Origin of the sequence: Methylobacterium sp. Leaf88 (assembly GCF_001422795.1) — a bacterium.
GTDB lineage: Bacteria > Pseudomonadota > Alphaproteobacteria > Rhizobiales > Beijerinckiaceae > Methylobacterium.
This window is the reverse complement of record NZ_LMMK01000053.1, coordinates 90896-143223: the sequence shown is the minus strand read 5'-3', so window position 1 is coordinate 143223 and position 52328 is coordinate 90896. Positions and strand designations below refer to the sequence as shown.

Sequence of the window (52328 nt, the reverse complement as noted above, 5' to 3'; positions counted from 1 at the left end):
CGTGGACACGTCCGCCCCCTCCACAACCGCCCCCGTCGTCGGGCCGGCCGCAGGCAGAAGCGACGAGCAGCCCGACACCGTCAGGGCAGTGCCCAGAACGGTGCAGAGGGCCAAAGGCAGTGCGCGCATGCGGGATCGCCTGTCGGTTTCTCTCATGGGCTGCCTAGACCATCGCCGGGTCCCTGTCCGTGGCGGCCGGGACACAGTCTCGCGGTGAGCACCCGTCGGCCGCCAGCCGTCCCCACTACCCACGTCTTTCCCAAAAAATCGTGTCCGAGACGATACTTGAAAGAAGCAACGCGATGTGCGTTCTCGTCGGGGAGGCAACAGTGAATTTGCCTGACCTGGGTTTCGGCAGAACCGGATTCGATGACAGCGTCGTTTGACTACACACCTCCTGGGCTAGCCCAGGGTGTTCCGGGATCGGTCCGACGACGGCACGTCTTTTACATTCCGGGTTACGATCCTGAGGGCAGCAGCCGCTACCGTATGCTGTTCGTCCGAGAGCTGGCCCGCTACGCCAAGCGGTTCGGAGAGCCGAAACGCACGGTAACCGCTGCGCATCTCAGCGCCGACGGGCTGGTTCAGAGCTGGCGCGTGGCCGGCCAGCCTGCCACGCAGGGGGCCGAGACCACCTACGACGTGCTCCTCTGGGACGACATCGTCCGCGCGGACTTCCGGCGCCGGCGTCCGGTCAGCGTCGCCCTCCTGGTCCTCGGCACGCTCCAGACCATCGTCTCCGGCCTGATGCTGCGATTCTACCGGCTGAACTGGAAGTACGGCAACGTCATCCTCTACCCGCTGGTGATGGTCCTGCTCCTCGCCCTGTGCACCCTGGCCATCGCCGCCTTCGTGCATGCCCATCTGGGAACGGCCTTCGGGCACAGCCTCGGGTGGCCGCTCTGGGTGACGCTGCCGGCAGGCCTCCTCATCGGCCTCGCCTGGATCAAGGCGATGGAAGCCGTCCTCAACCGGATCTTCTTCTGGCAGCTCCTGAACGACTGGGTCTTCAACTGGCAGCACGGCCAGGGCCGGCGGCCGGATTACGAGCGCCGGCTCGACGCCTTCACCGCGCATGTCCTCGCCCGCTGCACCGCCCTGGCGGTCGGCGACCCGCCCGACGAGATCCTGATCCTCGGCCATTCCTCGGGAGCCCTGAGCGCCGTGGAGGTGACCGCCCGGGTGCTCGCCCACGATCCGCATCTCGGCACTGGAACGACCACGCTCGCCCTCGTCACCCTGGGGTCCGGCCTGCCCCTGGTGGCGATGCAGGGCGGGGCCAAGGGGCTGCGCGGCGAGATCGCCAGTCTCGTGACCTCGCAGCGTCTCGTCTGGGCCGACTTCCAGGCGCCCCAGGACTGGATGAACTTCCCCGGCTTCAACCCGGTGGTGCATCTGAAGCTCGACCTTCAGGGCCGGGCGGTCGCCAACCCCCTGGTGCGCTCGGCCCGGTTCCGCGAGATCATCAGCACGGAGACCTACCGGAAGGTGCGCTGGCGTCCGTTCCGGATGCACTTCCAGTTCCTCCTGGCCAACGACCGGCGCGGGTACTACGACTTCTTCACGATGACCCTGGGCCCGCAGCGACTGCGCGAGCGGGCGCTCGCGCCTATCCTGCCCGACCCCGTATCGCCCGATCCCGCCTCGGCGCGGTCCGCGTCGCCCGGCGCCTGTCCGGGGACGCCGCTGGCCTCCTGAGGCCGGGGAAACCCGCCTTCGTCCGGCATGTTTCCGCACAGCCTCCGGGCGCCGCGGCCTGCTAAGAGGCCGGGGCCGGCCCGTCCGGGGCGGCTGCCAGGACGGGGCGCACGATGTTATCAGATCAGATTCCGGCGTCGGGCGGCAGGCCCAGGGTCCTCGTGGTGATGGGCGTCTCGGGCTCGGGCAAGAGCACGGTGGCGTCCCGGCTCGCCGAGCGCCTCGGCTGGACCTTCGTCGACGGCGACAGCTTCCATAGCCCCGGGCACGTGGCCAAGATGCGGGCCGGGCACCCCCTCGACGACGACGACCGCGCGCCCTGGCTCGCGGCGATCGGCGCCTGGATCGACACGCAGCTGCAGCAGCGGACTCCCGGCGTGGTGGTCTGCTCGGCCCTGCGCCGGGCCTATCGCGACGTGCTGGTGCGCGGCCGGGAGGAGGTGCGGATCGTCTATCTGGCGGGCGACCGCCCCCTGATCGAGGGGCGCCTCGCGCGCCGGCAGGGGCACTTCATGCCGGCAGGCCTCCTCGACACCCAGTTCGCGATCCTGGAGCCGCCGGCCCCCGAGGAGACCGCCGTGGCGGTGGGCATCGATGCAGCCCCCGAGACCATCGTCGCAACGATCGTGGCCCGGTTGGGATTGGGGAAGGGCGCCCCGCAACCGTGAGCCCCCCCGAGTTCCATGCCCCCGTCCTCCGAACCGCTGCCCGCCGCGATCGCCCTGGTGATCTCGGACGTGGACGGCACCCTCGTGACCACCGACAAGCGGCTGACGCCCGCGACCCGCGCGGCCGTGCGGCGGCTGGAGGCGGCGGGCATCGCCTTCACCATCGCGTCGAGCCGGCCGCCCGTGGGTCTGAGGTCGCTGGTGGCCGAGCTCGGCCTCACCCTGCCGATGGGGGCCTATAACGGCAGCACCCTGGTCGCCCCCGATCTCACCCTCCTGTCGGAGACGCTGATCCCGGCCGAGACCGCCCGCGAGGCCGTGCGGCGCTTCGCCGAGGCCGGTCTCGCCACCTGGGTGTTCGCCCGCGGGCAGTGGAACCTCACCGATCCGCAGGGGCCCTACACCGACCTCGAGCGCCGGACCCTGCAGGCCGAGCCGAACGTGGTCGCGGACCTCGAACCGCTCCTGGACCAAGCCGCCAAGATCGTCGGCGTCAGCGCCGATGCGGCGCACCTGGAGGCCTGCGAGGCGGAGACCGCCGCGGCGCTGACGGGGCGAGCCGACGTCCATCGCTCGCAGGCCTACTATCTCGATGTGACGCCGCCCGGCTCCGGCAAGGCCGCCTTCGTGGATGCCATGAGCCGGCATCTCGGCCTCGACCACGCCCGGATCGCGACCCTGGGCGACGCGGCCAACGACGTACCGATGTTCGCCCGGAGCGGATTTTCCGTTGCGATGGGCAACGCCGCGCCGGCCGTCCAGGCCGCGGCGCGGGCCGTCACGGCCACGAACGATGCGGACGGGTTCGCGAAAGCCATCGACGAATTCATTTTGCGGCGCTGAGGCGGTCCGCGCGCCGTCGCCCTTCCGATGCTGCGAGGCCCTTGGCAACATTGGCGAATCGCTTTGGATACAATTCGGACACGGCGGCGGCGACTGTGCCATGTGCGACACAGCACATGGGGAAACGGTCACGCTCGGCCTGCCGGAGCCGCTTTCCGGCCTCAATTCGCCCGGACCTTGACCGTCCAAGAACAAGGACGATCCGGGTCTCCGATGAACCAGCGCTTCCTGCTCCTCGCCATCGCCGCGGTCGCCCTCCCGTGCGGGATGCTCCCGGCCGGCGCGGCCCTGGCCCAGGGTGCGGCGGCGCGGGACAACATCGATGCCCTGATCGAGCAGCAGGCCAAGGCCAACGGGGTGCCGTCGAGCTTCGTCCACCAGGTCGTCAAGCGCGAGAGCAACTACAACCCGAACGCGAAGGGCGGAAGCGCCCTCGGGCTCATGCAGATCAAGCATGCGACCGCCCGGGGCCTCGGCTACCAGGGGGATGCGGCGGGCCTGTTCGACCCGCGGGTGAACCTCCGCTACGGCATCGCCTACCTCGCCGGCGCCTACCGGGCCGCCAAGGGCGACATCGCCCAGGCCTACAACTTCTACAATCGGGGCTACTATTACGCCGCCAAGCGCCTCGGCATCGAGACCAGCGTCCCCGAGGATCTCGAGACGCCGAAATCCGGCGAGGCCTTCTCCAACGCCTTCGCCCGCGCCGACAGCCCCGCCGTCATCGCCGCCAACACCGCTCTCGCCTACGCCCCGAGCCCCGCCGCCAATGGCGTTCCCACCGAGACGGTCGCGGTGCCGCTGCCGCCCCGCAGGCCCGCATCCCTCGCCGGTCTCGGCACAGTCGCGGTCGCGGCCCTGGCGCCGGCCGACGCCGCCCCCCCGGCATCCGCGGGGGCCATCAGCCCCCATCCCGGCGTCGTCCCGGGCATGACCCAGGCCGGCGCCCAGGTCGAGGCCGTCTTCACGGAGTCGATCGAAGTTCCGCTGCCGCCCCGCCGTCCGTCGGCGCCGGCCCTGGCCGCGGTCGGCCGGCCGGGGGTGGCGAAGAAGGCCCCGGTGGCCGGCACCGTGCTCGAGGCCTCGGCCCTGCCGGCCGCAGCGCAGTAGGCCGTCCCGCCCTCGCTCCTCCCGCGCGGCGTTTGCGCGCAAGGGCAGTCCCAGACCGGCCTGACCGTCACGGCTCGACGGAGACGGCACCGAACCGATTCTCCGGGTTTCCCCCGTTCTGGTGCCCCTGACCGCTTGCGTCGGACCGCGCCTCGCCTCACATGGTGCAATGCGAAGCAGCGTGCTTGGGCTCGGTTCGGCCCCCTCGCGGCAACAATCCAAGGGCACTGTTCCGCCATCGAAGTTCCGCGTTGTTGCATTTTGACAGATTCGAAACGCCGAAGCTGGGCATAATATTTCCATATCCGGGAGCATAGTCCCGGTATCGACCCCCTGTTGTGGCACCCTGCGTGCGGGCTTCAGCCCGACCGCGAACCGAGGAAACGGACGACGGCATGGCCGGCGCGGTAGAACAAGAATCGACCTTCCTGGCTGATCTCGGCCGGCGGGTTCGTCATGCCCGGACCGTGCGGGGCCTGTCGCGCAAGCTCCTCTCGCAGACCTCCGGTCTGTCGGAGCGCTACATCGCGCAGCTCGAGAGCGGGCAGGGCAACGTCTCGATCATCCTGCTGCGCCGGGTCGCCAACGCGATGGGCGTGCGCCTGGACGACCTGATCGCCGGGCAGGAGACCCTGCCGGACTGGCACGTGATCCGCGATCTCCTCGGCAACGCGTCGCCGGAGCAGATCGCCCTGGCCAAGGGCATCCTGTCGGGCCAGTCCTCGGCCAGCGGCGAGGCTCCGCAGCCGCGCGTCGCGGTGATCGGCCTGCGGGGCGCCGGCAAGTCGACCCTCGGCCGCCGGGTCGCCGATCGCCTGGGCTGGACCTTCGTCGAACTCAACGCCGAGATCGAGCGCGAGAACGCGCTCTCGGTGAAGGAGATCTTCGCGATCTACGGACAGGAGGGCTACCGCCGCCTGGAGCAGGCGGCCCTGCGCCGCCTCACCGAGCATCCCGGTCCCCTCGTGCTCGCCACCAGCGGCGGCATCGTCGCGGAGCCTCTGACCTACGACCTGCTCCTCCAGGCCTTCTTCACGATCTGGCTGCGGGCCCGGCCAGAGGAGCACATGCAGCGCGTGCGCGACCAGGGCGAACTCACCACCACCGGCGACCACCCCTCGGCCATGCAGGAACTGCGCGCCGTCCTGGCCAGCCGCGAGCCGCTCTATGCCCGCGCCTCGTCGGTCGTCGACACCTCCGACGTGCCGGTCGACGTGATGGTCGACCGCCTGGCCGAGGCCATCGAGGCGCGCTTCGGCACCCTCGACCACCGCCGCAGCGCCTGACGGCTCGGGCCCGACCGATCGGACCGGGACAGCGTGCGCTCTTGATCGGGCGTGCGATGCGCACCAAGCTATGGGATGCGCGGTCCGGCACCGGTTTCCTCTGCCGGACCCCGTGACGACAGACACGACCATTCCGGAACGCCGCGCGGCGGGAGCAGAAACCCACTGACGCGGCATGACCCGCGCGTCGGGTGGCGGCGCGCTTCGGCCCCACGCGACGCGCCCGGCCCAGAGGAGGCCCCGATGTCCGCCAGCCCCTTCCCCATCGCCGCGAAAGGCGCCGAGCCGCTGGCGGTCTGCGATCCGATCTGGGCGCGCCTGCGGGCCGAGGCCGAGGCGATCGTGCGCGAGGAGCCGCAGCTCGCCTCGTTCATCGTGGCGACCGTCCTCAACCATACCTCGCTGGAGGGCGCCGTGGCGCACCGCGTGGCGGCCCGGCTCGGACATGCCTCGCTGCCGGCCGAGCTCATCGCCCACGGCTTCTTCGAGGCGATCACCGCCGAGCCGAGCCTCGGCCAGGATTTTCGCGCCGACATCGCCGCCGTGCTCGATCGTGACCCGGCCACCAGCCGGGCCATCGAGCCGGTGCTGTACTTCAAGGGCTTCCACGCCATCCAGGCCCATCGCCTCGCCCACTGGTACTGGACGGCCGGGCGGCGCGACCTTGCCCTCTACCTCCAGAGCCGGTCCTCCGAGGTGTTCCAGACGGACATCCATCCGCAGGCCCGGATCGGGCGCGGCATCTTCCTCGACCATGCCACCGGCCTCGTGGTCGGCTCCACGGCGGTGATCGAGGACGATGTCTCGATCCTCCACGCCGTCACCCTGGGGGGCACCGGCAAGCAGGGCAGCGACCGTCACCCCAAGATCCGCCACGGCGTGATGATCGGCGCGGGTGCCAAGATCCTGGGCAACATCGAGGTCGGGGCCTGCGCCCGCATCGCCGCCGGCTCGGTGGTGCTGCGCCCGGTGCCGGCCAACACCACCGTGGTCGGCGTGCCCGCCCGCGTGGTCGGCACCGCCGGTTGCGCCGAGCCGTCGCGGGCCATGGACCAGCTCGTCGCCATGGACCAGTTCATTCACATGGCCGAGGGCATCTGACGGCGCGCCCGGCACGCCGGGATCGATCCGAAGCCCGGCTTGCCCATCCTCCGATGGCGTGGCAAGCGGAGGCCAGCCCGGCCCCGGCCGCCGGCAGGCCCTCGGGGCCGCCGCGCGCGACCGGCCATGAGCCGGAAACGACCCGAACGCGAGAGGCGATCAGCGTGAACAAGACCGACATTGTGAAGGTGCAGGACTACCTCCGCCGGACCTTCGCCAACACCAACATCCGCCTCGTTCCTCGTCCCAAGAAGGACGATTCGGCCGAGGTCTATATCGGCGAGGAATTCCTCGGCGTGGTCTCGGTGGACGACGAGGACGGCGACCGCTCGTTCAACTTCGCCATGGCGATCCTGGACATCGATCTCGAGGATTGAGGTCCCCTGCCTGCCGCGGGGCCCCGAAAGGCCGCACCGGCCTGTGCGTGGATTTAACCCTGACGGCAGGAAACCCTTAACGTTTCGTAAACGACGCGGCACAGTGCGCGCTACATCGCCTCTCGATGGTGGAGCGTTCGCGTCATGACCCTCAGCCCCTCGGCCCTCGATTCCCTGCAGACCCTCTGCGTCGGTCTCGCCCTCTCGGGCCTCCTCGCCAGCGCCTTCGAGCTGTTCACGGAGCGTCGCGCGAGCTTCAGCCTGCTGGAGCGCGGCGGCGTCACGGCCGTGGCGGCCCTGCCGATGCTGGCCTTCGGCGCACCCTTCATCATCCTGCGCAACACCGTGCGTGGCCGCCGGCTGGAGCGCCGCCCGATTCCCTTCGTGATGATCGCCACGATGATCGCCTGCGGCTGGAGCCTGATGTCGGGCCGCGTCGCCCTCGACCTCGCGCACCTGATCGCGGGCGTCTGAGCGCCCGCCGCCGGCCCCGCGGTTTCCGGACGGGTCCCGGCCAACATCTGGAACCACCGACGCAGAAAGGGCGCCCCTCCTGAGGCGGCCTTTCGCGTGCCGACGGGAGCCGCCCTCAGCGGTTGGCGGTGGCCACCGGGGACGCCCCGCCGTTCAGGGTGACCCAGGCCAGACCATCCTGCCCCTCGCGTTTGATGAAGGTGTAGCCGGTGCGCGGGCCGGACAGGACCGCATTAGTCTTGTTGTCGAGGATCAGGTCGCCGCGATCGGTGCGGACCATCAGGACCGCGTGGCCCTCGCCGATCTCGTCGATGACCACGGTCATGCGCAGGGCCCGGCGCGGCAGGCCGCGCTCCACCAGCATCCGGCGCTTGAGGAGCTGGTAGTCCTCGCAGTCGCCGAAGCCGTCGTCGGGATAATCCCAGCGGTCGACGACCCCCCAATGGGCGAGGTCGGTGATCGGCTTGATCCGGGCGTTCACCCGCCGGTTGACGCGGTTCAGCAGGTCGCGGATGCGCGGCGTGAGGGCGATGACGGCCGGCTGCGTCGTGTCGACGGTGCATTCGGCGGGCATCCGGGCGCAGAAGGCGGTCCAGGCGGCGACGGGGCGAGCGGGGGCGCCTTCCTCCAGGGCCGCGGCATCGGGCAGGGCCGCGACGGTCTGGGCCTCGGTGCTGGCACCGCCGATGAGCAGGATGGTCCCGACGAGGCCGAACTGCACCGTGCGGGCGAGGCGTCGCCGAAGTCTCCCACGCGGCCCGTGCGGCAGTCCCTCGACGCTTCGCAGTATCGCGTGCCGCATGCCGGTCGCCCTGCCATCCCGCTGGTGGAGCGACAAGGTTTACACGGGAACGATCCAGGCTCAATCGGAAAGTTAAACCCGTGTTAACGCGCACCGGGGCGCGTTGGTTCCCTACAGGTTCGTGCGACGAGAGGATGCTTCCGGATCGCGCCACGCCGTCGGGACGGCCGGTGCCCGCGAGCCCGTTCGGCCTCCGCCGGGACGCTCAGCGGTTGGCGGTGGTGACGGGCGAGGTCACCCCGCCTAGCGAGACCCATGCCACCGTATCCGCCGACTCGCGTTTGATGAAGACGTAGCCCGTCCGGTACCAGGTCAGAACCTCGCTGGTCTTGTTGTCGAGGATGAAGTCGCCGCGGTCGGTGACCAGGGTCAGCACGGCGTGCCCCTCGCCCTTCTCGTCGATGACGACCGTCATCCGCATCGCCCGGCGCGGCAGGCCGCCCTCGGCCAGGAGCTTGCGCTTGAGCAGCTGGTAATCCTCGCAATCGCCCGAACCGTCCTCGGCGAGGTCCCAGCGATCCGGCACGCCCCAGTGCTCCTGGTCCGTCACGGCGTGCAGGGACTTGTTCACGCGACGGTTGACCGAGACCACGGTGTTCCAGATGGCCGGGGTGAGCGTGATGCGGTTGGGCTCGTTCGCGTCGATCGCGCATTCGGCGGCATAGCGCTGGCAGAAGGCGGCCCAGGCCGGCAGCGGACGGGCCGCGGCCAGGGTCGGGGCGGCGGGGGAGGGCGTGGGCAGGGCCGCCAGGGTCTGGGCCGTCGACGCACCAGTCGTCGCGGCCAGCACCGCGAGCAGGATCAGCGCAATCGTCTTCGTCCGGTCCATGGCGGCGTCCTCACGTCCTATGCCGCCAGGGTGCCGCCGCGGCGCCTGTTCCGCGCTGAAGCCGATCCGCGCAATTTTATCGATTCGCGGGCGCGATTGCGGCTCTCGTGCGACAGACCGAATGCGCCGTCTCGGCGATGGCGCGAAACGGCGCGATTCCGCCAACGGGTCGGTAACCGTGCTCGGAGAGGGGGCTTACCGGAAGCGGAGCGGGCGGGCCCGCCGTGACACCCGGGAGCGCCCTTGCTATGCCGCGGCCTGGGCGAGGGGGCGGAGCGTTCCCCGCGGGACGGACGTCCCCGCCGAGCCCCGGACACGGAATTTTACGGCACCATGAACATCTTCGCCACCTTCGAGGCCCGCGTGCGCGGCGCCGTGCAGGCCCTCATCCAATCCGGGCAGCTGCCCGAGGGGCTCGACCTCGCCCGCGTGGTGGTGGAGCCGCCGCGCGATGCGAGCCACGGCGACCTGGCCACCAACGCCGCGCTGGTGCTGGCCAAGGAGGCGAAGACCAACCCCAAGGCCCTGGGCGAGACCCTGGCCGCGGCCCTGCGCGCCGACCCGGACGTGACGGAGGCCAGTGTCGCCGGCCCCGGCTTCATCAACCTCCGGCTGGCCCCGGGCACCTTCCACGCCGTCGTCCGGGCCGCCCTCACGGAGGCCGAGGCCTACGGGCGCGGCACCATGCCGGGGGGCCCGGTCAACATCGAGTACGTCTCGGCCAATCCCACCGGCCCGATGCATGTGGGCCACGGACGCGGGGCGGTGTTCGGCGATGCCCTGGCCAACCTCCTGGCGGCGGCCGGGCGCGACGTGACGCGCGAATACTACATCAACGATGCCGGCGCGCAGGTCGACGTGCTCGCCCGCTCGGCCTTCCTGCGCTACCGCGAGGCCCTGGGCGAGGCCGTCGGCCCGGTGCCGGAGGGGCTCTATCCGGGGGACTACCTCGTACCGGTGGGCGCCCGGCTGGCCGAGATCCATGGCCGTGCCCTCCTCGACCAGCCGGAGGCGGACTGGCTGCCGACGGTGCGGGCCTTCGCCATCGCGGCGATGATGGACCTGATCCGGGAGGACCTCGCCCGCCTCGGCATCCATCACGACGTGTTCTTCTCCGAAGCCACCCTCAAGGAGGAGGTGCCCGTCCTGCTGGCGGAGCTTCGCCAGAAGGGCCTCGTCTACGAGGGTCGCCTGCCGCCGCCCAAGGGGCAGCTGCCCGAGGACTGGGAGGATCGCGAGCAGACCCTGTTCCGCACCGTGGAGTTCGGTGACGACGTCGACCGGCCGCTGCTGAAGTCGGACGGCTCCTTCACCTACTTCGCCTCCGACATCGCCTATCACCGGACCAAGATCGCCCGGGGCGCCACCGATCTCATCGACGTGCTCGGTGCCGACCATGGCGGCTACGTCAAGCGCATGCAGGCCGCCGTGAAGGCGGTCAGCGACGGCCGCGCCACCCTCGACGTGAAGCTGTGCCAGCTCGTGCGGCTGCTGCGCGCAGGCGAGCCCGTAAAGATGTCGAAGCGCGCCGGCGAGTTCGTCACCCTGCGCGAGGTCGTCGACGAGGTCGGGCGCGATCCGGTGCGCTTCATGATGCTCTACCGGAAGAATGACGCCACCCTCGACTTCGACCTCGCCAAGGTGGTGGAGCAGTCGAAGGAGAACCCGGTCTTCTACGTGCAGTACGCCCATGCGCGCTGCGTCTCGGTGTTCCGCCAGGCCGCCCAGGCGATGCCGGGTGAGGATTTTTCGCGGGCCGGGCTGCTGGGCGAGGCCGACCTCGCCTGTCTCACCGATCCGGGCGAAGGGGAGATCATGCGGTTGATCGCGCAGTACCCGCGCGTCCTCGAGGCGGCGGCCGGCGCCCATGAACCGCATCGCGTGGCGTTCTACCTCTACGAACTGGCCTCGTCGCTGCACGGTTTATGGAACAAAGGCAAAGACTTGCCGCAATTACGGTTTATTAATCCTGACGACCGAAACTCCACTCGGGCTCGATTGGCCCTCGTTGAGGCGTTGCGGGGCGTTGTCGCCTCCGGCCTCGCGGTGTTGGGCGTCACCGCGCCGGACGAAATGCGGTGAGGTGATCTCGGCGTGAAGAGGGATGCTGCCATGACGACGAACGCTTCGCGGGCGACGGTCGATTTCGACGCCTTTGCGCGAGATCTGCAGCAGCCTCCGGCGCCGGCCCAGGCGCCCGTCCAGGGTGTCGCGCCCGTCCAGGCTCAGGCCCCGGCTGCGGCCAAGGCCGACCCCCTGGCCGAACTCGCCCGCATCGTCGGGCAGGACGATCCCTTCCGCGCCCTGCTCCAGGCCCGCGATTCCCGCGCCGATGCCGCCGCGCGCGGCCGCATCGAGCCGAGCTTCGGCGACGGCCCGGTCCAGGGCCGCCCCGCCCAGGTCGAGGCTCACACGCCCGTTCACGCCCCGGCCCCCGTGCACCAGGCCACTCAGCAGCCGGTCTCGCCGACCGACGCCTTCGACCAGTATCTCGCCTCCGTCGATCACGGCGCCTATGCCGATTCGCAGGGCGCCTATCCGGATCCCAACGCGGCCGAGTTCGCCCCCAACGACGCAGACGACCGGGTCCGCTCCCTGGAGCGTCCGCGCAAGCGCAGCCGCCTCGTGTCGGTGGGTGCCGGCCTCAGCGTTCTCGCCCTCTGCGTCACCGGCGCCCTGGCCTGGCGCGGCCTGCACGGCCAGTCCGGCGGCAGCGGCGGCGTCCCCACCATCCTGGCCGACACCGCGCCCCTGAAGATCGCGCCGCAGAAGTCCGATGGGGTCGAGATTCCGGACCAGAACAAGCAGATCTACGAGCGCACCGCCAAGGACGGCCAGATCCGAATCGTCAACCGCGAGGAGCAGCCCCTCGACGTGGCCCAGGCCGCCCGCGCGGCCCTCGGAACCGGCGAAGGGGGAGCGACCCCCGGCAGCGCCGCTCCGGCAGCGGCGCCCCAGCCGGCCCAGCAGGGCGGCCTCGGCGAGTCCCTCGGCGAACCCCGTCGGGTCCGCACGGTCTCGGTGAAGCCCGATACGCCTCCGCCGCCGCCGCAGCGCGAGGCCTCCGCCGAAGCGACGACACCGTCGGTGATCCCGACCATGACTCTGCCGGGCGCCACCGGCGACGGCGCCGCCAGCCCGTCCCTGCGCCAGCGCGCGACCCGGCTGCCGCCGCCGGTGGCGACGACCCCGGTGGCCGAAGCGCCCGCCGCGACTCCGCCGGAGCCGGCCCCGGCCCCGCGCGTCAAAGCGCCCCAGCGCGTGGCCGCCGTGGCCCCGGAGGCGACCTCCGCCATCTCCGCCCCGCCGCCCGTCGCGGCGGCATCCGCCGCAGCCTCCGCGGGCGGGGGCGGCTACGCCGTCCAGCTCGGCGTCCGCACCAGCGAGAGCGAGGCCCAGGCCGCCTTCCGCCAGATGCAGGGCAAATACAGCCAGCTCTCCGGCCAGCCGGCCCTGATCCGTCAGGCCGAGGTGAACGGCAAGACGATCTACCGCGTCCGGGTCGGGCCCCTCGGCAAGACCGAGGCGACCAGCCTGTGCACCCAGCTCCAGGGTGCCGGCGGCCAGTGCTTCGTGGCCAAGAACTGAGGTCCGCTCCCGGACGCTGGACGAACCGGGCGCCGGCGCGCGCCCGGTCGGTCGACCGGCCAGCGGGCGCGGCGCCTTCAAGGCGCCGCTCGTCCTGTGGCCACCGTACCACGCTCGCCCCCTCCCGTGAGCCCCCCCATTCCGTTCGACGTTGTCCGGCCGCATCCTGCCCCGATTGGCGTGGTGTCGATTCGTCGCCGAACCCCTCCGAGCGTCGACCCACCCCGCCGTCCCAATCCACCGCGCCGATCCACCGAGGATGCGTCCCCGATCATGACCTCCCGTGCCCTGATCCTTGGTTGCGCCGGCAAGACCCTCTCGGCGGAGGAGGCCGCCTTCTTCCGGGACGTGGCGCCCTGGGGTTTCATCCTGTTCAAGCGCAACATCGGCACGCCTGACGAGGTCCGGGCGCTGACCGACGCCTTGCGGGACACGGTCGGCCGCGCCGACGCCCCGATCCTCATCGACCAGGAAGGCGGCCGGGTGCAGCGCATGGGACCGCCGCACTGGCCGGCCTATCCGGCGGGGCGTCGCTTCGCCGGGCTCAACGGATCGGCCGCGACGATCGCGCATCTGGGCGCCCGGCTGATGGCCCATGACCTCGCCAGCGTCGGCATCAACGTCGACTGCGCCCCGGTCCTCGATGTGCCGGTGGCCGGCGCCCACGACGTGATCGGCGACCGCGCCTACGACACCACCCCCGACCGCGTGGCCGAGATCGGCCGGGCCGTGGCCGAGGGCCTGATGCAGGGCGGCGTGCTGCCGGTGATGAAGCACATCCCCGGCCACGGCCGCGCCGGCTGCGACAGCCACAAGGGCCTGCCGGTGGTGGAGGCGGACCTCGCCAGCCTCAGCGCCCAGGATTTCGTGCCCTTCCGAGCCCTCGCCGACCTGCCGATGGCCATGAGCGCCCATGTGGTGCTCACGGCCCTCGATCCCGCCCATCCGGCGACGCAATCGGCCATCGTGATTCGCGACATCATCCGCGGCGCCATCGGCTTCGACGGCCTGCTGATGACCGACGACCTCTCGATGCACGCCCTCCAGGGCACGTTCCGGACCCGGACCGAGGCCTGCTTCGCCGCCGGAATCGATGTCGGCCTGCACTGCAACGGCGATCCGGACGAGATGCAGGGCGTCGCCGAGGGTGCCCCCGCCCTGGCCGGCGCGGCCCTGCGCCGGGCCGAGGCCGCCCTGGCCCGCCTGCCCGCCGGCCCCGACGCCTTCGACGTGCACGAGGCCCGGGCTCGCTTCGCGGCAGCCCTGTCGATGGCCGCCTGAGGTCCGGGTCGCCTGGACGCCCGGCCACCTGACGTCCCGCGCGACGGTGGCCGGACGAGGCGACAACGGCGCGCGGCTGGTCTATGACCCGGCGGTGGGCCGGAAACTTGCATGCCCGCGATGCGGCGATCGGAACGGAGCGCGCGTCACCCGCACTTCTTGTGCTCGGGGTGCCCGATCCTTAGGTTCGCCATCAATCGACACACGAGACGGCGCCGCGCAGTGTTCGGGCTGTGGCGCGGGAGGTTGCCATGGGCAGCATGAGTATCTGGCACTGGATCATCGTCGCCGGCATCGTGATGCTGCTGTTCGGCCGCGGGAAGATCTCGGACCTGATGGGCGACGTCGCCAAGGGCATCAAGGCCTTCAAGAAGGGCATGGCCGAGGACGAGACGCCGACCACCACGGCCGTGCCACCGCCGAGCGCGGGAGAGCCGGTGCGGACGCTGCCCCACCAGGGGGAGCCCGCCACCGCCAACACGGTGTCGGCCGACCGCAAGGTCGTCTGATCCGCCACGCGAGAATGGGGCGCTGCGGCCGATCGCGGGTCTGGCGCACGGCGCCGCGACCTGCCATGGGCAGCACGCCGTGGATGGGCGGCGCAGGGTCGCGGGACAGTCGACACCATGTTTGACATGAGTTGGGGCGAGGTGATGCTGATCGGCGGCGTCGCCCTCATCGTCATCGGCCCGAAGGATCTGCCGAAGGCCCTGCGCACGGTCGGCCAGATCACCGGCAAGATGCGCCGCATGGCCGGCGAGTTCCAGTCGCAGTTCAACGAGGCGATCCGCGAGGCGGAGTTCGACGAGATCCGCCGCGAGGTGGATGGGGTCAAGCGCTCGGCGAGCACGATGGGGCCGACCTTCAACCCGGTGCAGACCATCCGCGACGAGCTGAAGGGCGCTGTCGACGGCCGAACCGAGACCAAGACGACCCCTTCGCCGACCCAGGGCCTTGCCAACGTCGCCGACCAGCTGGCCGAGCGCGAGACGACGATGCCGGCCCCGCCTGCGCCGATGCCACCCGAGACCTTGCCGGCCGAGCCCGTCCGACACGCGCCCGGCCCCGTGGAAGCGCTGCCCGATCTGCCGCCGCGCTCCGCCTCGGAAACGCCCGCTCCGGCCACGCCCCACGCCTGGACCGCCGAACCCCCGGCCGCCTTCCCCGACCCGACTCCCAGCGCGTCGCCTCGCTTCGAGACGCCGGCCAAACCCCAGCTTGATTCCGGCCGATGATCAACGAGACCGACGAAGCCGAGATCGAAGCCTCGCGGGCCCCGCTCCTCGACCATCTCATCGAATTGCGGTCGCGGCTGATCAAGTCGCTGGCCGCCTTCGTGATGATGTTCTTCGGGTGCTTCTTCTTCTCGCGGCACATCTACAACATCCTTGTCTACCCCTACGTCTCCGTGGTGGGTGTCGAGAACGCGAAGCTGATCGCGACGCACTTCCTCGAGCAGGTGTTCACCAACATCAAGCTCAGCGTGTTCGGGGCCGGCTTCCTGGCCTTCCCGGTCATCGCCACGCAGATCTACGCCTTCGTGGCCCCGGGCCTCTATCGCAACGAGCGTCAAGCCTTCCTGCCGTACCTCGTCGCCACGCCGATCTTCTTCATCCTCGGCGCCCTGGTGGTGTTCTTCCTGGCGATGCCGCTGCTGATCCAGTTCTCGGTCTCGCTGCAGCAGATCGGGCAGCCCGGCGAGGCGACGATCGCGCTCCTGCCGAAGGTGGACGAGTACCTCTCGCTCATCATGACGCTGATCTTCGCCTTCGGCATCGCCTTCCAGCTGCCGGTGATCCTGACCCTGCTCGGGCAGATCGGCGTGATCGACACGGCGTTCCTGCGCGAGAAGCGCCGCTATGCCATCGTCCTGGTCTTCGTGGCCGCCGCCGTGCTGACGCCGCCGGACGTGATCTCGCAGCTCTCCCTCGCCATTCCGATGCTGCTGCTCTACGAGGCCTCGATCTTCTCGGTGGCCCGCGTCGAGCGCCGCCGGGCCGCCAAGCGCAAGGCCGAGGGGCTCGACCCGTAAGGCTTTCGGTCCTACGGGGCCTTGGCCGGCAGGGGCGAGGCGACGGGGGCGGCAGGATCACGCCAGCGGTTCAGCTCGGCATCGATCGCCCCTTGCGTCCCGCGCATGAACTCGGCGCCGCTCAGGCCCGGGGGCAGGGGCGGAAGGTAGCTCACCGTCACGGCGCCGGGGCTGTGGCGGGCGCCCCCGTGGGGCCAGTACAGGCCGGAATTCACCGCCACCGGCAGCACCGGCAGGCCGAGCTTGGCATAGAGCAGCTCGACCCCGCGCTTGAACTGGACCGGCTCGGCGATGCCGCCGCGGGTGCCTTCCGGAAACATCAGCACCGAGCGTCCCTGCGCGATCGCCGCGCGGCTCTCGTCGATCATCACCCGCAGGGCCTGGGTGCCGTTGGCCCGGTCGATGATGATCATCGGCGAGCGGCGCAGGAACCAGCCGACGATGGGGATCGCCACCAGCTCGCGCTTGGCCACGATGGCGACGTTGGGCACCAGCACGAGGAAGGCCAGGGTCTCCCAGGCCGACTGGTGGTTGGCCACGATGAGACAGGGCTCGGCCGGGATGCGGTCGCGGCCCTCCTCGACATAGGTGAGCCCGACGATGCGGGCGAGGCCGAACAGGATGCCCCGCGACCACAGGCGGGTGAAGGCGCGGATGGGCCGCGCCGGCGCGCCCAGCAGGGCGAGCACCGCCAGCGGCACGATGAACAGGGCGGTCCAGCCGGCCCAGTAGGCGTTGAAGAGCGCGGAACGGATGCGCGACACGTGACGATCCCTCGATCTCGCCCCGGGCGCGATCCCTCGCGGATCAGGAGCCCCAGGCGCGGCATTTCCCCGGCGACGGCGGCGGCGATCCGGTCTATGCCGGCCCGCCGCGCCGACGCGCGCACGATCCTTTAAACATTTTCCAGTCTCACGCGAGCCGAACGCCGTGCGCCTCACCGTCACCACCTGGAACATCAACTCGGTGCGCTTGCGCATCGATTCGGTCCTGCGCTTCCTCGCCGAGGCCCAGCCGGACGTGCTCTGCCTGCAGGAGACGAAGTGCCCGGACGACGCGTTTCCGCTGAAGGCCCTGCGGGGCTCCGGCTACGAGCACGTCGTGTTCGCCGGCCAGAAGGGCTACAACGGCGTCGCGATCCTGTCGCGCTTTCCCCTCCTCACGCGCGACGTGATGGCGTTCTGCGAGCGCCAGGACGCGCGTCACATCTCGGCGGTCCTCGGCCCCGAAGCCGGGACGGCGGCCGGGATCGTCCTGCACGATTTCTACGTGCCGGCCGGCGGCGACCTGCCCGACCGCGGCCTCAACCCGAAATTCGCGCACAAGCTCGACTTCCTCGACGAACTGCGCGCCTGGGGCGGCCGTCGGGTCACGGGCCCCGCGATCCTGGTCGGCGACCTCAACGTGGCGCCCCTGGAGCACGACGTCTGGTCGCACAAGCAGCTCCTCGACGTGGTGAGCCACACCCCCATCGAGACCGAGCGGCTCGAGACCCTGCGGGGCGAGGCCGGTTGGGTCGATGCCGCCCGCCTGCTCGTGCCGGAGCCGACGAAGATCTACACGTGGTGGAGCTACCGCTCCCCCGACTGGTCGGCGGCCGACAAGGGCCGGCGCCTCGACCATGCCTGGGTCTCTCCCGACCTCGCCGGCACGGTGCGCGACATGACGGTCGCCCGCCATGTCCGGGGCTGGGACCGCCCCTCCGACCATGCGCCGGTGACGCTGACCCTGGAACTCTGAGGGCTGTCACCGGCCGGTCATGCGCGAGGCGTAGGGGCGGCGTCCATCATCCCCGATGGACAGCCCGAGAGCCCGCATGAATCCCGCAGCACGGGCGGTCCGCCGCGAAACCAGCCTCGGCCTGACCCAGGCCGTGCATCGCAGCCGCGCCCTGTCCCGCGCCGGCCTGTCCGAACGGCTGTTCACCCTGGCCTTCAGCGGGCTGGTCTATCCCCAGATCTGGGAGGATCCGGCGGTCGATCTGGAGGCCCTGGCGCTGGGGCCGGAGGACCACGTCGTCGCCATCGCGTCGGGCAGCTGCAACGTCCTGTCCTACCTCACCGCCGATCCGGCGCGGATCAGCGCGGTCGATCTTAACGGCGCGCACATCGCCCTGGGGCGCCTCAAGCTCGCGGCCCTGACGCGGCTGCCGGATTCGGCAGCCTACCTGCGCTTCTTCGGGCGGGCCGACAGGGCCGACAACATCGCCGCCTACGATGCATGGATCGCGCCCCACCTCGACGCCACCGCGCGCGCGTACTGGGAGGCCCATCGCCTCGACGGGCGCCGGCGCATCGCCGCCTTCTCGGAGAACGTCTTCGGCCACGGCCTGCTCGGGCGCTTCATCGGGACCGGGCATCGGCTGGCCCGGCTCTACGGCTGCGACCTCTCCGCCGTCCTCAAGGCCCGCGACCGCGCCGAACAGCGCAGCCTGTTCGCGGCGCACGTGGCCCCCCTGTTCGAGAAGCGCCTCGTGCGCTGGCTGATCCGGCGCCCGGCCTCCCTCTACGGCCTCGGGATTCCCCCGGCCCAGTATCGCGCCCTCGCCCAGGACCACCCGGGCGGCATGGTCGACGTCCTGCGCCACCGCCTGGAGCGCCTCGCCTGCGACTTCGACCTCGCCGACAACTACTTCGCCTGGCAGGCCTTCGGCCGGGGCTACGCCCCGGGTCCCGACGCCGCCCTGCCGCCCTACCTGCAGCCGCGCCATTTCGAGACCCTGCGGGCCCGGGCCGGACGCGTGAGCTACCGCCAGCAGTCGATGACGGCGTTCCTGGCCGCCAGCCCCGACCGGAGTGCGGATGCCTACGTGCTCCTCGATGCGCAGGACTGGATGAGCGACGCCGACCTGACCGCCCTGTGGACCGAGATCACCCGCACCGCCCGGCCGGGCGCACGGGTCATCTTCCGCACGGCCGCCGACGAGCGCTGCCTGCTGGGCCGGGTGCCGGACGGGATCCTGGACGCCTGGGACTATGCCGAGGCCGAGAGCCGCGCGGGACAGGCCCGCGACCGCTCGGCCATCTACGGCGGCTTCCATCTCTACCGTCGGCGGGCGGCGTGAACGACGCCGCGCGGGCGATGGACCGGATGTACCGGCGCCAGCGCCATTTGTACGACGCCAGCCGCAAGTTCTATCTCCTCGGGCGTGACCGGGCGATCGCGGACCTCGCCGTGCCGGCGGGCGGTTCGGTGCTGGAGATCGGCTGCGGCACCGGACGCAACCTCGTGCGCATCGCCCGAAGCTACCCGGAGGCCGCCTGCCACGGCCTCGACGTCTCGGCGGCAATGCTCGCCACGGCCGCCCGCAGCGTCGCACGTGCCGGGCTCCAGCCCCGCATTCGCCTCGCGCGCGGGGACGCCACGGCCTTCGACCCGGAGGCCCTCTTCGGGCGGGCCCGCTTCGACCGGATCGTGATCTCCTACGCCCTGTCGATGATCCCGCCGTGGGAGCGGGTGCTGGCCCAGGCCGCCGGACACCTCGCGCCGGGCGGCCAGCTCCACGTGGTGGATTTCGGCGATCAGGCGGGCCTGCCGCGGCCCGCCCGCAGCCTCCTCAACCGATGGCTCGCGGCTTTCGCGGTGACGCCGCGCGCAGACCTGCCGCGGGCGGTCGCGGCCGTGGCCTCCGCCCTGGACGCCGAGGCGCGGGTGCAGCAGCGCTTCCGCGGCTACTGCGTGCACGCGGTGATCACGCGCTGAGGCGGTGCAGGACCCTCCCGGCGACCGCCGATCGCAGAGATTGATTCAGCCGTCTCCGGAACGCCCGGGCCCGACCCCGCATTGGGTTTCCGACGCGGCGGCTTCCAGGCCGCCCACCCCAACCGGAGGTTTTCCCATGCGCAAGCTCCTCGTCGCCTTCCTGCTCCCGAAGCTCGTCTCCTATCTGCGCCGGCGCTATTCTGGCCGTCCGAGCCCGCGCCACTACTCCTGAGGTTCAGCGCGCCGCGCCCGCCCCGAGGCCCGGCGCGCGCAGCCGGCGCAGCCGCGCCGCCCGTCGACCGTAGCCGAGGTAGATCGCCAGCCCCACGACGAGCCACAGGGAAAGCCGCAACCAGGTGTCTCCGGGCAGGCCGAGCATCAGTGCGAGGCAAGACAGGATGCCGAGGATCGGCACCACCGGCATGCCCGGCACCCGGAAGGGGCGGGGGCGCCCCGGATCCGTCCGGCGCAGCACCAGGACGGCGGTGCAGATCACCAGAAAGGCGAAAAGGGTGCCGATGCTCACCAGTTCGCCCAGGAGATCCATCGGAACCAGCCCCGCCACCAGGGCCGTCACCGCGCCGATGGTGACTTGGCTGGCGGCCGGCGTGCGAAAGCGCGGATGCACCCGTGCGAAGGCCGGCGGCAACAGACCGTCGCGCGCCATGGCGTAGAAGATCCGGGCCTGCCCGTAGAGGGCGGCGAGCGCCGCCGTGGTCAGGCCGAGGATCGCCCCGATCTTGATCGCCACCGCGAAGGCCCCGAAGCCGATCGCCTCCACCGCCTTGGCGATGGGGTCGGGCACGTCGAGGGCCCGGTAGGGGACGAGGCCGGTGAGCACCGCCGCCACCGCCACGTAGAGCACCGTGCTGATCGCCAGCGACCCCAGGAGCCCGATCGGCGCGTCGCGCTGGGGGCGGCGCGTCTCGCCCGCCGCCGTCGAGATCGTCTCGAAGCCGATGAAGGCGAAGAACACCACGCCGGCCCCGCGCAGCACGCCGCTCCAGCCGAACGCGCCGAAGAAGCCGGTGTTCTCCGGCACCAGGGGAGACCACAGGCCCACATCCACATGGGCGGCACCGACGCCGACGAAGGACAGGATGATCGCGACCTTGATCGCCACCATCACGGCGTTCACCCGGGTCGATTCACGGTTGCCACGCACGAGGAGCAGGGTCAGCAGGCCGATCACGGCCGCCGCCAGCAGGTCGAACCATGCGGCGCCCCCGTCGGGCAGGGGGGTGAAGGGAGCCGCCGACAGAACCGCAGGCAGGTGCACGCCGGCATCGGCAAGGAGGGAGCGAGCGTAGCCCGACCAGCCCACCGCCACGGTCGCAGCGCTCATCGCGTATTCGAGAACGAGATCCCAACCGATGATCCAGGCGCAGGCCTCGCCGAGGGTTGCGTAGGCATAGGTGTAGGTGCTGCCCGGGGCCGGCACCATCGCGGCGAGCTCGGCATAGCAGAGCGCGACGAATCCGCAGGCGATGCCGCCGAGCACGAAGGACAGGGTCAGGCCGGGGCCGGCATAGTTCGCCGCCGCCGTGCCGGTGAGGACGAAGATGCCCGCCCCGATGGTAGCACCCACGCCGAGGGCGACGAGGTCGAACGCCGAGAGCGAGCGCGGCAGGCGCGAGGATTCCTTGCCCTCGGCGTCGGCCGCCAGGATGTCGGCGACGGATTTGCGCGCGGTGAGGCTGTTGCCCGTCATCGGCAGGACCTTCGCATGACGGTGGATCGCGGGCCAGTCGGGGCAAGTCCCGGGCCAGGCAGGGGGTGCCGAGCACTCGCCCCGGATTTCACGCCACGATCTAGTTCCCGCACCAGGCGGCAACCTGCCCGTGTTGTCAGAGCCGGACCCCTCTGGTAAATCATGGGCCGCATCAAGAGTCGGGGCGATCCCTGACGCCAACCTGCTCCCCCGGGCAAGGTGGTACCCTCCGGCAATCGGCGGGGATGTGGCCGGACCGGCAACCAAACGGGCTTCGCCATATCTCTGTTCGGCCGGCCGCTGCACTCCCGATGCGGACCTTGGCCAGACGAGAGCGACTCATGCCCCCCGAGCCCCAGCAATTCGCGAGCGACAACTACGCCGGCATCTGCCCCGAGGCCTGGGCCGCCATGGACGCGGCCAATCGCGGCTCGGTACCGGCCTACGGCGAAGACCCGTGGACGAAGCGGGCGGCCGACACCTTCAGGACCCTGTTCGAGACGGACGCCGCCGACGTCTTCTTCGCCTTCAACGGCACCGCCGCCAACGCCCTGGCCCTGGCCTCTCTCTGCCAATCCTACCACAGCGTCATCTGCTCGGCCTCGGCCCATGTCGAAACGGACGAGTGCGGCGCGCCCGAGTTCTTCTCCAACGGCTCGAAGCTGCTCGTGGTGGCGAGCCCCGACGGCAAGCTCGACCCGGCCCTGATCCGGGGCGTCGCCACGGGGCGCTCGGACATCCATTTCCCCAAGCCCCGCGTGGTCACGATCACCCAGCCCACCGAGACGGGGCAGCTCTACAGCCTCGCCGAGATCCGGGCGATCGCCGCCACCTGCCGGGATCTCGGCCTGCGCCTCCACATGGACGGAGCGCGCTTCGCCAATGCCTGTGCCAGCCTCGGCTGCAGCCCCGCCGACATGACCTGGAAGGCCGGCGTCGACCTCCTTTGCTTCGGCGGCACCAAGAACGGCATGGCGGCGGGCGAGGCGATCCTGTTCTTCGACGCCGCCCTGGCGGAGGATTTCGGCTACCGCTGCAAGCAGGCGGGGCAGCTCGCCTCGAAGATGCGCTTCCTCTCCGCTCCCTGGGTCGGGGTGCTGGAGGACGGGGCCTGGCTGCGTCACGCGACCCACGCCAATGCCTGCGCGCAGAGCCTCGCCGCCGCCGTAGCCGATGTGGCGGCCTTCGACCTGATGTTCCCGGTGGAGGCCAACGCCGTGTTCCTGCGCGCCGCGCCCGAGCACCTCGAGGCCCTGCGCGCCCGGGGCTGGCGCTTCTACACCTTCATCGGCGGCGGTGCCCGTTTCATGTTCGCCTGGGATTCGGACCCGGCCCGGATCGAGGCCCTGGCGGCGGACATCCGCGCCGTGGGCGCCTCGGTCTCCGTGGCGGCCTGAGACGTCGATTTCTCCCTGCGACGGACGGAGGGCTGGCGTCAGGGCCGGTTTCGTGTATGGTCCGCGCCGCTCCGACCCGTATGAACGGGGCCGGGGCACAAGCTGCTTGTGGGCCTGACCGTGCTGGACGACATCCCGGCACCGGCCTTCCGCGAGCGTGGCGCGGCCCTCCTGACGAGGCCGCCCGTTTCCGAAAACCCGGACCGAAAGGCACTGCGATGTCGATCACGGCAGAGCGCAAGACCGCGCTCATCAAGGAATACGCGACCGGCGGCAAGGACACCGGTTCTCCGGAGGTCCAGGTGGCGATCCTCACCGAGCGGATCACCAACCTCACCGGCCACTTCAAGACCCATGGCAAGGACAACCATTCCCGCCGCGGACTCCTGAAGATGGTCTCGCAGCGCCGCTCGCTGCTCGACTACGTCAAGCGCAAGGACGAGGCCCGCTACCGCAGCCTCATCGAGCGTCTCGGCATCCGCCGCTAAACACGGCGTTCACGCGGTTCCGGGCCCGGCCCGGGACCGCGTTTTGACAGTTCGGGCTGCCGGAATGGGTCCGGCCACCCGAAGACCCGGGCGACTTGAAGGCGGATGCGTCGGGGACAGGATCGCGGGGGGCGCGGCGCGCGGCGCCCCCCGCCATCTTGCCCCTGACGGCGCCGGGTTCGCCCGACCGCAGGAAGGCTAGACATATGTTCGATATCCAACGCGAAGAGCTGATGTGGGGCGACCGCAAGCTCGTCCTCGAGACGGGCAAGGTCGCCCGCCAGGCCGACGGTTCCGTCATGGCGACCTACGGCGAGACCTCGGTGCTCGCCACCGTCGTGTCCGGCAAGGAGCCCAAGGCCGGCATCGATTTCCTGCCCCTCACGGTGAACTACCAGGAGCGCGCCTACGCCGCCGGCCGAATCCCCGGCGGGTACTTCAAGCGCGAAGGCCGTCCGTCCGAGAAGGAGACCCTGGTCTCCCGCCTGATCGACCGCCCGATCCGCCCCCTCTTCGTCGAGGGCTGGCGCAACGACACCCAGGTGGTCGTCACCGTCCTGACCCACGACCTCGAGAACGACCCCGACATCCTCGCGATGGTCGCGGCCTCCGCCGCCCTGACCCTGTCGGGCGTGCCCTTCATGGGCCCGATCGGCGCCGCCCGCGTCGGCTACGTCAACGGCCAGTACACCCTGAACCCGCACGTGGCCGACCTCGAGGCCTCGACCCTCGACCTCGTCGTCGCCGGCACCCAGGACGCCGTCCTGATGGTCGAGTCCGAGGCCAAGGAACTCGGCGAGGAGGTCATGCTCGGCGCCGTGATGTTCGGCCACAAGCACTTCCAGCCGGTCATCGAGGCGATCATCCGCCTCGCCGAGAAGGCCGCCAAGGAGCCCCGCAACTTCCAGGCGCCGGAGAACGGCGACGTGGAGCAGGCCGTCCTCGACGTGTGCGAGGCCGACCTGCGCGCCGCATACAAGAACACCGTCAAGCAGGAGCGCTACGCCGCCGTCGACGCCGTGAAGGCGAAGGTGATGGCCGCGCTCTGCCCCGCCGAGGGCGAGGCCCGTTTCCCGGCCGAGAAGGTCAAGGCCGCGTTCAAGGAAGCGCAGTCGAAGGTCGTGCGCTGGAACATCCTCGACACGGGGTCCCGCATCGACGGACGCGACGTGCGCACCGTGCGCCCGATCGAGTCCCAGGTCGGCGTGCTGCCCCGCGCCCACGGTTCCTCGCTGTTCACCCGCGGCGAGACCCAGGCCCTCGTGGTCGCCACCCTCGGCACCGGCGAGGACGAGCAGTTCATCGACGCGCTGGAAGGCACCTACAAGGAGACCTTCCTGCTGCACTACAACTTCCCTCCCTACTCGGTGGGCGAGACCGGCCGCATGGGCTCCCCGGGCCGTCGCGAGATCGGCCACGGCAAGCTCGCCTGGCGCGCCGTGCACCCCGTGCTGCCGCCGGCCCACGAGTTCCCGTACACGATCCGCGTCGTGTCCGAGATCACCGAGTCCAACGGCTCCTCCTCGATGGCCTCCGTCTGCGGCGCCTCGCTGTCGCTGATGGATGCGGGCGTGCCCCTGCGCCGTCCGGTGGCGGGCATCGCCATGGGCCTCATCCTTGAGGGTGAGCGCTACGCCGTGCTGTCCGACATCCTCGGCGACGAGGATCACCTCGGCGACATGGACTTCAAGGTGGCGGGCACGGAAGCCGGCATCACCTCGCTGCAGATGGACATCAAGATCGCGGGCATCACCGAGGAGATCATGAAGGTCGCCCTGCATCAGGCGCAGGAAGGCCGCGTCCACATCCTCGGCGAGATGGCGAAGGCCCTGACCGATGCCCGTCCCGAGCTCGGCGAGTACGCGCCGCGCATCGAGACCATGCAGATCCCCACCGACAAGATCCGGGAAGTGATCGGCACCGGCGGCAAGGTGATCCGCGAGATCGTCGAGAAGACCGGCGCCAAGATCAACATCGACGACACCGGCACGGTGAAGATCGCCTCCAGCGACGGCAAGGCCATCAAGGCCGCCTACAACTGGATCCGGTCCATCGTGGCGGAGGCCGAGCCGGGCATGATCTATGACGGCACCGTCGTGAAGACGATGGAGTTCGGCGCTTTCGTGAACTTCTTCGGCGCCAAGGACGGCCTCGTCCACATCTCGGAGCTCGCCGCCCAGCGGGTCGCCAAGGTGACGGACGTCGTCAAGGAGGGCCAGAAGGTCAAGGTGAAGTTCCTCGGCCAGGACGACCGCGGCAAGATCCGCCTGTCCATGAAGGTCGTCGACCAGGAGACCGGCGAGGACCTCACCGAGAAGCTCAAGGCCGAGCGCAACGCCGAGCAGGACCGCGCCCGCGGACCTCGCCAGGAGGCGTAGGCCATCCGATCCGGCCGGGTGCGCGAGCGCCCGGCCGCACGGTTAGAACGAGAAGAGCGCGGTCCCGCCGGGGCCGCGCTCTTCTCGTTTGGACAGCGCCTTGACCCGCGATCGGCCGCGGCTCAGGGCGCCCGCTCCCGCAAGTGCGCGACCAGCACGGCGGCGGCGCTGTCCGGATCGCGATCGTTCCAGATCGTGCACTCGGCCGCGATCGGGACGACGCGGTCGAGGCGGGTGCGTAGGTCGCCGTCCTCGGGCCGGGCGCGGGCGGCGAGGCGCCGGGCCAGCACCTCGGGGGCCGCCGTGATGGCGACGACGCCGACCTGTGGCAGGGTCCGCCGCGCCTCCTCGACGATCCGGCGGGAAACGTTGCAGACCACCAGCCGTCCGGCCCGCGCCAGCTCCACGGCGTTGCCGGGAATCGCGTAGCCGAGACCGTGCGCCCGCCAGTGCAGGGCGAAGGCGCCGGCGGCGGCGCCTTCGGTGAAGGCCTCCTCCGTGAGGGCGACGTTGTCCTCGTGGGCCGAGGGTGCGCGGGTGATGAGGCGGCGCGGGAAGACGAAACGGGGATCACCGCCCAGCGCGTCCCGCGCCAGCCGCAGCAGGGTGTCCTTGCCGGCCCCGCTCGGGCCGACCACGAGGGCGAAGCCGCCCGCCATCACACCACCCGCTCGCCGGCGCGCCACACCTGGCGCACCACCGGCACGCCCCGGGCGAGGCGGACGCGGACGAGGTCGGCGCGCAGGCCCGGCGCCAGCCGGCCGCGATCGGTCAGGCCGGTGGCGCGGGCGGGGTTCGCCGTCACGGTGGCGATGGCGTCCGGCAGGGTGGTCCCGGGGACGCGCTCGGGCAGCCCGAAGGCCGCCATCAGCAGGCTCGCCGGCACGTAGTCCGAGGACAGGATGCTGAGGGTGCCGGCCTCCGCCAGGGTATGGGCCGCGACGTTGCCGGAATGCGAGCCGCCCCGGATCAGGTTGGGCGCCCCCATCATCACGGTGATGCCGGCCGCGTGCGAAGCCTCCGCCGCCTCCAGGGTGGTGGGGAACTCGGCGAGGACCACCGATTCCTCCCGCGACAGCGCGACATCGGCCAGGGTGGTGTCGTCGTGGCTAGCGAGGGGGATGCCGTGCGCGTGGGCGAGGGCCACCAGGGCGGGACGGTTGACGGCGTTGAGGGCGCGGCCGTCGCGCATCTTGCGGGCGGTGCTGCGTTTTATCTCCTCGAGGGAGCGGCCGCCGCGCCCGGCATACACGTAGTACTTGTCGACGTCACGGAACTGGCGCTGGCCCGGCGTGTGGTCCATCAGCGACAGCAGGCCGATGGGGTAGCGCCCCGCGAAGGCGCGCACGGTCTCGACCACGTCGGGGGAGGGGATCTCGCAGCGCAGGTGCGTGCGGTGCTCGGCCCGGAACAGGCCGGCCTCCCCGGCCTCCGCCAGGGCGGCGGCGAGCAGCTCCAGCTCGGTGCCGAGGCCGCTGCCGTCCGGGTCGGTGCCGGCGCGCAGCGAGTCGAACACCGTGGTGATGCCCGACGCCGCGATCTGCGCATCGTAGGCCAGCACCGCCCCGAGGGGATGCCAGCGCACGCCGGGGCGCGGGGCGTAGTGGCTCTCCAGGTGGTCGGTGTGGAGCTCGACGAGGCCCGGAATGAGGGTGTCGCCGGCGCAGTCGAGGCCGCGCTCGGGGGCGCGACCGGTGCCGATCTCGGCGATGCGCCCGTCGGCCACGGCGAGCCAGCCGTCCTCGACCCGGTCGGGCAGGACCAGGCGGGCGTTCTCGAGGATCTGGACCCGGTCCGTCATGCTTGCCTGTTCCCGATCCCGAATCATGCCGCCAGCGCCCCGTGGAAGGCCGAGACGTCGACGATGCGCGTCGCCACCGCTTCGCGCACGTCCGCATCGTGGAAGATGCCGAGGATGGCGGTGCCGGCGGCCCGCTTCTCGGCGATGAGGTCCACCACCACGGCGCGGTTCCGTGCGTCGAGGGAGGCGGTGGGCTCGTCCAGGAGCAGGATGGGCCGGTCGGCGATGAGGCCGCGGGCGATGTTCACCCGCTGCTGCTCGCCCCCCGAGAAGGTGGCGGGCGGGAGGGCCCAGAGGCGCTCGGGCAGGTTGAGGCGGGCCAGGAGGTCGCCCGCCCGGGTCCGGGCCGCCGCGGGGGCGAGGCCGCCCTCGAGGCCGGCGGCCTCCACCACGGCGCGGGCGCCGACCCGGGGAATCACCCGCAGGAACTGCGAGACGTAGGACAGCGTGGTGCGGCGCAGCCCCAGGATCTCGCGCGGCGCGGCCGTGGCGAGGTCGACGATGCGGGCCCCGTCGCGGACCCGGATCGCCCCGCCGGCGCAGCGATAGTTGCCGTAGGCCATCTTCAGCAGGGAGGACTTGCCCGCGCCGGAGGCACCGCCGAGCACGACGCACTCGCCCGGACGGACCGCCAGGGTGGCGCCGGCGATGACGGGCAGCACGGCGCCGCCGCGCAGGTGCAGGGTGAAGCTCTTGGCCACGTCTTCGAAGGCGAGGAGGGGAGGCGTCATGCGGCGAGCACCGAGGAGACGAGGAGCTGGGTGTAGGCGGCCTGCGGATCGTCGAGGACCTGGTCGGTCAGGCCGGTCTCGATCACCCGGCCCGCCCGCATGACGAGGACGCGGTGCGAGAGCAGGCGCGCCACGGCCAGGTCGTGGGTGACGATGATGACCGCGAGGCCGAGCTCGGCCACCAGGCCCCGGATCAGGTCGAGGAGGCGGGCCTGGACCGAGACGTCGAGGCCCGAGGTCGGCTCGTCCATGAGGACGAGGCGGGGGGCGGTGACGAGGTTGCGGGCGATCTGCAGGCGCTGGCGCATGCCGCCGGAGAAGCGCGTCGGCGGGTCGTCGACCCGGTCGGGGGCGATCTCGACCCGGGCGAGCCAGTCGAGGGCGGTGGCGCGGATGCGGCCGTAATGGCGGTCGCCGATGCCCATCAGGCGCTCGCCGACATTGCCCCCGGCCGAGACCGCCATGCGCAGGCCCTGCGTCGCGTCCTGGCGCACGAACCCCCAATCCGTGCGCATGAGCGCGCGGCGCTCGACCGCGCTCAGCGTATCGAGGTCGCGCGTCGCGCCGTCGCGCATGCGGTAGGCGACCGATCCGGCATCGGCCGCGACCTCGCCGGCGACGAGCGAGAGCAGGGTCGACTTGCCGGAGCCGGATTCGCCGACCACCGCCAGGACCTCGCCGGGGTCGAGAGTGAAGCCGATGCCGTCGCAGGCGAGGCGCCGGCCGTAGCGCTTGGTCAGGCCCTCGACGCTCAGGAGCGGGTCCATCACGCGGCCTCCCCGGTCTGGCCGTCGGCGCGGCGGGTCTCGCCAAGGCAGCTCTCGCCAAGGCGGCTCTCGCAATGGTCGGTGTCCGAGCAGACGAACATCCGCCCGCCGGCATCGTCGAGGACGACCTCGTCGAGATAGACGCCCTCGGCGCCGCAGAGGGCGCAGGGGCGGTCGAAGCTCTGGACCCGGAAGGGGTGGTCCTCGAAGTCGAGGCTGCGCACCCGCGTGTAGGGCGGGATCGCGTAGATGCGCTTCTCGCGCCCAGCGCCGAAGAGCTGGAGGGCGGGGCAGTCGTCCATCTTGGGGTTGTCGAATTTCGGGGTCGGGGAGGGGTCCATCACGTAGCGGCCGGCCACCTCCACCGGATAGGCGTAGGTGGTGGCGATGTGGCCGTGGCGGGCGATGTCCTCGTAGAGCTTCACGTGCATGAGGCCGTACTCGGCCAGCGCGTGGAGCTGGCGCGTCTCGGTCTCGCGCGGTTCGAGGAAGCGCAGGGGCTCGGGGATCGGCACCTGGTAGACGAGGACCTGCCCCTCGACGAGCGGCGCCTCCGGGATGCGGTGGCGGGTCTGGATCACGCTGGCCTCGGCCGTGCGCGTCGTCGTGGCGATTCCCGCGGTGGCGGTGAAGAAGCGCCGGATCGAGACCGCGTTGGTGGTGTCGTCGGCGCCCTGGTCGATCACCTTGAGGACGTCGGCGGCGCCGAGGATCGCGGCGGTGACCTGCACGCCGCCGGTGCCCCAGCCGTAGGGCATCGGCATCTCGCGGGCGGCGAAGGGCACCTGGTAGCCCGGGATCGCGATGGCCTTGAGGATGGCCCGGCGGATCATCCGCTTCGTGCCCGCGTCGAGATAGGCGAAGCTGTAGCCGGGGCCGGCCGAGACGGTGACGGCGGCGGGCGCCGCGGCGGGGTTGGACGGGTTCATTCGGCGGCCTCCCGCAGCGGCGATTCGTCGGATTCGGGCGGAGGCGCCGCCGCCCGGGCGGCGTGCTCGGCGCGCAGGCGCCGCACCAGGTCGAGCTCGGCCTGGAAATCCACGTAGTGCGGCAGCTTCATGTGCTCGACGAAGCCCGTGGCCTGCAGGCTGTCGCAATGGGCCAGCACGAATTCCTGGTCCTGGGCCGGCACCGCCACGGCCTCGCCGAGTTCGGCGGCCCGGAGCGAGCGGTCCACCAGGGCCATGGCCATGGCCTTGCGCTCGCCCTGGCCGAAGACGAGGCCGTAGCCCCGGGTGAATTGCGGCGGCACCGCCCCGTGGCCGTGGAACTGGTTGATCATCTGGCACTCGGTCAGGTCCACCGTGCCGAGGCCGACCGGAAAGCCGAGTTCCTCCGGGGTGAATTCGAGGTCCACCGCCCCGACCCGGATCTCGCCGACGAAGGGGTGGGTGCGGCCGTAGCCGCGCTGCGTCGAGTAGCCGAGGGCGAGGAGGAAGCCCTCGTCGCCCCGGGCCAGCCCCTGGAGCCGCACCGCCCGGTCGACGGGGTAGTCCACCGGCTCGCGGGTGAGGTCGCCCACGGGGGCGCCCGCGTCCGGGGGCGAGGGTTCGAGCAGGCCGGCCTGCCCCAGGAGGTCGGTGACCCGCGGGCAGGCGGCGGCATCGGCCTCCGGCTCCGCCTCGGCGGCGGGATCGGGGGAGCGGTCTCGCGAATCCCCGTCGGCCAGGCCGAAATCCACGAGGCGGTGGGTGTAGTCGAAGGTCGGGCCGAGCACCTGCCCGCCGGGCAGGTCCTTGAAGGTGGCGGAGATGCGCCGCACCAGGGTCATCGCGCCGGTGTCGACCGGCTCGGTGGCGCCGAAGCGCGGCAGGGTGGTGCGGTAGGCCCGCACCAGGAACACCGCCTCGACCACGTCGCCCCGGGCCTGCTTCAGGGCGAGGGCGGCCAGATCGGGATCGTAGAGGGAGCCCTCGGTCATCACCCGGTCGACGAGGAGGCGCATCTGCTCGCGGATCTGCGCCACGGTGAGCTCGGGCACGGCCGGGTCGCCGCGCCGGACCTCGGCCAGGAGGCGGTGGGCGTTGTCGATGGCGGCCTCGCCGCCCTTGACCGCTACGTACATGGCAGAGCCTCCGAACCCGGCAAAGCTTCGGCGCCGACGGGCCGGGCCGAGCGCGGCAGCCCGGCGAGGCGGCCCGGCGCCACGAACAGACAGTCGATCCCGAGCGGGAAGCCCGCATGGTTCGCGGCCCAGCGCGCGGCCCAGGCGGCGGGCAGGGGGCCGGCGTCGAGCCGCGCCGTGCCGCGGATGCCGGGTCCCGCGAAAACCTGTCCCGCGAAGGCCGGCCCTGCCTCGTCGGAGAGGGTGTCGACGGCCAGGATCAGCGTGGCGGAGGCATCCGGGTAGGCGGGGGTGCCTTGGGCGAAATCCGTGAAGGGCGGGCAATGGGCCGGATCGGCGATCAGTGCGAAGGCGGCCTCTCCGGGGGCCGCGACCAGGGGCGCCCCGGTGTGGAAGCGCAGGAAGCCGGCGACCGCCGGGTCCGCCCGGAGCGGCGCATCGAGCCAGACCGGCGTGTCGGCGTCGGTCAGCGCCAGGGCCAGGGCCGCGAGCTCGGGAGTGAGGGGGGCGGGCGGCGCCAGGGCGGTGACCAGGGGGCGGATCCGCCCGGGCCGGCTCAGGGCCTCCATCGCGGCGCGGAAGACGGCCTGGCCTTCGTGGACGGGATCGGCGAAGCCGGGGGCGAGCCTGTGGGCCATCAATCCTCGCCCCGCGCCAGGGTGAAGAAGGTGACCCGGGTGGCCGCCGCCTTGCGGGCGGCCCGTTGCGCCGCCTCCGCCCGGCGGCCGGCGATCTCAGCCAGCGCCGCCTCGAGAGCGGGCCGCGCCTCCGGGCGCTGCCAGTGGGCATCCAGGATGGCGGCGAGGCGGGCGCGGACCCGGTCACGGCCGAGATGGTAGGCGAAGCCGGTCTCGCCCCCGGGCAGGCGCACCGCCGCCCGGGTCACCGTGGCTTCGCCGGCATTGAAGGGCCGGCCGTCGCCGCCGATCCGCCCGCGGACCATGACGAGGCCCGTCTCGGGCGCCCGCAGGTCCTCCGCCTCGGGGGTGGCGCCGGCCCGCGCCAGGGCCGCCCGCAATTCGTCGGCCGTCGCCGCACCGGCCCGCGCCATCGCCCGCTGGCGCGGGGCAAGGTCTGGCATCCCGGGCCCGGGTGGTGTTTGGCTGGCGCTCGGCATCGGTCGGTCTCCAAACCTGTCTATATGTGTAGACAAGTGGATGATCGGGCGCAAGGGCTTTCGAGGACGCCGTGCATTTCGAGGACACCATGCCTTTCGAGGACACCATGCAGACGACGCACGCGAGCCACCCATGACCGAGGCGGGCGACAGCCGCGTGACGGCGCTCCAGCGCGGGGGCGGCCTCGCCGCCTGGCGGCAGATCGCGGACGCCCTGGCGGACGAGATCCGCGGCGGGACCCTGGCGGCCGGGGCGCAGCTGCCGGCCGAATCGGCGCTCGCCGCGCGCTTCGGCGTGAACCGGCACACGGTGCGCCGGGCGCTCGGCGTGCTCGCCGAGGGCGGGCTGGTGCGGACCACGCAGGGGCGGGGCAGCTTCGTGGAGCAGGGCCCGATCGCCTACCCGATCGGCCCGCGCACCCGCTTCTCCGAGATCGTCTCGCGCACCGGGCGCGAGGCCTGGGGCGACCTGATCGCGGCCGCCACCAACCCGGCGGATGCGGACTGGGCCGAGGCCCTGGGGATCGCCCCGGGCGCGCCGATCCTCGAACTCCTCACCGTGCACCGGGCCGACGGCGCCCCGATCTCGACGGCCCGGACCTGCCTGCCCCTGCCGCGCTTTACCGGTTTCGACGCCGCCTACGCCGCCAGCGGCTCGCTCACCCGGGCCTATGCGGGCTTCGGGGTGGCCGACTACACCCGGCTCTCCACCCGGATCGGTGCCCGCCCGGCCAGCCCCGAGGAGGCGGAGCGCCTGGACATCGCCCCCGGCCGCACCCTGATCGCCCTGTCCAGCGTGAACGTGGACGGCGCGGGCACCCGCATCCAGGCCACCCGCAGCCTCTTCGCCGCCGACCGGGTGGAACTGGTGGTGGAGTGAGGCGGGCTCCGATTCGGCCGGGGCGGGCGACGTGCTGGCAGTACGGGAAAGGCCAGGAGACGGACGAGGCGGACGGGCACGGCGTCGCGGCCGGTCCGATGTGGTCGCGGCACCCGGCCGCCGCGGGCTTCGTTGAGATCGTGGCCCGGGCGGTCTATGCACGGGCCCCATGGACCTCCAAGCTCCCGTGAGTCGCTCCGTGGCTCCCCTCGCCTGCACGCCGCCGCTGAACCGGACGGCGGCGCCGTTCCTGCCCATGAGCCGCGCCGAGATGGACCGGCTCGGGTGGGACGCCTGCGACATCGTCCTGGTGACGGGGGACGCCTACGTGGACCACCCGAGCTTCGGCATGGCCATCATCGGCCGGCTGCTCGAGGCGCAGGGCTTCCGGGTCGGCATCATCGCGCAGCCGGACTGGCAATCGGCGGAGCCGTTCAAGGCCCTGGGCCGGCCGACGCTGTTCTTCGGCGTCACCGGCGGCAACCTCGATTCGATGGTGAACCGCTACACGGCGGACCGGCGCCTGCGCAGCGACGACGCCTATACGGCCGGAGGCGAAGGCGGCGCCCGGCCGGACCGCTGCACCATCGTCTACACGCAGCGCTGCCGCGAGGCCTACAAGGACGTGCCGATCATCCTCGGCGGCATCGAGGCCTCGCTGCGCCGCATCGCCCATTACGATTACTGGTCCGACAAGGTGCGCCGCTCGATCCTGGCGGATGCCAAGGCCGACCTGCTCCTCTACGGCAATGCCGAGCGCGCCGTGGTCGAGGTGGCCAACCGCCTCGCGGCCGGCGAGGCCCCGCAGGATCTCCACTCCGTCCGGGGCGTCGCCCTGTTCCGCCGGGTGCCCGAGCCCTACACCGAGTTGCCCGCCGACGACCTCGATTCGGCCGACGAGGCCGCCAGCCGCCGCCCCGGCGAGACCGTGATCCGGCTCCCCGCCTACGACGAGGTCAAGGACGACAAGGAGGCCTATGCCCGCGCCTCGCGGGTGCTGCACCGGGAGGCCAATCCCGGCAACGCGCGCCCCCTCGTCCAGCGCCACGGCGACCGCGACCTGTGGCTGAACCCGCCGCCGATCCCGCTCTCCAGCGACGAGATGGATGCGGTCTACGACCTGCCCTACGCCCGCGCGCCCCATCCGTCCTACGGCGACGCCAAGATCCCCGCCTGGGACATGATCAAGTTCTCGGTGACGATCATGCGTGGCTGCTTCGGCGGCTGCACCTTCTGCTCCATCACCGAGCACGAGGGCCGCGTCATCCAGAACCGCTCGGAGGGTTCGATCCTGCGCGAGATCGAGCACATTCGCGACAAGACGCCGGGCTTCACGGGCGTGATCTCGGATGTCGGCGGGCCGACGGCGAACATGTACCGGATGGCCTGCAAGGACCCGAAGATCGAGGCGGCCTGCCGGCTGCCGTCCTGCGTCTTCCCCGACATCTGCCCGAACCTGAACACCTCGCACGACGACCTGATCCGGCTCTACCGCAAGGTCCGCGAGGTGGAGGGCGTCAAGAAGGTGATGGTCGCCTCCGGCGTGCGCTACGACCTCGCGGTCCGGAGCCCCGAATACGTCGAGGAGCTCGTGACCCACCACGTCGGCGGCCGTCTCAAGATCGCCCCCGAGCACACCGAGCGCGGCCCCCTCGACCTGATGATGAAGCCGGGCATCGGCACCTACGACCGCTTCAAGGAGATGTTCGACGCCGCCGCCCAGAAGGCCGGGAAGAAGTACTACCTGATCCCGTACTTCATCGCGGCCCATCCGGGCACGACCGACGCGGACATGCTCAACCTCGCCCTCTGGCTCAAGAAGAACGACTACCGCGCCGATCAGGTCCAGACCTTCCTGCCCTCGCCCATGGCGACGGCGACGACCATGTACCACACCGAGATCAACCCCCTGCAGGGCGTACGGCGCGGCGGCAGCGAACCGGTCGACGCGATCAAGGGGCTGCGGCAGCGCCGGCTGCACAAGGCGTTCCTGCGCTATCACGACCCCGAGAACTGGCCCCTGCTGCGCGAGGCGCTGCGGGCGATGGGCCGGGCGGATCTCATCGGGCCGCGGCCGGACCAGCTGGTTCCGGTCTCGCAGCCGTCGGGAACGGGCTCCGGGGCGGGCAAGGGGCGGGGCCAGCCGCAGCCTGCGCGCCATCCGGGCGCGCCGCGCTTCACCACGAAGGGCGTGCCGCTGCGGAAGTGACGGTCCCGCGCGCCATGTGCGCGGTCTCACCGCATCCGGGGCGACAGGTGCCCTACGTCCCCCGGATGAGCATCCCCATCCGCGACGTCAGCGTCCCGATCTTCGTCAACGCCCTGCGCAGCATGAGCGCGTGGCTCGACAAGGCGGCATCGGAACAGCCGGAGGCCGCGTTGATCGGCCGGCGGCTGGCGCCGGACATGAAGCCCCTGCCGGCCCAGTATCAGATGGCCTCCGACAGCGCGAAGAACGCGGTGGCCCGGCTCGCCGGGATCGAGGCGCCCGCGATGCCCGACGTCGAGACGACCTTCGCCGAACTCCAGGCGCGCTGTGCCAGGACGATCGCCTTCGTCGAGGGCGTCGATCCGGCCGCCTTGAGCGCCGAGCGCGAGGTGGAGCTGAAATTCCCGAACGGCATGGGATACCGCTTCAGCGGGCAGGCGTATCTCACCGGCTTCGCGCTTCCGAACTTCTTCTTCCACGTCACCACTGCGTACGGCATCCTCCGCAGCGCCGGGGTGGGCCTCGGCAAGATCGACTACCTCCAGCATCTCGGCCCGCCGACCCTCCCCACGGCGAAGTAGGCGCGCCAGGCGCCCGAACCCCGAAACCCGAGACCGGGCGCTCGTCGCCGGCCTGCCGGTGGACGCCGTGGCGGCCGATCCGCCCCCCGGCAGGACCCGGGTCGTGACGGCCGGGCGGGATCAAGGCCGGGGCGCGCGGGACGAGCCAGGATGTCCCGGCCCGGGGACCGATTGCCCCCGGGCAGAGGATGGGATGCGGGCGGGCCGACGACGTCCCGAACTCACTCGACGAAGCCCCAGGCGGCGTCCCGCGCGCGCCGGTCGTCCTCGTCCATCGGGCGCATCCAATCATCCGGGCAAGGAGTTCGGCACGGATCTCGGCAGGCATCCCCGGCGACCGCCGGTGCGGCGGGCGGCGCGGGCCGGACCGGGGATGCCGGTTCCCCCGCGCGGCGCGGGCCGGGCCGGGGCGGATCGCTCGCCCGCGCCCCCCGTCCCGGGGTCCGACCGCCGACGTGTCGTCTTGGAATCGTCATGGAAGCCCTCCTCAATGGGCCAGGAATCTCAATGGGCCAGGAACAGCGCCGCCGGGCTGCCCCGAAGGAGCGCCCGGGTGACGCCGCCGAAGAAGAACTCCCGGATGGGGGAATGCCGGTAGGCGCCGGCCACGATGAGGTCGGCCCGGAGCATCCGCGCCCGGTCGCACAGCGTCTCCGCGATGCCGTCCGCCACCGGCAGGTCGACGACCGTGACGGCCACGCCGTGGCGCGCCAGATGGGGGGCGAACTCGGCGCCCGGCACGGCGGCATGGAGGTCCTCCGGGTCGGCGACGCAGACGATCTCCACCACCTCGGCCGCGCGCAGGAACGGCAGCGCGTCGTTGGCCGCCCGCGCCGCCTGCGCGCTGCCGTCCCAGGCCACGACGATCCGCTGAGCGGAGAAGGCCTCGATGCCCGGCGGCACGGCGATGACGGGGCGTCCGCTGATGAACAGGGCCTTCTCGACGATCTCGCGGTCGATGTCGTAGGTCCGGGAGCCCGCGTCGAGGACCGTCAGGTCGTGCAGGCGCGCCTGCCTCGCGAGCCGGCCCACGATCTCCGGGAAGGGCAGGCTCGGCGTCTCGACCGTGCAGATCACGCCCGCCTGCGCCGCATCCCCGGCCACGCGGTCCGCGACGGAGCGAGCCAGCGCATCGAGGCGCCGGTCGATGGCGGCCACGCCGTCGAGGTCGAACGCGCCGAGCCAGGCATCGTCGCCGGTCAGCCGCCACGAGGCCGACTGGACCGTCAGGTGGGCGCCCGCGGCTCTCGCGAGGGTCAGCCCGTAGCCGATGGCGGCGGAGGCCTCCGGGCGGTCGGATTCGATGGCGGTCCCGACGAGGATGTCGCGGATGGCAGAGAGCGGCGAAGGAACGGCCTGGGACATCGTTCGTCTCCCGATTGAGCCGCCCTCAGCCTCGGCCGGTTTCGAACGATCCGCCTTGATCCACCTCAAGTCATCGCGCAGGCCCGATCCCGGCGAACGCGGCCGGGCGGGATTTCCACTGCGTGCCGCGAAGACGGGACGCACCACCACGGACCCGGGAAGGCCTGGAATGCGCGGGACAGCCCGCCCCTGCGATGACGTCCCGACCCGGGAGCTTTCCGGCAGGACGTCCCCGACGGCGCCCGCCCTCGGCGAGATGCGCCGATGCCTCGGACGTTCGCCCGGCGGCTCGATCCCCCATGCGGCGACCGGCCGGCCCGGGGCGGACGATCCGGGCCGCGTCAGACCCGATCCGCCCCATCTCGCCGCGGGACCGGCCGCCTAGCGCGCGGCCCCGCCGATCAGGGCCCGGCGCAGGCGTCCCGAGACGGCGTCGATGAGGGCCACGGTCACCAGGATCATCAGGATCAGGAAGGCGACCTGGCGCAGTTCGAGGACGCGGATCAGCTCGCTGAGATACTGGCCGATGCCGCCCGCGCCGACGATGCCGATGATGGTGGCCGAGCGGGTGTTCGATTCGAAGAAGTACAGCACCTGGCTGCCGAGCACCGGCAGCACCGCCGGGATCAGCCCGAAGCGGATGCGGTGCAGCGCGGTGCCGCCGGAGGCGGAGACGCCCTCGCCGGCCTTGGCGTCGGCGGTCTCCACCGCCTCGGAGAACAGCTTGCCCAGCGCCCCGACATCCGCGCACGCGATGGCGAGCGCCCCGGCGAAGGGGCCGAGCCCGACGACGTTGATCCAGATCAGGGCCCAGATCAGCACGTCGACGGAGCGCATCACGTCGAGGCCGCGCCGGACGGTGAAGTGCACGAAGGGGTTCGGCACCACGGTGCGGGCGGCCAGGAACGCCACGGGAAAGGCCAGGAGCGCGGCCGTCAGCGTGCCGATGAAGGCGATGCCGAGGGTCTCGGCCAGCGCCTGGAGGAAGGCGAAGGCCCGGCCGCCGGTCTCGGGCGGCCACATCAGCAGGCTGAACTCGCCGAGGCGGCCGAGGCCGGCCAGCAGGCGCGCGCCGGAGACATCGAGGCGCACCAGGGCGTAGGCCGCCAGGGTGGCGAGGCCGGCCAGCGCCAGGACCGTCAGGAGGCGCCCCCGCCAGGCCGGTCGGAAGCTGTCGGGAAAGCGCCGGCGCAGGGCGGCGATCTCGGCCGGGGTCGGGTCGGGGCCGGTCATCGCAGGCCCCCGAGCAGCCCGTGGCGCAGGCGCTCGGTGCCGAGGTCGATCGCCATCACGGTGAGGATGATCAGGACCAGGATGGCGCTGACGTCGGGGTAGTAGAAGTTGCGGATCGCCACGAGGAGCTCCTGTCCGATGCCGCCGGCGCCGACGAAGCCCATGACGCCGGCACCCCGCACGTTGATCTCGAAGCGCAGCAGCCCGTAGGAGACGAAGTTCGACAGCACCTGCGGCAGCACGGCGAAGCGCAGGGTCTCGATCCGCCCGGCCCCGGCGGCGGTGAGGCTCTCCACCGGCCGCATGTCGATGTTCTCGACGACCTCCGAGAACAGCTTGCCGAGCGCCCCCGTGCTGTGGATCGCCAGGGCCAGCACGCCCACCATCGGCCCGAGGCCGAAGGCGATGACGAAGAGCAGCGCGAACACGATCTCGGGCACGGTGCGGCAGAATTCGAGCCCGCGCCGCACCAGGATGCAGGCCGTCCGGCTGCCCGTCACGTTGGCGGCGGCGGAGAAGCACAGGAGGACGCCGCCGATCGCCCCCAGGAGGGTGCCGAGATAGGCCATCAGCAGGGTCTCCCCCAGGAGCCCGAGCCATTTCGGCCCGCCCCAGTACCATTCGGCCAGGTCCCCCGGCAGGTTCGCCCAGGTCAGGGGTGGCAGGATCTGGACGATGTAGTCGGTGAAGCGGCCGAGATGGGTCGCCAGCACCCAGGGGCGCACCTCCGCGGCCCAGGCGGCGAGCCCGGTGAGGACGACGAGCCCGGCGAGGCCCGCCCAGGTCCGGCGCCGGGTCGCGGCGACGGCGGCGTCGTAGGCCCCCGCCAGGGCGGCGGCCCGGTCCGGGGGCAGGGGCGCGATCCGCTCAGGCATCGGTCGTCCCCGGCGCGCCCCCGCGCCCACGGCTCGTGACGGGTCCGGTCAAGATTTGCGGCGCTGGTCGTCGTTGAACTTCAGCATCTCGATGATCGGCTGGTAGTCCTTCAGGGTCACGGGGGTGAGGCCCTGGTCCTTGCCGTCCGAGAGCCGGTCGAAGGCCGCCTTGTCGGCCGTGGGCATCGCCACCAGGGCCTCGCGGATCTTCGCCTTGAGGGCGTCGGGCAGGCTCGACAGCATGGCGAAGGGGCCCTCGGGCAGGAAGTCGGACTTGAACACCACGCGGAAATCGGCCTGGCTCATCGGCGTGCCGTCGGGCTTCTTCAGCATGCCCTTGGCGGCCATGCGGGTGACCATGGTGTCGGTGTCGGTGTTGTAGAGGTTGGCCGCCGCGTCCACGGTGCCCTGCACCAGGGCGAGGACCGCGTTCTCGTGGCTGCCGGCATAGACGGTCTTGCCGAAGACCGTGTCGACCGGGTAGCCGGCCTTGTTCAGGAAGAAGCGCGGCGCCTGGTTGCCGGAGGTGGAGTTCGGGTCGACCAGGGCCAGGTTCTTGCCCTTGAGGTCCTCGATCGTCTTGTAGGGGCTGTCGGCGCGCACGTAGACCACCGAATAGTAGCCCGAGGCGCCGGTGTTGTGGCGCTGGTTGACGATGGGCTCGACCTTGACGCCGGTCATCACCGCGCGGGCGAAGGAGGCGGGGCCGTAGAAGGCGAGCTGGGCGTTGCCGGCGCGCTGGCTCTCGATCACGGCGGCGTAGTCGTTGGCGATGCGCAGCTTGACCGGCACCCCGAGGGCCTTCGACAGGTAGGCGGTCATCGGCGCGTAGCGATCGGTGGTGCCCGACGCGTTCTCGGCCGGGATCACCGCCAGGGTCAGCTCCGGATAGGCCGCACTCCAGTCCTGGGCGGCGGCGGGCGCGGCGAGGAGGGCGAGCGCGAGGGCTCCGGCGAGGGATCGGCGGGTCAGCATGGGAAACTCCCGGATGGAGGGTTTCAGGACTCAGGCGACGAGGGCGGCGGGGTAGGGCGCGCGGCGCGCGGGCGCGTCCATGACCTCGCCCGCCTCCAGCCCGTAGAGCTGGCGGGCGACGTCCTCGGTGAGGTCGGCGGGGGCGCCGTCGAACACGAGGCGGCCGTCGGCGAGGCCGACGAGGCGGTCGCAATAGGTGCGGGCCAGATCCAGGGAGTGCAGGTTGCACAGGACCGTGATGCCGTGGCGCCGGTTGGCCTCGGCCAGGGCGTCCATGACGATGCGGGTGTTGCGCGGGTCGAGGGAGGCCACGGGCTCGTCGGCCAGGATCAGGTCGGGGGCCTGCATCATCGCCCGCGCGATGGCGACGCGCTGCTGCTGGCCGCCGGAGAGCTGGTCGGCCCGGTGCCCGGCGAAGTCGCCCATGCCGAAGCCGTCGAGGGCGGCCAGGGCCAGGGCGCGCTCGCGCTCGGACCAGAGCTTGAGCAGCGCGCGGTGCCGGGGCACCTCCGAGAGCCGGCCCATCAGGACGTTGCTGAGCACGTCGAGGCGGCCGACGAGGTGGAACTGCTGGAAGATCATGGCGCAGCGCGCCCGCCAGCGCCGCAGGTCCCGCCCGCGCAGGGCCGTGACGTCGAGGCCGTCGAACAGGATGCGGCCGCCCGTCGGCTCGGCGAGGCGGTTGATCATCCGCAGCAGGGTCGACTTGCCGGCGCCCGAGCGCCCGATCACGCCGACGAAGCGGCCGCGGGGGATGGCGAGGGAGACGCGCTCCACGGCGCGGCGGTCGCCGTAACGGCGCGTCAGATCTTCGAGGATCAGCATGCGGGTATCCGGCGCTTCACGATGAACGCCGGTAAACCCGCGGGGCACGACAGGATCATGACAGTTGTTCGGCTAATCGAGAGCCGGAAGTCTCAGGCCTCTGCTTCGTAGCGCTCCAGGAACGCGTCGATCGACAGGGCGCGGAAGTCCGGCAGGGCGCGGCGCAGGCGGGCGTGGTCCCAATCCCACCAGGCCAGGGCCAGCAGGCGCTCGGCGATCGCCTCGGGAAAGCGGCGGCGCACGACCCGGCCCGGATTGCCGACCACGACGGTGTAGGGCGCGACATCCCGCGTCACGATCGTGCCGGCGCCCACCACCGCCCCGGTGCCGATGGTGCGCCCGGCCAGGATGACGGCGCCGTGGCCGATCCAGACGTCGTGGCCGATGCGGACGGGCCGGGCCCGGCGCCGGGCGAAGAAGGCGGGCTCGTCCCGCTCCTCCCCCGGCCAGTAGGCGCCGGCCCGGTAGGTGAAGTGGGATTGCGAGGCCCGCTCCATCGGGTGGTTGCCGGGGTTGATCCGCACGTGGGAGGCGATGGAGCAGAACTTGCCGATGGTGGTGTGGTTCGCCTGCCCGTCCTCGACGATGTACGTGTAATCGTCGAGATGCGTCTCGCTGAGGCGCGTGCGCGCGCCGACCTCGGTGTAGCGGCCGAGGCGGCACGCCGAGAGCTCGGCGGTCGGGTGGACGGCCGGTTCGAGGCCGAGGCGATCGGAGACCATCGGGCGATCCTGTCAGGCGGGGAAGGGGAGGCGGCGCAGGAGGCGGAACGGGCCCGCGCCGTCCTGGACGACCACGCTCACCGCATCGACCGTCAGGTCGGGCAGGCCCGCGGCGGCGGCGGCCAGCAGGGGCAGGGCGGTCGCCCCGTCCTCCGGCCCGAGGGGGCCGGTGAGCGTCATGTGGAAGCGGAAGGCCTCGAAGACGTGCGGATAGCCCCAGCGCTCCAGCAGCGCCCGGCCGCGGGGATCGAGGCGCTCGGGGCGGCGGCGGGCCCGCTCGGCGGGCGTGAGGGGCGCGCGCAGGGGATCGAGGGCCGCGACGCACTCGGCGGCGAGGAGGCCGAGGGCGGCCGGGGGGGCAACCGGCACCAGGGCGGCGAAGGCCCCGAGGGCGGCGACCCGCAGGGGGCCGACGGGCAGGGGGCTCCGGTGCGCGGCCAGGGCCTCGGCCGCCGCGAGGAGATCGGCCTCGGTGGCGCCGGGGGCGAGGCGCATCGGCGCCTTCAGGGTGGCGTGGAAGCCGTAGGTGCGCGGCTCGGCGGTGTGGGCGGCCAGGATCGCCCGGAGCGCCTCCGGGCCGGGCGCCGGGCCGGGACCGAGGATCGCCTCGCCGAAGGCGTCCAGGGCCGAGCCCGGGGCGGGCGTGAAGTAGAGGGCGTATCGGGCGGGTCGGTCCAACGGGGTCGTGTCCTGGCGGCACGCGAGGGGCGGGGTGGGCCGCACGGGATGCGCCCGCGCGCGAGGTGCCGAAGCGCGCATACCACGGGCGCCCGACGCCGATATGACAGGCTGGGCGCCGTCCGAGGCGCGATGAGGCGATGGCCGTGTCCGCGCGCAGGCACAGACAGATCCGGACCCTGACCCCGCACTCCCTTGCCGTGGCGGTCGCCCTGCTGGTGGCCGGCGGGGCCGGCGCGCAGGCCGCGGGGGAGGCGCCCACGCGCCGCTTCACGGCCGCCTACGGCCTGAGCTTCCTGAACCTGCCGGCGGGCGAGGCGAGCCTCGCGGTCGAGCGGGCGGACGCGCGCTACGCCCTCGAGCTCGAGGCGGGCCTGCGCGGCCTCGCCGGCTTCTTCTTCGACGGGGCCGGCAAGGCCACCGTCGCGGGGTCGACGAATCGCGCCGGCGCGGTCACCGCCACCTTCCGGATCGACAGCCGCTACGGCGGCAAGCCGATCGCGGTGGAACTCGATCTCGCCGGCGGGCGCGTGCGCAGCGCCAGCGTCGCGCCGCCCCCGACCCCGCGCGACGACCGGGTCCCGGTGGCGCCGGAGGACAGGGTCGGCGTGGTCGACCCCCTGACCATGCTGACGATTCCCCTCGGGACCGCTCCCCTGGACCCCGGCCTGTGCGACCGGCGCATCCCGGTCTTCGACGGGGCGAGCCGGGCCGACCTCGTGCTGTCGCGGGGCAGCCTCGCCACGGTGACGGAGGGCGCCTATCGCGGCCCCGCCCTCGACTGCCGGGTGCGCTGGGTGCCGATCTCCGGGCACCGCTCCGGCGGGAGCAACGTCCGCCGCATGGCCGCCAACGACGACATGCGGGTGCGCTTCGCCCCGATCCTCGACGGGGCGCTGCTGCTGCCGCTGTCGATCACGGTCGCCACCGGCTGGGGCTCGGTGCGCATCGAGGCGACCCGCTGGGGCGGGGCGCCGCCGGCCGGCCCGGACGCCCCGGCGGCGAGGCCCGGCGTGACCGTGCGGCTGCCCAACGCCCGCTAGCTCGGGCGTGGCTGGGACCGGCCCCGGCGACGACCTCGTGCCGCCCCGCACGCCGGCGGTGGAACGCCCGTTCCCCCGCCGCGTTCGCCCCGCGACGCAGCACAGGAGACGCCAGCATGGCCAATGCGATGATCCACGACATCTTCAGCGGCACCCCGAACCTCACCACCACGGAGCGCGCCGTCTCGGTGGTGCTCGGCCTCGGCATCGCCGCCGCCGCCGCGCAGCCGCGCCCGAACAAGTGGCTCAGCCTCGCGGCCCTCGTGGTCGGCGCCGGCCTCGCCATCCGCGGCGCCACCGGCCACTGCGCCGTCAAGGCCGCGACCGAGGCCTGACCGGCCCCGCGCCCGGTGCCCACGGCATCGGGCGGATCGCGACCGGACACGAAAAAGGGGCGCCTCGGTGAGGCGCCCCGTCTCGTTTCGGGCTTCGGACGTCGCTGGCCTTACAGCGTGGTGGTCGAGCGGCGGCCCTGGATGAAGCCGTAGATCGCCAGCACGACGATGGCGCCGACGACGGCGCCGATCAGGCCCGCGCCCTGGTTCGGACCGTACCAGCCTAGCGCCTGGCCGAGGAAGGTGGCGACGAAGGCGCCGACGATGCCGAGGATCGTAGTCAGGATGAAGCCGCCGGGCTCGTTGCTGCCCGGCATGATGAACTTGGCGATGACACCGGCCAGAAAGCCGATGATGATGGTCCAGATGATACCCATGAGCTGATCCTCGAACTTGGCCGAACCCTCTGGGTCGGACGTCACTGGCGGCAGGGGCCGGCTTTCGAGCCTTGGCCTTGGCGCATGGGGTGAGAACGCCGCACCCGCGGGATGAGTTGCGCCGCACGACGGGACTTTGTCACGTGGACGGAAACGCCGATCCGGCGCGGCCGGTTCGCCGCGCGCGCCGGGCGCGGGGGGCCTTTACGTTCGGGTCCCCGACGCGGCACAACGCTTGCCCCGAGCCGGGATGCCAAGGGGGCATTCCAGGGGTGCCCCGCGGCATCCCGCGGCCGACACGCGAGAGGCACGTATCCCCGCCATGACGATCCAGCGCTTCGAATCCGGTCCCCGCATGAGCCAGGCCGTCACCTACGGCGACATGGTCTTCCTCGCGGGCCAGGTGGCCGGCACGGTGGTGGGCGCCGGCGTCACCGCGCAGACCCAGGAGATCCTGGGCGAGATCGACCGCCTGCTGGCGGCCGCCGGCACCGACAAGAGCCGCATCCTCACCGCCACCATCTACCTGGCCGACATCGCCACCTTCGCGGAGATGAACGCCGCCTGGGACGCCTGGGTGGCGAAGGACAACCCGCCGGCCCGCGCCACGGTGGAGGCCAAGCTCGCCGCCCCCGAATACCTTGTCGAGATCGTGGTCGTGGCCGCGAAAGGACAGGCATGAGCCGAGCCGGCACCCGCCGCGCGCTCCTGTCCGGGGGGCTGGTCGCCGGGGCGCTCGCCGCCCTGGCGCCCGGCCTGCCGGGGGCCCGGGCGCAGACGCCCGCGCCGCAGGGCGAGCGCGTGGTCAACATCTACAACTGGTCGGACTACATCGACCCGAAGGTGCTCGACGCCTTCACCCGGGAGACCGGGATCAAGGTCGTGTACGACACCTACGACAACAACGAGATCCTCGAGACCAAGCTGCTGGCCGGGCGCTCGGGCTACGACGTGGTGGCCCCTTCCGGGCCGTTCCTGCAGCGGCTGATCCGGGCGGGCGTGTTCCAGCCCCTCGACAAGGCCCGGATCCCCAACCTCGTCCATGCCTGGCCCGAGATCGCCGCGCGGCTCGCCACCTACGACCCCGGCAACACCTACGCCGTGGACTACATGTGGGGCACCACCGGCATCGGCGTGAACCTCGCCCAGGTGCGCGAGCGCCTGGGGGCGAACCAGCCCCTCAACAGCTGGGGCCTCGTCCTCAATCCGGGCCTGATGGCCAAGCTCAAGGATTGCGGGGTGATGCTGCTCGATTCCCCCGAGGACCTGATCCCGAGCCTGCTGCCGTTCTATGGCTTCAAGCCGGATTCCAAGCGCTGGGACGACATCACCCAGGTCACCGACGCCCTGTTCAAGGTCCGCGGCTCGGTGCGCAAGTTCCACTCCTCGGAATACATCAACGGGCTGGCCAACGGCGACCTCTGCCTGGCGGTCGGCTATTCCGGCGACATCATGCAGGCGCGCAAGCGGGCCGAGGAGGCCAAGAACGGGGTCGAGATCGGCTATGTCATCCCCCGCGAGGGCGCGCTGATGTGGTTCGACGCCCTCGCGATCCCGAAGGACGCCCCCCATCCCGCCGAGGCCCACCGCTTCCTCGACTACCTGATGCGGCCCGAGGTGGCGGCGGCCAACACCAACTTCGTCTCCTACGCCAGCGGCAACGCGGCGGCCCGGAAGTTCGTCAAGCCTGAGATCCTGGCCAATCCCGGCATCTACCCGGACGAGGCGACGATGCAGCGCCTCGCCAGCAACACCGCCTGGGACGACCGCACCCAGCGCTTCGTCACCCGGAGCTGGACCCGGGTGCGCACCGGCCGCTGAGGCCGTCGCCGACCGGCCCCCCAAACGAGAACGGCGGCCCCGAGGGACCGCCGTTCCGCGTTTCGGCGCGAGCGCCCGACGATCAGTTGCTGGCGAGGTGGGGCATCGGGTCGACCGGGGTCGCGCCCTTGCGGATCTCGAAGTGGAGCTGGGGCGAGGTCACGTTGCCGGAGGCGCCGGACTTCGCGATGGTCTGGCCGCGCTTCACCTTCTCGCCGGGGCGCACGTCGAGCTCGCCGTTATGGGCGTAGGCCGAGACGTAACCGTTGGAGTGGCGCACCAGGACGAGCTTGCCGTAGCCCTTCACGTCGGAGCCCGCATAGGCCACGGTGCCGTCCTCGGCCGCCTTCACCGCGGTGCCCTCGGGCACCGAGATGTTGATGCCCTCGTTGCCGGAGGTGCCGTAGCCCGAGATCACCCGGCCCTTGGCGGGCCAGCGGAAGGACTGCTCGGAGGCGGCGACCGACCCGGTGCTGGCCGGCTCTGCCTTGGGCGCCTCGACCGCGGCGACCTTCACGGGCGCCTTGGCGGCCTCCTTGGCGGCGGCCTCCGCGGCCTTCGCCTCGGCGACCTTGCGGGCGGCCTCCTTGGCGGCGTCGGCCTTGGCCAGCTTGGCCGCCTCGGCCTCGGCCGTCTTGCGGGCCGCCTCGGCCTTCTTGGCCGCGTCCTTGGCCGCGTCCGCCTTCGCCTCGGCCTTCACCTCGGCCTTGGCTTCCTTGATCTCGATCTTGCGGACCGCCTTGTCCTCGGCCTTGGCGACGGCCTGACCGGGACGGGGATGGGCCTTGCGGGCCTCGGCCGCCTTGGTCTCGGCGAGCTTGGCGGCGGCCGCCGCCTTCTCCGAGGCCTTGCGGGTCTCGGAGGCCTTCGCAGCCTCCACGACCTTGCGGGCTTCGGCGAGCTTGGCGGCCTCGGCCTGGCGCTTGGCCTCGACCTTGGCCTCGGCGGCCTCGCGGGCCTCCGCCTCGCGGCGGGCGTCGGCGGCACGCTTCTCGGCGGCCCGGTCGATCACCTTCGGGGCCGGCGCGGCGGGCACCGCGCGGGTGCTCATGCGGGCCGCATCGGGATTCATGCCCGAGACCGCCGAACCCGTCATGCCGCCCGAGACCGGCTCGGTGGAGGCGAGACGCGTGGTCTGGGGCCGGGCCGGGGCGGGGGCCGCCGCCATCGGGCGGGGCGACATGGCCGCCGGCGAGGAAGCCGCGCCCGGGGCCCCGAGGGCCTGGGACTGGATGCGGCTGGTGCGCACCACCGGCGCCGGGGCGATCTCGCCGTCGGGCAGGCTGCCCGTCGCGGCGGGCTCGCTCGACAGGTTCGAGGCAAATGGATTGCCGAAGGGATCGCCCAACCGGGACGCATCCGAAGAACAGGCGGCCGCACCGCCTCCAATCACGCCGATGAGCGCGAAACGCGACAGCGTCCTCAACCCTCGACCAGTCCCGCGAACCCGCATCGACGCACCTGTTTGCCTGACGCAACTTGATGACGTCATTCAAACCCGATTCAGGTTAAGCAACCGTTCCGATTCACCACGTTCGCGGCACGGACGGGGCTCCGCCGGAACCTTTCGCGCTACAGGACGCCGGCGCGCCCGGGGGTGAGCGGCGCCAGCCGGACGGCCGCGCCGGGGCGGACGTCCAGGGTGCCGTCCAGTCCCCGCGTCCAGGTGACGAGGCCCGCCGCCTCGGGCCGGCCGACCGGGGCGACGAGGCGGCCGCCGGGGCCGAGCAGGTCGCCGAAGTGCCCGGGAATCGCCGGCACCGTCCCGTTGAGGAGGATGCGGTCGAAGGGCTCCGCCCCCCGCAGGGTCGCCGGGTGCAGCCCGTCCCCGACGGTGATCGTGGCGAGCGGCCGGTCCTCCGGCACGAGGTTGTCGCGGGCCTCGTCCGCCAGGGTGGCGTAGCGCTCGAGGCTGCGCACATGGGCGGCGCCCAGCCGCAGCAGCAGGGCGGTGACGTAGCCCGAGCCGGTGCCGATCTCGAGGATGCGGGCGCCCGGGCGCAGGCCCAGGGCCTTCAGCATCGCCGCCACCGTGGTCGGCGCCGTCATGGTCTGCCCGCAGGCCAGGGGCAGGGCGAGGTCGCGCCGGGCGAGGTCGCGGTGCCGGGCCGGGGCGAAGCGCTCGCGCGGCACCCGCTCCATCGCTCGCAGGGTGTCGGTGTCGCGCACGCCGCGGCCCCGCAGGGCCATGACGAAGGCGGCATCCTCGATCGAGCCCTCGTGCATCATGGCTGACTCTCGAAGAAGGCCCATTGTCCCTGGGTGTGTGCCGCAGGGGGGACGGCTTGTCCCGGGCGCGGATGCTCAGAGTTGCGGCTCGGATTCGAATGGAACGCGTTCCCCTCCCCCCTGCGGGGAGGGGGCAGGGGTGGGGGTCGCTCCGCTGGCCTCAGTCGGTCGCGGGTCACCCAGCCACCCCCAACTCCCACGCCTCCCCACAGGGGGGAGGAGGGCCGCGTCGGGCTGAGCAAAACGATTGCTAAGCCTCCGAAAAACCCTGCGCGAAGCGCGTCAGGCTCGGCTCGTCGGTGAGGTCGAGGCGCAGCGGCGTGACCGAGATGCGCTTCTCCGCGATGGCCTTGAGGTCGGTGCCGTGGCCGGGCTGGAACGTCGCCTTGGCGAAGGCGAGCCAGAAATAGGGATTGCCGCGCCCGTCCTGGCGCGCATCGATCTGGAGCAGGGCCTGGTTGCGGAAGCCCTGCGCCGTCACCGCCGTGCCCAGGACCTCCCCGGGCTCGCAATCGGGGAAGTTCACGTTGACGACGATGCCGGGCTCGATGCCGATGTCGAGGATCTTGCGGACGACCCCGGGGCCGTGCTCGGCGGCGCAGTGCCACTTGATGGCGCCGCGCCCGCCGGCCCCGTAGGCCTGGCTCAGCGCGATCGATTTCACGTTGAGGATCGTCCCCTCCATGGCCGCCGCGATGGTGCCCGAATAGGTCACGTCCTCGGCGACGTTCTGGCCGCGGTTGACGCCCGAGAGCACCAGGTCGGGCCCGTGGTCCTTGAGGATGTGGCGCACGCCCATGATCACGCAGTCGGACGGCGTGCCCTTCACGGCGAAGCGCTTCTCGGCGACCTGGCGCAGACGCAGGGGGTCGTTCAGCGAGAGGGAATGCGAGACGCCGGACTGGTCGGTCTCCGGCGCCACCACCCAGACGTCGTCCGAGAGGGCCCGGGCGATCCCCTCCAGGGTCTCGAGCCCCGGCGCGTGGATGCCGTCGTCGTTGGTGACGAGAATGCGCATCAGCTCTTGAACCCCTCGATCCGGTCGATCCCGCCCATATAGGCCTTCAGCACCGACGGCACCGTGACGCTGCCATCCGGGTTCTGGTAGTTCTCCATGACGGCGATGAGCGCGCGGCCCACGGCCACGCCGGACCCGTTGAGGGTGTGGACGAAATTCACCGCCTTGCCATCCCGGGCGCGGACGCGCGCGTTCATCCGCCGCGCCTGGAAGTCGCCGCAGACCGAGCAGGACGAGATCTCGCGAAACGTCTCCTGGCCCGGCATCCAGACCTCGATGTCGTAGGTCTTCTGGGAGGCGAAGCCCATGTCGCCGGTACACAGCGTCATGATCCGGTAGGGCAGGTCGAGCTTCTTCAAGACCGCCTCGGCCGAGCCCAGCATGCGCTCGTGCTCCGCGGCCGACTGCTCCGGATGGGTGATCGAGACGAGCTCGACCTTGTTGAACTGGTGCTGGCGCAGCATGCCGCGGGTGTCCCGCCCCGCCGAGCCGGCCTCGGCCCGGAAGCACGGGGTGAGGGCGGTGAAGCGCAGGGGAAGCTCTTCCTCGCGCAGGATGCTCTCGCGCACGAGGTTGGTGAGGGGGACTTCCGCCGTGGGGATGAGCCAGTGCTCGCCCGCCTGGAACTGGTCGTCCCGGAACTTCGGCAGCTGCGCCGTGCCGAACATCGCCTCGTCGCGCACCAGGATGGGCGGCGCCACCTCGGTGTAGCCGTGCTCGCCGGTATGCAGATCGAGCATGAACTGCCCGAGCGCCCGCTCCAGGCGGGCGAGCTGGCCCTTGAGCACCACGAAGCGGGCCCCGGACATCCGGGACGCGGCCTCGAAATCCATCAGGCCCGAGGCCTCGCCGATCTCGAAATGCTGCTTTCCGGTGGCGAGCTGGGGCCGGTGCGCCGCGAAGCGGCGGTACTCCACGTTGCCGTGCTCGTCGGCGCCCTCGGGCACCTCCGGGTTCGGGCGGTTCGGGATCGCGGCGAGGCGCTCGTCGAGGGTCGCCGCCGCCTCCGCCTGCGCGGCTTCCAGGGCCGGGGCCTCCTCCTTCAGGCGGGCGACCTCGGCCATCAGCGCCTGCGCCCGGTCCTCGTCCTTGGCCTTCTTGGCGCCGCCGATCTCCTTGGCAAGCGCGTTGCGGCGCTCCTGGTTGCCCTGCGCGGCCGAGATCGCGGACTTGCGCGCGTCGTCCAGGGCGATCAGCTCGGCGGCGAGTGGCGCCAGCCCGCGGCGGCGCAGGGCCTCGTCGAAGGCGTCCGGATTGTCGCGGATGGCGCGGATGTCGTGCATGGGCTCGGCTCGTACGATGCGAGCCCGACGCTTAGCCGCATCGGCCCCGGCCCGACAAGCGCGGCCGGGTGATCCGCCCCGCTACTGCGCCCGGATCTGACGCTCGGCCGCCTTGTCCTCGGCGCGCCCGTAATTGATGAAGAACAGGTTCCCCTCCACGGGGCGCCCCTTCTGCAGGTTCGTGAGCTGCACCGTGGTCTGGTAGCCCTGCGGATCGGTGATCCGCCACTGGCTGAGGGTCTTCACCTCGGCGTCGAAGAAGAGCTGGATCTTCGAGGTGCCGCCCAGCGTCGAGCGGTCCTCCAGGGCGATGCGCAGGCCGCCCGGATCGTTGGCCACGTCGGTGACGGAGAGATCGCGGGCGAGGTCGATCTTGTCGCGCAGCAGGAATTTCAGGGGCGTCTGCGAGATGAAGTAGAGGTCCTGGGTGCCGAGCTTGCGGTCCTTGACCGCCACCGAGGTCCCGTCGGCCACGATCTCCAGGGGGGAGGGCTGGTCGTAGTCGAAGCGCAGGCGGCCGGGCTTGGCGAGCGTCAGCTTGCCGCCGATGCGGCGCCCGTCCGGGCCGATCTGGACGAAGCTGCCGGTGAGCGTGGTCATGCCGTTGAAGTAGGCGTTGGCCTGGGCGATCACCGTGGCGTCGTCTGCCTCCGCCGCGACGGCGGCTGCGGCGGGCGCGCCCACGGCCGCGACCTTGGCGGCCTTTCCGTCGGCGACCTTGCCGTCGACGACCTTGCCGTCGGCGGCCTTCCCATCGGCAGCCTTCGGATCCGCGGCCTTGGCCTCGCCCCTGGGGGCTTTCGCCTCGCCCTTGGCCGCCTTGTCGGACGGCTTCGTGGTCTTCGGCGCCTGGGCGACGGGCTTCTTCGGAGCGGCGGCCGGGGGCGCGGGCTCCGGGGCGGGCTCCGGCTCGGGGGCCGGGGCCGGCTGCTCCTTGCGGCCGAACAGGCCGTCGAGGAACGAGGAGACCTGGGCGGAGGCCGGCTGCGGCAGGGCGAGGCCCGCCGCCAGGACGAGCAGCGGACCGGCGGCGAGGCGGTGACGGCGGCCGATCATCGGGACGCTCCCTTGAGGCGATGCGTAGGCGTGCGGATCGAGTGCGGGTGGTGCCCGCTTAGAAGCCCGCCCTGTGGCGAATATGCGACGGGTGGGACGGCCACCGCCCCACCCGCGCCATCCGGCTCAGTCGTCGTAATCCATCATGCCGGAGGCGGCGTGGCCGCCCTCCATCAGGATCTCGCGCTTGCCGGCATGGTTGGCCGGGCCGACGATGCCCTCGATCTCCATCCGCTCCATGATGGAGGCGGCGCGGTTGTAGCCGATCTGCAGGCGGCGCTGGATGTAGCTCGTCGAGGCCTTGCGGTCGCGCATCACCACCTGCACCGCCTGGTCGTAGAGCTCGGCGCCGGGATCGATGCCGCCGCTGCCCGCATAGGCGCCGGCGTCGAAGATCGGGGCGTCGCTGTCCTCGATCTCGGCCGCCTGGGCCTTCTCGGCCCGGTCGGCCTTGTCCGCCTTCGCGCCCTTGGCGGGCTTCTCGTCGCCGCTGCCGTCGTCGGCCGTGACGGCCTCGAGGTAGGAGGGCCGGCCCTGGCGCTTGAGATGGGCGACCACGCTCTCGACCTCGGCATCC

53 protein-coding genes, 1 pseudogene and 1 riboswitch are annotated in these 52328 nt (G+C 71.9%); of the genes and pseudogenes, 27 read left to right on the top strand and 27 right to left on the bottom strand.

The features are described 5' to 3' along the window. Window positions 1-129, bottom strand: a pseudogene (locus ASF20_RS25165) (sugar transporter); the annotation flags it as partial. Window positions 130-369: 240 nt separating this feature from the next. Here ASF20_RS25165 and ASF20_RS21565 point away from each other — a divergent pair. The 8 genes from ASF20_RS21565 (at window position 370) to ASF20_RS21530 (ending at window position 7557) form a co-directional block, all read left to right on the top strand. Continuing rightward, on the top strand, window positions 370-1698 hold the full coding sequence (locus ASF20_RS21565) for a hypothetical protein (protein ID WP_056277855.1): 1329 nt from the start codon (window positions 370-372) through the stop codon (window positions 1696-1698). 113 nt (window positions 1699-1811) lie between these two features. Further along, window positions 1812-2366 carry a gluconokinase gene (locus ASF20_RS21560; protein WP_056277852.1) on the top strand — a complete coding sequence of 185 codons (555 nt, stop codon included), beginning with the start codon at window positions 1812-1814 and terminating at the stop codon, window positions 2364-2366. Window positions 2367-2381: 15 nt separating this feature from the next. Continuing rightward, window positions 2382-3209, top strand: a complete 828-nt coding sequence (locus ASF20_RS21555; protein WP_056277849.1) for a Cof-type HAD-IIB family hydrolase — start codon at window positions 2382-2384, stop codon at window positions 3207-3209. 213 nt (window positions 3210-3422) lie between these two features. Next, on the top strand, window positions 3423-4319 hold the full coding sequence (locus ASF20_RS21550) for a transglycosylase SLT domain-containing protein (protein WP_056277845.1): 897 nt from the start codon (window positions 3423-3425) through the stop codon (window positions 4317-4319). A 350-nt stretch (window positions 4320-4669) separates the two neighbouring features. Then, entirely contained in the window at window positions 4670-5605 is a 936-nt protein-coding gene (locus tag ASF20_RS21545) for a helix-turn-helix transcriptional regulator (protein WP_277996197.1), read from the top strand. A 243-nt stretch (window positions 5606-5848) separates the two neighbouring features. Further along, complete coding sequence (gene cysE / locus ASF20_RS21540) at window positions 5849-6706, top strand: serine O-acetyltransferase (protein WP_055950704.1); 858 nt, start codon at window positions 5849-5851, stop codon at window positions 6704-6706. 164 nt (window positions 6707-6870) lie between these two features. Beyond that, window positions 6871-7083: a DUF3126 family protein gene (locus ASF20_RS21535; protein ID WP_055950709.1), complete on the top strand. Its 213-nt coding sequence runs from the start codon at window positions 6871-6873 to the stop codon at window positions 7081-7083. A 144-nt stretch (window positions 7084-7227) separates the two neighbouring features. After that, the gene (locus ASF20_RS21530; RefSeq protein ID WP_055950713.1) at window positions 7228-7557 is read left to right on the top strand and encodes a hypothetical protein; all 330 of its coding nucleotides are present in this window, start codon (window positions 7228-7230) and stop codon (window positions 7555-7557) included. A 115-nt stretch (window positions 7558-7672) separates the two neighbouring features. Here ASF20_RS21530 and ASF20_RS21525 read toward each other — a convergent pair whose 3' ends face one another. Both ASF20_RS21525 and ASF20_RS21520 read right to left on the bottom strand, forming a co-directional pair. After that, on the bottom strand, window positions 7673-8359 hold the full coding sequence (locus ASF20_RS21525; protein ID WP_056216376.1) for a transglutaminase-like cysteine peptidase: 687 nt from the start codon (window positions 8357-8359) through the stop codon (window positions 7673-7675). Window positions 8360-8564: 205 nt separating this feature from the next. Next, a complete protein-coding gene (locus tag ASF20_RS21520; RefSeq protein ID WP_056216378.1) occupies window positions 8565-9188 on the bottom strand; it encodes a transglutaminase-like cysteine peptidase in 624 nt (207 codons plus the stop codon). A gap of 333 nt (window positions 9189-9521) precedes the next feature. Here ASF20_RS21520 and argS point away from each other — a divergent pair, with 333 nt between their 5' ends. From argS to tatC, 6 genes are all read left to right on the top strand, one after another. Then, on the top strand, window positions 9522-11270 hold the full coding sequence (argS, locus tag ASF20_RS21515; RefSeq protein WP_056277841.1) for an arginine--tRNA ligase: 1749 nt from the start codon (window positions 9522-9524) through the stop codon (window positions 11268-11270). A gap of 30 nt (window positions 11271-11300) precedes the next feature. Continuing rightward, window positions 11301-12776, top strand: a complete 1476-nt coding sequence (locus ASF20_RS21510) for an SPOR domain-containing protein (RefSeq protein ID WP_056277837.1) — start codon at window positions 11301-11303, stop codon at window positions 12774-12776. Window positions 12777-13049: 273 nt separating this feature from the next. Continuing rightward, window positions 13050-14057: a beta-N-acetylhexosaminidase gene (gene nagZ, locus ASF20_RS21505; protein WP_056277835.1), complete on the top strand. Its 1008-nt coding sequence runs from the start codon at window positions 13050-13052 to the stop codon at window positions 14055-14057. 251 nt (window positions 14058-14308) lie between these two features. Then, window positions 14309-14566 carry a twin-arginine translocase TatA/TatE family subunit gene (locus ASF20_RS21500; RefSeq protein WP_055950728.1) on the top strand — a complete coding sequence of 86 codons (258 nt, stop codon included), beginning with the start codon at window positions 14309-14311 and terminating at the stop codon, window positions 14564-14566. Window positions 14567-14683: 117 nt separating this feature from the next. Continuing rightward, window positions 14684-15292: a Sec-independent protein translocase protein TatB gene (tatB, locus tag ASF20_RS23670; RefSeq protein WP_082501501.1), complete on the top strand. Its 609-nt coding sequence runs from the start codon at window positions 14684-14686 to the stop codon at window positions 15290-15292. Next, on the top strand, window positions 15289-16089 hold the full coding sequence (tatC, locus tag ASF20_RS21490; protein ID WP_056277832.1) for a twin-arginine translocase subunit TatC: 801 nt from the start codon (window positions 15289-15291) through the stop codon (window positions 16087-16089). The genes tatB and tatC overlap by 4 nt, the downstream gene beginning before the upstream one ends. A gap of 11 nt (window positions 16090-16100) precedes the next feature. Here tatC and ASF20_RS21485 read toward each other — a convergent pair whose 3' ends face one another. Beyond that, on the bottom strand, window positions 16101-16853 hold the full coding sequence (locus ASF20_RS21485) for a lysophospholipid acyltransferase family protein (RefSeq protein ID WP_056277830.1): 753 nt from the start codon (window positions 16851-16853) through the stop codon (window positions 16101-16103). A 166-nt stretch (window positions 16854-17019) separates the two neighbouring features. Here ASF20_RS21485 and ASF20_RS21480 point away from each other — a divergent pair, with 166 nt between their 5' ends. The 3 genes from ASF20_RS21480 (at window position 17020) to ASF20_RS21470 (ending at window position 19791) form a co-directional block, all read left to right on the top strand. After that, window positions 17020-17829, top strand: a complete 810-nt coding sequence (locus ASF20_RS21480; protein WP_056277827.1) for an exodeoxyribonuclease III — start codon at window positions 17020-17022, stop codon at window positions 17827-17829. A gap of 76 nt (window positions 17830-17905) precedes the next feature. Continuing rightward, window positions 17906-19153, top strand: a complete 1248-nt coding sequence (locus tag ASF20_RS21475; RefSeq protein ID WP_056277824.1) for a DUF3419 family protein — start codon at window positions 17906-17908, stop codon at window positions 19151-19153. A gap of 26 nt (window positions 19154-19179) precedes the next feature. Further along, entirely contained in the window at window positions 19180-19791 is a 612-nt protein-coding gene (locus ASF20_RS21470) for a class I SAM-dependent methyltransferase (RefSeq protein ID WP_056277821.1), read from the top strand. 235 nt (window positions 19792-20026) lie between these two features. Here ASF20_RS21470 and ASF20_RS21465 read toward each other — a convergent pair whose 3' ends face one another. Continuing rightward, a complete protein-coding gene (locus ASF20_RS21465) occupies window positions 20027-21502 on the bottom strand; it encodes an amino acid permease (protein WP_082501499.1) in 1476 nt (491 codons plus the stop codon). A 164-nt stretch (window positions 21503-21666) separates the two neighbouring features. Next, a riboswitch (SAM-I-IV-variant riboswitch) is annotated at window positions 21667-21779 on the top strand. A gap of 64 nt (window positions 21780-21843) precedes the next feature. Here ASF20_RS21465 and ASF20_RS21460 point away from each other — a divergent pair. The 3 genes from ASF20_RS21460 to pnp all read left to right on the top strand — a co-directional run bounded on the left by ASF20_RS21460 (window position 21844) and on the right by pnp (window position 25765). Then, window positions 21844-22899: a low specificity L-threonine aldolase gene (locus tag ASF20_RS21460; protein ID WP_056216398.1), complete on the top strand. Its 1056-nt coding sequence runs from the start codon at window positions 21844-21846 to the stop codon at window positions 22897-22899. Window positions 22900-23117: 218 nt separating this feature from the next. Then, a complete protein-coding gene (gene rpsO, locus ASF20_RS21455) occupies window positions 23118-23387 on the top strand; it encodes a 30S ribosomal protein S15 (protein WP_055950756.1) in 270 nt (89 codons plus the stop codon). A gap of 206 nt (window positions 23388-23593) precedes the next feature. Continuing rightward, window positions 23594-25765 carry a polyribonucleotide nucleotidyltransferase gene (gene pnp, locus ASF20_RS21450; protein WP_056216400.1) on the top strand — a complete coding sequence of 724 codons (2172 nt, stop codon included), beginning with the start codon at window positions 23594-23596 and terminating at the stop codon, window positions 25763-25765. 122 nt (window positions 25766-25887) lie between these two features. Here the strand turns inward: pnp and phnN are convergent, their stop codons facing one another. From phnN to phnG, 8 genes are read right to left on the bottom strand one after another with little or no spacing between them, the layout of a single operon-like run. Continuing rightward, complete coding sequence (gene phnN, locus ASF20_RS21445; protein WP_056277819.1) at window positions 25888-26424, bottom strand: phosphonate metabolism protein/1,5-bisphosphokinase (PRPP-forming) PhnN; 537 nt, start codon at window positions 26422-26424, stop codon at window positions 25888-25890. Next, on the bottom strand, window positions 26424-27566 hold the full coding sequence (locus ASF20_RS21440; RefSeq protein WP_056277816.1) for an alpha-D-ribose 1-methylphosphonate 5-triphosphate diphosphatase: 1143 nt from the start codon (window positions 27564-27566) through the stop codon (window positions 26424-26426). Before ASF20_RS21440 ends, phnN begins: the two co-directional genes overlap by 1 nt. Before the next feature lie 23 nt (window positions 27567-27589). Next, window positions 27590-28297: a phosphonate C-P lyase system protein PhnL gene (gene phnL / locus ASF20_RS21435; protein WP_056277814.1), complete on the bottom strand. Its 708-nt coding sequence runs from the start codon at window positions 28295-28297 to the stop codon at window positions 27590-27592. Next, window positions 28294-29064, bottom strand: coding sequence for a phosphonate C-P lyase system protein PhnK (phnK, locus tag ASF20_RS21430; RefSeq protein ID WP_056277811.1), 771 nt, complete (start codon window positions 29062-29064; stop codon window positions 28294-28296). Before phnK ends, phnL begins: the two co-directional genes overlap by 4 nt. Next, window positions 29064-29993, bottom strand: coding sequence for an alpha-D-ribose 1-methylphosphonate 5-phosphate C-P-lyase PhnJ (locus ASF20_RS21425; protein WP_056277808.1), 930 nt, complete (start codon window positions 29991-29993; stop codon window positions 29064-29066). The genes phnK and ASF20_RS21425 overlap by 1 nt, the downstream gene beginning before the upstream one ends. Further along, window positions 29990-31129: a carbon-phosphorus lyase complex subunit PhnI gene (locus ASF20_RS21420; protein ID WP_056277806.1), complete on the bottom strand. Its 1140-nt coding sequence runs from the start codon at window positions 31127-31129 to the stop codon at window positions 29990-29992. The genes ASF20_RS21425 and ASF20_RS21420 overlap by 4 nt, the downstream gene beginning before the upstream one ends. After that, window positions 31120-31767: a phosphonate C-P lyase system protein PhnH gene (phnH, locus tag ASF20_RS21415; protein ID WP_056277803.1), complete on the bottom strand. Its 648-nt coding sequence runs from the start codon at window positions 31765-31767 to the stop codon at window positions 31120-31122. The genes ASF20_RS21420 and phnH overlap by 10 nt, the downstream gene beginning before the upstream one ends. Continuing rightward, window positions 31767-32210 (bottom strand): phosphonate C-P lyase system protein PhnG, encoded by a 444-nt coding sequence (phnG, locus tag ASF20_RS21410; protein ID WP_280136514.1) that lies wholly within the window; start codon window positions 32208-32210, stop codon window positions 31767-31769. The genes phnH and phnG overlap by 1 nt, the downstream gene beginning before the upstream one ends. Before the next feature lie 169 nt (window positions 32211-32379). Here phnG and phnF point away from each other — a divergent pair, with 169 nt between their 5' ends. The 3 genes from phnF (at window position 32380) to ASF20_RS21390 (ending at window position 35916) form a co-directional block, all read left to right on the top strand. Continuing rightward, on the top strand, window positions 32380-33126 hold the full coding sequence (gene phnF, locus ASF20_RS21405; RefSeq protein ID WP_056277797.1) for a phosphonate metabolism transcriptional regulator PhnF: 747 nt from the start codon (window positions 32380-32382) through the stop codon (window positions 33124-33126). Window positions 33127-33382: 256 nt separating this feature from the next. Further along, a complete protein-coding gene (locus ASF20_RS21395) occupies window positions 33383-35335 on the top strand; it encodes a YgiQ family radical SAM protein (RefSeq protein WP_156394182.1) in 1953 nt (650 codons plus the stop codon). A 65-nt stretch (window positions 35336-35400) separates the two neighbouring features. Then, window positions 35401-35916 (top strand): DUF1993 domain-containing protein, encoded by a 516-nt coding sequence (locus ASF20_RS21390; RefSeq protein ID WP_056277790.1) that lies wholly within the window; start codon window positions 35401-35403, stop codon window positions 35914-35916. A gap of 504 nt (window positions 35917-36420) precedes the next feature. Here ASF20_RS21390 and ASF20_RS21385 read toward each other — a convergent pair. The 7 genes from ASF20_RS21385 to ASF20_RS21355 all read right to left on the bottom strand — a co-directional run bounded on the left by ASF20_RS21385 (window position 36421) and on the right by ASF20_RS21355 (window position 42589). Then, on the bottom strand, window positions 36421-37281 hold the full coding sequence (locus ASF20_RS21385; protein ID WP_056277787.1) for a universal stress protein: 861 nt from the start codon (window positions 37279-37281) through the stop codon (window positions 36421-36423). 381 nt (window positions 37282-37662) lie between these two features. Further along, window positions 37663-38514 carry a phosphonate ABC transporter, permease protein PhnE gene (phnE, locus tag ASF20_RS21380; protein WP_056277786.1) on the bottom strand — a complete coding sequence of 284 codons (852 nt, stop codon included), beginning with the start codon at window positions 38512-38514 and terminating at the stop codon, window positions 37663-37665. Next, on the bottom strand, window positions 38511-39389 hold the full coding sequence (gene phnE, locus ASF20_RS21375) for a phosphonate ABC transporter, permease protein PhnE (protein WP_056277783.1): 879 nt from the start codon (window positions 39387-39389) through the stop codon (window positions 38511-38513). Before phnE (ASF20_RS21375) ends, phnE (ASF20_RS21380) begins: the two co-directional genes overlap by 4 nt. Before the next feature lie 48 nt (window positions 39390-39437). Beyond that, window positions 39438-40364 (bottom strand): phosphonate ABC transporter substrate-binding protein, encoded by a 927-nt coding sequence (gene phnD, locus ASF20_RS21370; RefSeq protein ID WP_056216431.1) that lies wholly within the window; start codon window positions 40362-40364, stop codon window positions 39438-39440. 30 nt (window positions 40365-40394) lie between these two features. Next, window positions 40395-41189 carry a phosphonate ABC transporter ATP-binding protein gene (gene phnC / locus ASF20_RS21365; RefSeq protein ID WP_056277779.1) on the bottom strand — a complete coding sequence of 265 codons (795 nt, stop codon included), beginning with the start codon at window positions 41187-41189 and terminating at the stop codon, window positions 40395-40397. A gap of 92 nt (window positions 41190-41281) precedes the next feature. Then, window positions 41282-41911, bottom strand: coding sequence for a DapH/DapD/GlmU-related protein (locus tag ASF20_RS21360; protein WP_056216434.1), 630 nt, complete (start codon window positions 41909-41911; stop codon window positions 41282-41284). Between the two features lie 12 nt (window positions 41912-41923). Then, window positions 41924-42589 carry a DUF1045 domain-containing protein gene (locus ASF20_RS21355; protein ID WP_056277778.1) on the bottom strand — a complete coding sequence of 222 codons (666 nt, stop codon included), beginning with the start codon at window positions 42587-42589 and terminating at the stop codon, window positions 41924-41926. Between the two features lie 140 nt (window positions 42590-42729). Between ASF20_RS21355 and ASF20_RS21350 the strand changes: the two genes are divergently transcribed. Continuing rightward, on the top strand, window positions 42730-43632 hold the full coding sequence (locus ASF20_RS21350; RefSeq protein ID WP_082501495.1) for a DUF3108 domain-containing protein: 903 nt from the start codon (window positions 42730-42732) through the stop codon (window positions 43630-43632). Between the two features lie 116 nt (window positions 43633-43748). Beyond that, the gene (locus ASF20_RS21345) at window positions 43749-43967 is read left to right on the top strand and encodes a DUF2892 domain-containing protein (RefSeq protein WP_056216439.1); all 219 of its coding nucleotides are present in this window, start codon (window positions 43749-43751) and stop codon (window positions 43965-43967) included. A 110-nt stretch (window positions 43968-44077) separates the two neighbouring features. On the opposite strand, the gene ASF20_RS21340 is transcribed toward ASF20_RS21345, so the two are convergent. Next, complete coding sequence (locus ASF20_RS21340; RefSeq protein ID WP_056185315.1) at window positions 44078-44344, bottom strand: GlsB/YeaQ/YmgE family stress response membrane protein; 267 nt, start codon at window positions 44342-44344, stop codon at window positions 44078-44080. A 322-nt stretch (window positions 44345-44666) separates the two neighbouring features. On the opposite strand from ASF20_RS21340, the gene ASF20_RS21335 reads away from it, so the two are divergent. Together ASF20_RS21335 and ASF20_RS21330 are read left to right on the top strand one after the other, a co-directional pair. Then, window positions 44667-45026, top strand: a complete 360-nt coding sequence (locus tag ASF20_RS21335) for a RidA family protein (protein ID WP_056216442.1) — start codon at window positions 44667-44669, stop codon at window positions 45024-45026. Further along, on the top strand, window positions 45023-46165 hold the full coding sequence (locus ASF20_RS21330; protein WP_056216444.1) for a polyamine ABC transporter substrate-binding protein: 1143 nt from the start codon (window positions 45023-45025) through the stop codon (window positions 46163-46165). Before ASF20_RS21335 ends, ASF20_RS21330 begins: the two co-directional genes overlap by 4 nt. Window positions 46166-46247: 82 nt before the next feature. Here ASF20_RS21330 and ASF20_RS21325 read toward each other — a convergent pair whose 3' ends face one another. From ASF20_RS21325 to ASF20_RS21300, 6 genes are all read right to left on the bottom strand, one after another. Next, on the bottom strand, window positions 46248-47618 hold the full coding sequence (locus ASF20_RS21325) for a M23 family metallopeptidase (RefSeq protein WP_056216446.1): 1371 nt from the start codon (window positions 47616-47618) through the stop codon (window positions 46248-46250). 119 nt (window positions 47619-47737) lie between these two features. Continuing rightward, on the bottom strand, window positions 47738-48394 hold the full coding sequence (locus tag ASF20_RS21320) for a protein-L-isoaspartate O-methyltransferase (RefSeq protein WP_156648154.1): 657 nt from the start codon (window positions 48392-48394) through the stop codon (window positions 47738-47740). Between the two features lie 250 nt (window positions 48395-48644). Next, window positions 48645-49412, bottom strand: a complete 768-nt coding sequence (gene surE, locus ASF20_RS21315) for a 5'/3'-nucleotidase SurE (RefSeq protein ID WP_056277774.1) — start codon at window positions 49410-49412, stop codon at window positions 48645-48647. Further along, the gene (gene serS / locus ASF20_RS21310) at window positions 49412-50695 is read right to left on the bottom strand and encodes a serine--tRNA ligase (RefSeq protein ID WP_056277771.1); all 1284 of its coding nucleotides are present in this window, start codon (window positions 50693-50695) and stop codon (window positions 49412-49414) included. The genes surE and serS overlap by 1 nt, the downstream gene beginning before the upstream one ends. A gap of 81 nt (window positions 50696-50776) precedes the next feature. Next, window positions 50777-51751, bottom strand: a complete 975-nt coding sequence (locus ASF20_RS21305) for an outer-membrane lipoprotein carrier protein LolA (RefSeq protein WP_056277768.1) — start codon at window positions 51749-51751, stop codon at window positions 50777-50779. A 126-nt stretch (window positions 51752-51877) separates the two neighbouring features. Then, window positions 51878-52328 (bottom strand): DNA translocase FtsK (locus ASF20_RS21300; protein ID WP_280136513.1); only part of this gene is annotated, 451 nt, incomplete at its 5' end.

Bases quoted from the DNA above. Each gene is read 5' to 3' on its own strand.
- ASF20_RS21565 (WP_056277855.1), top strand. From the start codon at position 370: ATGACAGCGTCGTTTGACTACACACCTCCTGGGCTAGCCCAGGGTGTT.
- ASF20_RS21560 (WP_056277852.1), top strand. From the start codon at position 1,812: ATGTTATCAGATCAGATTCCGGCGTCGGGCGGCAGGCCCAGGGTCCTC.
- ASF20_RS21555 (WP_056277849.1), top strand. From the start codon at position 2,382: ATGCCCCCGTCCTCCGAACCGCTGCCCGCCGCGATCGCCCTGGTGATC.
- ASF20_RS21550 (WP_056277845.1), top strand. From the start codon at position 3,423: ATGAACCAGCGCTTCCTGCTCCTCGCCATCGCCGCGGTCGCCCTCCCG.
- cysE (WP_055950704.1), top strand. From the start codon at position 5,849: ATGTCCGCCAGCCCCTTCCCCATCGCCGCGAAAGGCGCCGAGCCGCTG.
- ASF20_RS21530 (WP_055950713.1), top strand. From the start codon at position 7,228: ATGACCCTCAGCCCCTCGGCCCTCGATTCCCTGCAGACCCTCTGCGTC.
- ASF20_RS21525 (WP_056216376.1), bottom strand. From the start codon at position 8,359: ATGCGGCACGCGATACTGCGAAGCGTCGAGGGACTGCCGCACGGGCCG.
- ASF20_RS21520 (WP_056216378.1), bottom strand. From the start codon at position 9,188: ATGGACCGGACGAAGACGATTGCGCTGATCCTGCTCGCGGTGCTGGCC.
- argS (WP_056277841.1), top strand. From the start codon at position 9,522: ATGAACATCTTCGCCACCTTCGAGGCCCGCGTGCGCGGCGCCGTGCAG.
- ASF20_RS21510 (WP_056277837.1), top strand. From the start codon at position 11,301: ATGACGACGAACGCTTCGCGGGCGACGGTCGATTTCGACGCCTTTGCG.
- nagZ (WP_056277835.1), top strand. From the start codon at position 13,050: ATGACCTCCCGTGCCCTGATCCTTGGTTGCGCCGGCAAGACCCTCTCG.
- ASF20_RS21500 (WP_055950728.1), top strand. From the start codon at position 14,309: ATGGGCAGCATGAGTATCTGGCACTGGATCATCGTCGCCGGCATCGTG.
- tatB (WP_082501501.1), top strand. From the start codon at position 14,684: ATGTTTGACATGAGTTGGGGCGAGGTGATGCTGATCGGCGGCGTCGCC.
- tatC (WP_056277832.1), top strand. From the start codon at position 15,289: ATGATCAACGAGACCGACGAAGCCGAGATCGAAGCCTCGCGGGCCCCG.
- ASF20_RS21475 (WP_056277824.1), top strand. From the start codon at position 17,906: ATGAATCCCGCAGCACGGGCGGTCCGCCGCGAAACCAGCCTCGGCCTG.
- ASF20_RS21470 (WP_056277821.1), top strand. From the start codon at position 19,180: ATGTACCGGCGCCAGCGCCATTTGTACGACGCCAGCCGCAAGTTCTAT.
- ASF20_RS21465 (WP_082501499.1), bottom strand. From the start codon at position 21,502: ATGACGGGCAACAGCCTCACCGCGCGCAAATCCGTCGCCGACATCCTG.
- ASF20_RS21460 (WP_056216398.1), top strand. From the start codon at position 21,844: ATGCCCCCCGAGCCCCAGCAATTCGCGAGCGACAACTACGCCGGCATC.
- rpsO (WP_055950756.1), top strand. From the start codon at position 23,118: ATGTCGATCACGGCAGAGCGCAAGACCGCGCTCATCAAGGAATACGCG.
- pnp (WP_056216400.1), top strand. From the start codon at position 23,594: ATGTTCGATATCCAACGCGAAGAGCTGATGTGGGGCGACCGCAAGCTC.
- phnN (WP_056277819.1), bottom strand. From the start codon at position 26,424: ATGGCGGGCGGCTTCGCCCTCGTGGTCGGCCCGAGCGGGGCCGGCAAG.
- ASF20_RS21440 (WP_056277816.1), bottom strand. From the start codon at position 27,566: ATGACGGACCGGGTCCAGATCCTCGAGAACGCCCGCCTGGTCCTGCCC.
- phnL (WP_056277814.1), bottom strand. From the start codon at position 28,297: ATGACGCCTCCCCTCCTCGCCTTCGAAGACGTGGCCAAGAGCTTCACC.
- phnK (WP_056277811.1), bottom strand. From the start codon at position 29,064: ATGGACCCGCTCCTGAGCGTCGAGGGCCTGACCAAGCGCTACGGCCGG.
- ASF20_RS21425 (WP_056277808.1), bottom strand. From the start codon at position 29,993: ATGAACCCGTCCAACCCCGCCGCGGCGCCCGCCGCCGTCACCGTCTCG.
- ASF20_RS21420 (WP_056277806.1), bottom strand. From the start codon at position 31,129: ATGTACGTAGCGGTCAAGGGCGGCGAGGCCGCCATCGACAACGCCCAC.
- phnH (WP_056277803.1), bottom strand. From the start codon at position 31,767: ATGGCCCACAGGCTCGCCCCCGGCTTCGCCGATCCCGTCCACGAAGGC.
- phnG (WP_280136514.1), bottom strand. From the start codon at position 32,210: ATGCCAGACCTTGCCCCGCGCCAGCGGGCGATGGCGCGGGCCGGTGCG.
- phnF (WP_056277797.1), top strand. From the start codon at position 32,380: ATGACCGAGGCGGGCGACAGCCGCGTGACGGCGCTCCAGCGCGGGGGC.
- ASF20_RS21395 (WP_156394182.1), top strand. From the start codon at position 33,383: ATGAGCCGCGCCGAGATGGACCGGCTCGGGTGGGACGCCTGCGACATC.
- ASF20_RS21390 (WP_056277790.1), top strand. From the start codon at position 35,401: ATGAGCATCCCCATCCGCGACGTCAGCGTCCCGATCTTCGTCAACGCC.
- ASF20_RS21385 (WP_056277787.1), bottom strand. From the start codon at position 37,281: ATGTCCCAGGCCGTTCCTTCGCCGCTCTCTGCCATCCGCGACATCCTC.
- phnE (WP_056277786.1), bottom strand. From the start codon at position 38,514: ATGACCGGCCCCGACCCGACCCCGGCCGAGATCGCCGCCCTGCGCCGG.
- phnE (WP_056277783.1), bottom strand. From the start codon at position 39,389: ATGCCTGAGCGGATCGCGCCCCTGCCCCCGGACCGGGCCGCCGCCCTG.
- phnD (WP_056216431.1), bottom strand. From the start codon at position 40,364: ATGCTGACCCGCCGATCCCTCGCCGGAGCCCTCGCGCTCGCCCTCCTC.
- phnC (WP_056277779.1), bottom strand. From the start codon at position 41,189: ATGCTGATCCTCGAAGATCTGACGCGCCGTTACGGCGACCGCCGCGCC.
- ASF20_RS21360 (WP_056216434.1), bottom strand. From the start codon at position 41,911: ATGGTCTCCGATCGCCTCGGCCTCGAACCGGCCGTCCACCCGACCGCC.
- ASF20_RS21350 (WP_082501495.1), top strand. From the start codon at position 42,730: ATGGCCGTGTCCGCGCGCAGGCACAGACAGATCCGGACCCTGACCCCG.
- ASF20_RS21345 (WP_056216439.1), top strand. From the start codon at position 43,749: ATGGCCAATGCGATGATCCACGACATCTTCAGCGGCACCCCGAACCTC.
- ASF20_RS21340 (WP_056185315.1), bottom strand. From the start codon at position 44,344: ATGGGTATCATCTGGACCATCATCATCGGCTTTCTGGCCGGTGTCATC.
- ASF20_RS21335 (WP_056216442.1), top strand. From the start codon at position 44,667: ATGACGATCCAGCGCTTCGAATCCGGTCCCCGCATGAGCCAGGCCGTC.
- ASF20_RS21330 (WP_056216444.1), top strand. From the start codon at position 45,023: ATGAGCCGAGCCGGCACCCGCCGCGCGCTCCTGTCCGGGGGGCTGGTC.
- ASF20_RS21325 (WP_056216446.1), bottom strand. From the start codon at position 47,618: ATGCGGGTTCGCGGGACTGGTCGAGGGTTGAGGACGCTGTCGCGTTTC.
- ASF20_RS21320 (WP_156648154.1), bottom strand. From the start codon at position 48,394: ATGATGCACGAGGGCTCGATCGAGGATGCCGCCTTCGTCATGGCCCTG.
- surE (WP_056277774.1), bottom strand. From the start codon at position 49,412: ATGCGCATTCTCGTCACCAACGACGACGGCATCCACGCGCCGGGGCTC.
- serS (WP_056277771.1), bottom strand. From the start codon at position 50,695: ATGCACGACATCCGCGCCATCCGCGACAATCCGGACGCCTTCGACGAG.
- ASF20_RS21305 (WP_056277768.1), bottom strand. From the start codon at position 51,751: ATGATCGGCCGCCGTCACCGCCTCGCCGCCGGTCCGCTGCTCGTCCTG.